General features: G+C 72.2%; 34 protein-coding genes, 1 tRNA gene and 1 rRNA gene (1 of these 36 cut by a window edge). 15 read left to right on the forward strand and 21 right to left on the reverse strand.

What is annotated here, in order from left to right; genetic code table 11:
• Positions 1-989: the 5' portion of an ATP-binding protein gene (locus ACIBAD_RS14865; RefSeq protein WP_398906850.1), read on the reverse strand. The gene continues 424 nt to the left of window position 1, outside the view; 989 of the gene's 1413 nt are visible here — the first part of the coding sequence; the start codon lies at positions 987-989; its stop codon lies beyond the left edge, outside the window.
• Between the two features lie 12 nt (positions 990-1001).
• Positions 1002-1706 (reverse strand): response regulator transcription factor, encoded by a 705-nt coding sequence (locus ACIBAD_RS14870; protein ID WP_134070655.1) that lies wholly within the window; start codon positions 1704-1706, stop codon positions 1002-1004.
• Between the two features lie 272 nt (positions 1707-1978).
• Here ACIBAD_RS14870 and ACIBAD_RS14875 point away from each other — a divergent pair, with 272 nt between their 5' ends.
• The 8 genes from ACIBAD_RS14875 (at position 1979) to ACIBAD_RS14910 (ending at position 8293) form a co-directional block, all read left to right on the forward strand.
• Positions 1979-2764, forward strand: a complete 786-nt coding sequence (locus tag ACIBAD_RS14875; RefSeq protein ID WP_134070657.1) for an amino acid ABC transporter ATP-binding protein — start codon at positions 1979-1981, stop codon at positions 2762-2764.
• Between the two features lie 87 nt (positions 2765-2851).
• Complete coding sequence (locus ACIBAD_RS14880) at positions 2852-3703, forward strand: glutamate ABC transporter substrate-binding protein (RefSeq protein ID WP_134070659.1); 852 nt, start codon at positions 2852-2854, stop codon at positions 3701-3703.
• Positions 3704-3786: 83 nt separating this feature from the next.
• Positions 3787-4461 (forward strand): amino acid ABC transporter permease, encoded by a 675-nt coding sequence (locus tag ACIBAD_RS14885; protein ID WP_134070661.1) that lies wholly within the window; start codon positions 3787-3789, stop codon positions 4459-4461.
• On the forward strand, positions 4458-5351 hold the full coding sequence (locus ACIBAD_RS14890) for an amino acid ABC transporter permease (RefSeq protein ID WP_398906854.1): 894 nt from the start codon (positions 4458-4460) through the stop codon (positions 5349-5351). Before ACIBAD_RS14885 ends, ACIBAD_RS14890 begins: the two co-directional genes overlap by 4 nt.
• 203 nt (positions 5352-5554) lie before the next feature.
• Positions 5555-7159, forward strand: coding sequence for an FAD-dependent oxidoreductase (locus tag ACIBAD_RS14895; RefSeq protein ID WP_398906856.1), 1605 nt, complete (start codon positions 5555-5557; stop codon positions 7157-7159).
• A gap of 72 nt (positions 7160-7231) precedes the next feature.
• A complete protein-coding gene (locus tag ACIBAD_RS14900) occupies positions 7232-7279 on the forward strand; it encodes a hypothetical protein (RefSeq protein WP_311314449.1) in 48 nt (15 codons plus the stop codon).
• A gap of 58 nt (positions 7280-7337) precedes the next feature.
• Positions 7338-7898: a cysteine dioxygenase gene (locus tag ACIBAD_RS14905; RefSeq protein WP_398906859.1), complete on the forward strand. Its 561-nt coding sequence runs from the start codon at positions 7338-7340 to the stop codon at positions 7896-7898.
• On the forward strand, positions 7889-8293 hold the full coding sequence (locus ACIBAD_RS14910) for a rhodanese-like domain-containing protein (protein ID WP_134070669.1): 405 nt from the start codon (positions 7889-7891) through the stop codon (positions 8291-8293). Before ACIBAD_RS14905 ends, ACIBAD_RS14910 begins: the two co-directional genes overlap by 10 nt.
• A 121-nt stretch (positions 8294-8414) precedes the next feature.
• Here the strand turns inward: ACIBAD_RS14910 and ACIBAD_RS14915 are convergent, their stop codons facing one another.
• The 3 genes from ACIBAD_RS14915 to recA all read right to left on the reverse strand — a co-directional run bounded on the left by ACIBAD_RS14915 (position 8415) and on the right by recA (position 12892).
• Positions 8415-10991 (reverse strand): FtsX-like permease family protein, encoded by a 2577-nt coding sequence (locus ACIBAD_RS14915; protein WP_398906861.1) that lies wholly within the window; start codon positions 10989-10991, stop codon positions 8415-8417.
• Positions 10992-11128: 137 nt separating this feature from the next.
• Positions 11129-11779: a recombination regulator RecX gene (gene recX, locus ACIBAD_RS14920; RefSeq protein WP_134070673.1), complete on the reverse strand. Its 651-nt coding sequence runs from the start codon at positions 11777-11779 to the stop codon at positions 11129-11131.
• A gap of 3 nt (positions 11780-11782) precedes the next feature.
• Positions 11783-12892, reverse strand: a complete 1110-nt coding sequence (recA, locus tag ACIBAD_RS14925) for a recombinase RecA (RefSeq protein WP_208328971.1) — start codon at positions 12890-12892, stop codon at positions 11783-11785.
• A gap of 203 nt (positions 12893-13095) precedes the next feature.
• Between recA and ACIBAD_RS14930 the strand changes: the two genes are divergently transcribed.
• The gene (locus ACIBAD_RS14930) at positions 13096-13869 is read left to right on the forward strand and encodes a Clp protease N-terminal domain-containing protein (protein ID WP_398906864.1); all 774 of its coding nucleotides are present in this window, start codon (positions 13096-13098) and stop codon (positions 13867-13869) included.
• On the opposite strand, the gene ACIBAD_RS14935 is transcribed toward ACIBAD_RS14930, so the two are convergent.
• Both ACIBAD_RS14935 and ACIBAD_RS14940 read right to left on the reverse strand, forming a co-directional pair.
• Positions 13805-14917: an AI-2E family transporter gene (locus tag ACIBAD_RS14935; RefSeq protein WP_134074358.1), complete on the reverse strand. Its 1113-nt coding sequence runs from the start codon at positions 14915-14917 to the stop codon at positions 13805-13807. The two genes, ACIBAD_RS14930 and ACIBAD_RS14935, sit on opposite strands and share 65 nt — an antisense overlap.
• Before the next feature lie 201 nt (positions 14918-15118).
• Positions 15119-15313: a DUF3046 domain-containing protein gene (locus tag ACIBAD_RS14940; protein ID WP_030154244.1), complete on the reverse strand. Its 195-nt coding sequence runs from the start codon at positions 15311-15313 to the stop codon at positions 15119-15121.
• A gap of 82 nt (positions 15314-15395) precedes the next feature.
• Here ACIBAD_RS14940 and ACIBAD_RS14945 point away from each other — a divergent pair, with 82 nt between their 5' ends.
• Positions 15396-16349 (forward strand): hypothetical protein, encoded by a 954-nt coding sequence (locus ACIBAD_RS14945; protein ID WP_398906866.1) that lies wholly within the window; start codon positions 15396-15398, stop codon positions 16347-16349.
• Here ACIBAD_RS14945 and ACIBAD_RS14950 read toward each other — a convergent pair.
• The 3 genes from ACIBAD_RS14950 to ACIBAD_RS14960 all read right to left on the reverse strand — a co-directional run bounded on the left by ACIBAD_RS14950 (position 16346) and on the right by ACIBAD_RS14960 (position 18277).
• Entirely contained in the window at positions 16346-16654 is a 309-nt protein-coding gene (locus ACIBAD_RS14950) for an AzlD domain-containing protein (protein ID WP_134070679.1), read from the reverse strand. The genes ACIBAD_RS14945 and ACIBAD_RS14950 overlap by 4 nt on opposite strands.
• Entirely contained in the window at positions 16651-17349 is a 699-nt protein-coding gene (locus tag ACIBAD_RS14955; protein WP_398906908.1) for an AzlC family ABC transporter permease, read from the reverse strand. Before ACIBAD_RS14955 ends, ACIBAD_RS14950 begins: the two co-directional genes overlap by 4 nt.
• A gap of 73 nt (positions 17350-17422) precedes the next feature.
• On the reverse strand, positions 17423-18277 hold the full coding sequence (locus tag ACIBAD_RS14960; protein WP_398906869.1) for an AraC family transcriptional regulator: 855 nt from the start codon (positions 18275-18277) through the stop codon (positions 17423-17425).
• 115 nt (positions 18278-18392) lie between these two features.
• Here ACIBAD_RS14960 and ACIBAD_RS14965 point away from each other — a divergent pair, with 115 nt between their 5' ends.
• The 4 genes from ACIBAD_RS14965 to ACIBAD_RS14980 all read left to right on the forward strand — a co-directional run bounded on the left by ACIBAD_RS14965 (position 18393) and on the right by ACIBAD_RS14980 (position 25616).
• Positions 18393-22982 carry an ATP-dependent helicase gene (locus ACIBAD_RS14965; RefSeq protein ID WP_398906871.1) on the forward strand — a complete coding sequence of 1530 codons (4590 nt, stop codon included), beginning with the start codon at positions 18393-18395 and terminating at the stop codon, positions 22980-22982.
• 248 nt (positions 22983-23230) lie between these two features.
• The gene (locus ACIBAD_RS14970) at positions 23231-23914 is read left to right on the forward strand and encodes a hypothetical protein (protein WP_134070683.1); all 684 of its coding nucleotides are present in this window, start codon (positions 23231-23233) and stop codon (positions 23912-23914) included.
• A 91-nt stretch (positions 23915-24005) separates the two neighbouring features.
• On the forward strand, positions 24006-24809 hold the full coding sequence (locus tag ACIBAD_RS14975; RefSeq protein WP_398906873.1) for an Fpg/Nei family DNA glycosylase: 804 nt from the start codon (positions 24006-24008) through the stop codon (positions 24807-24809).
• 36 nt (positions 24810-24845) lie between these two features.
• Positions 24846-25616 (forward strand): SDR family NAD(P)-dependent oxidoreductase, encoded by a 771-nt coding sequence (locus ACIBAD_RS14980; RefSeq protein WP_398906875.1) that lies wholly within the window; start codon positions 24846-24848, stop codon positions 25614-25616.
• A 492-nt stretch (positions 25617-26108) separates the two neighbouring features.
• Here ACIBAD_RS14980 and ACIBAD_RS14985 read toward each other — a convergent pair whose 3' ends face one another.
• From ACIBAD_RS14985 to ACIBAD_RS15020, 8 genes are all read right to left on the reverse strand, one after another.
• The gene (locus ACIBAD_RS14985) at positions 26109-26483 is read right to left on the reverse strand and encodes a helix-turn-helix transcriptional regulator (protein ID WP_134070687.1); all 375 of its coding nucleotides are present in this window, start codon (positions 26481-26483) and stop codon (positions 26109-26111) included.
• A 109-nt stretch (positions 26484-26592) separates the two neighbouring features.
• Positions 26593-27081: a CinA family protein gene (locus tag ACIBAD_RS14990; RefSeq protein WP_398906878.1), complete on the reverse strand. Its 489-nt coding sequence runs from the start codon at positions 27079-27081 to the stop codon at positions 26593-26595.
• A 98-nt stretch (positions 27082-27179) separates the two neighbouring features.
• Positions 27180-27836: a CDP-diacylglycerol--glycerol-3-phosphate 3-phosphatidyltransferase gene (gene pgsA, locus ACIBAD_RS14995; protein ID WP_053692401.1), complete on the reverse strand. Its 657-nt coding sequence runs from the start codon at positions 27834-27836 to the stop codon at positions 27180-27182.
• Positions 27833-29320, reverse strand: coding sequence for a 30S ribosomal protein S12 methylthiotransferase RimO (rimO, locus tag ACIBAD_RS15000; protein WP_398906885.1), 1488 nt, complete (start codon positions 29318-29320; stop codon positions 27833-27835). Before rimO ends, pgsA begins: the two co-directional genes overlap by 4 nt.
• 115 nt (positions 29321-29435) lie before the next feature.
• On the reverse strand, positions 29436-30332 hold the full coding sequence (locus tag ACIBAD_RS15005) for a helix-turn-helix domain-containing protein (protein ID WP_134074361.1): 897 nt from the start codon (positions 30330-30332) through the stop codon (positions 29436-29438).
• A gap of 218 nt (positions 30333-30550) precedes the next feature.
• On the reverse strand, positions 30551-33337 hold the full coding sequence (locus ACIBAD_RS15010; protein ID WP_398906888.1) for a DNA translocase FtsK: 2787 nt from the start codon (positions 33335-33337) through the stop codon (positions 30551-30553).
• A 141-nt stretch (positions 33338-33478) separates the two neighbouring features.
• Positions 33479-34159, reverse strand: a complete 681-nt coding sequence (locus ACIBAD_RS15015; protein WP_134070695.1) for a response regulator — start codon at positions 34157-34159, stop codon at positions 33479-33481.
• 277 nt (positions 34160-34436) lie between these two features.
• Positions 34437-39962 carry a HAMP domain-containing protein gene (locus ACIBAD_RS15020; RefSeq protein ID WP_208328973.1) on the reverse strand — a complete coding sequence of 1842 codons (5526 nt, stop codon included), beginning with the start codon at positions 39960-39962 and terminating at the stop codon, positions 34437-34439.
• 168 nt (positions 39963-40130) lie between these two features.
• On the opposite strand from ACIBAD_RS15020, the gene ACIBAD_RS15025 reads away from it, so the two are divergent.
• Entirely contained in the window at positions 40131-42716 is a 2586-nt protein-coding gene (locus ACIBAD_RS15025) for a SpoIIE family protein phosphatase (protein WP_398906891.1), read from the forward strand.
• Between the two features lie 72 nt (positions 42717-42788).
• On the opposite strand, the gene ACIBAD_RS15030 is transcribed toward ACIBAD_RS15025, so the two are convergent.
• The 3 genes from ACIBAD_RS15030 to rrf all read right to left on the reverse strand — a co-directional run.
• Positions 42789-43403 (reverse strand): DUF308 domain-containing protein, encoded by a 615-nt coding sequence (locus ACIBAD_RS15030; RefSeq protein WP_134070699.1) that lies wholly within the window; start codon positions 43401-43403, stop codon positions 42789-42791.
• 193 nt (positions 43404-43596) lie between these two features.
• Positions 43597-43672, reverse strand: a tRNA-Thr gene (locus ACIBAD_RS15035).
• Positions 43673-43677: 5 nt separating this feature from the next.
• Positions 43678-43770 (reverse strand): 5S ribosomal RNA (gene rrf / locus ACIBAD_RS15040); the annotation flags it as partial.

The raw sequence follows: 43770 nt of genomic DNA on the forward strand, positions 1-43770 counted from the left end.
ACCCGCTCCGCGGTCAGCCCGGCGATGTCGGTGAGGGTGAGCTCGGCGGAGGTGTGCTCGGCCAGCGCCAGGTCCAGCAGGTCGTCCAGGACCTGGGTCAGGCGCTTGCCCTCGGTCCGCACGGAGGCGATCTCCTCGTTTCCCTCGGGCAGTTCGAGGGCGAGCAGCTCGATCCGCAGGAGCAGCGCCGCGAGCGGGTTGCGCAGTTGGTGGGAGGCGTCGGCGACGAACGCCCGCTGCTGCTCCAGGACCTCTTCCACGTTGTCGGCCATCTCGTTGAACGAACGTGCCAGGCGTTGGAGTTCCGGGGGCCCGCCGGCCGCCGCGACCCGGGAGTTCATCCGTCCGGTGGCGATGCCGTGGGCGGCCGCGTCGAGGGTCCGGACGGGCTTGAGCACCCAGCGGGTGAGCACGAGGGCGGCGCCGAAGGCCACGAGCATCGCGGCGGCCAGCCCGGCGACGATGATCAGCCAGCCGTCCAGGATGCGGGCCCGCATCTGGTCGGTCGGCGACTCGGTGACGACGACCGCGACGACGTCGCCGTCGAGGACGACCGGGGAGGCGACGAGCAGCTTGCCGTGGGACTGCCAGGGCCACACCTGGGCCGGGTCGTGGCTGCGGCGCCCGGCGAGGGCCTCCTGGAAGGCGAGGCGGCCCTCGCCCTTCTCGGGGAGCTCCCACCAGCCGGGCGCACGGGCCATGGCGTTGTCGTCGCGCAGGAAGATGCCGACGCGGATGCCGTACAGCTGCTGGTAGCGGGCCAGTTCCAGCTGGAGGGTCTCCAGGCGTTCGGTGGCGCCGGTGGACCCGGAGCCCTCGGCGTCGATGACGAACTGGGCGAGGGCGGCGAAGCGGGCGCTGTCGTCGATCCGGTCGACGACCACGCGCTGCTGTTGCCCTGCGGCCAGGCTCACGGCGAGCGGGAGGCCGAGCGCGAGCAGCACGCCCGCCATCAGGATGACGAGCAGGGGGAGCAGGCGGGCGCGCACGGCGGGGCCCCGCTAGGGCGCGGGCGGGGTGACGAGCCGGTAGCCCACCCCGCGGACGGTCTCGATGAGCGCGGGCATGCGCAGCTTGGAGCGCAGCGAGGCGACGTGGACCTCCAGGGTCCGCCCGGTCCCCTCCCAGCTGGTGCGCCACACCTCGCTGATGATCTGCTCGCGCCGGAACACCACGCCGGGGCGCTGTGCGAGCAGGGCCAGCAGGTCGAACTCCTTGCGGGTGAGGGGTACGTCGGTGCCGTCCACGCTGACCCGGCGGGTGGGCAGTTCGATGCTGACCGGGCCGAGCCGGACCACGTCGGGGGCGCCCGTCCCGGTGGCGGCGGCCTCCTCGGAGGCTCCGGTGCGCCGGGCGACGGCGTGGATGCGTGCGAGGAGTTCACCCGTGTCGTACGGCTTGACGACGTAGTCGTCGGCGCCCATGTTGAGGCCGTGGATGCGGGAGCGTACGTCGCCCCGCGCGGTCACCATGATGACGGGCGTCGAGGTGCGCTTGCGGATCTTGCCGCACACCTCGTACCCGTCCTGATCCGGCAGGCCGAGATCCAGGAGGACGACGCCGAAGGGGGGAGCTCCGGCCGGCAGCAGGGCCTGGAGGGCCTCCTCGCCGCTGCGGGCGTGGATCACCTGGAACCCGTGCCGGGCGAGGATCGCGGACAGGGCGGCGGCGACGTGGTCGTCGTCCTCGACGAGCAGCAGTCTCATGCGTCCCCCTTTCCTGTTTTCCTGATCAGGGCCCGCGGTCAGGGCCACCCTGCATCCACGCCGATGAAGAGGCCCACGTCAAGGGGGTTCCGCTCCGGCGCGTCTTCCGTTATGCACCCGGTACGGGCGATCGGGCCCGTGAGCCGCGGTGCGCACGGAGCGTATCGGAGCGAGGCCGTTTCGTTATGCTCAATTCTCCCTCAGATGTGATGACGGTGTGCGCGCCACGTCACTACTGTCCTCCCAACCGAGGAGGACGGAGCAAGAAGCCGATGAGCGGAGTATCAGTGACCAAGGACGTGCAGGATGCGGCCCCGGCCGCGGACGACCTGGTCGTACTGAGCAACGTCAACAAGCACTTCGGCGCGCTGCACGTGCTTCAGGACATCGATCTGAGCATTGCCCGCGGTGAGGTCGTCGTCGTGATCGGTCCCTCGGGATCGGGCAAGTCCACGCTGTGCCGGACCATCAACCGCCTGGAGACGATCGACTCGGGCACCATCACGGTCGACGGCAGGGAACTGCCGTCGGAGGGACGGGAACTGGCCCGGCTGCGCGCCGACGTGGGCATGGTGTTCCAGTCCTTCAACCTGTTCGCGCACAAGACGGTGCTGCAGAACGTGATGCTGGGTCAGCTCAAGGTCCGCAAGACGGACTCGGCGGCCGCGCTTGAGAAGGCCAAGTCCCTGCTCGACCGGGTGGGCGTCGGCTCGCAGGCCGACAAGTACCCGGCGCAGCTGTCCGGCGGCCAGCAGCAGCGCGTGGCGATCGCCCGCGCGCTGGCGATGGACCCGAAGGTGATGCTGTTCGACGAGCCGACCTCGGCGCTCGACCCGGAGATGATCAACGAGGTGCTGGAGGTCATGCAGCAGCTCGCCCGGGAGGGCATGACGATGGTGGTCGTCACGCACGAGATGGGCTTCGCCCGGTCTGCGGCCAATCGGGTCGTTTTCATGGCCGACGGGAAGATCGTCGAAGAGGCCGCGCCCGAGCAGTTCTTCAGCAACCCGCGCAGTGACCGCGCGAAGGACTTCCTTTCGAAGATCCTGCACCACTGACGGTCTTGTCTGGTAGTGATCCCCTGGCGGCCCAGAGCACGCGTGTCGCTCGTCGTCCAACAACGTCTCATCCGAGGGAAGTTCACCATGAAGGTTTTCAAGGCCGGTGCGGCCGCAGCCGTTGCCGCAGTGCTCGCCCTGACGGCGACCGCCTGTGGCGGCAGCAGCGACAAGGCGAGCGGTGACGGCGGCGCGTCCGGTGGCGCCAAGGACAAGATCGTCATCGGCATCAAGTTCGACCAGCCCGGTCTGGGCCTCAAGACCCCGGACGGCAAGTTCACGGGCTTCGACGTGGACGTGGCGACCTACGTCGCCAAGGAGCTCGGCTACCAGCCCGACCAGATCGAGTTCAAGCAGGCCGTCAGCGCCGAGCGCGAGAACCTGATCGCCAACGGTGACGTGAAGCTCGTCGTCGCGACCTACACGATCAACGACAAGCGCAAGGCGAAGGTCGACTTCGCCGGCCCGTACTTCCTGGCCCACCAGGACCTGCTGGTCCGCGCCGACGAGACCTCGATCACCAAGGCCGAGGACCTCAACAAGAAGAAGCTCTGCTCGGTCACCGGCTCCACCTCGGCGCAGAACGTCAAGACCAAGCTGGCCCCCGAGGCCGACCTGCTGGAGCAGGGCGGCTACTCCGAGTGCCTCACCGGCCTGGAGAACAAGTCCGTCGACGCCCTGACCACGGACGACTCGATCCTGGCCGGTTACGCCGCGCAGGACAAGAACAAGGGCAAGTTCAAGCTCACCGGCCTGAAGCTGAGCAACGAGCCCTACGGCATCGGCCTGAAGAAGGGCGACAAGGACCTGCAGACCAAGGTCAACGCCGCGCTCAAGAAGATGGTCGCGGACGGCGCCTGGGAGGCGGCCGTGAAGAAGAACCTCGGCCCGGCCGACTACAAGAACGAGCCGGCCCCGCAGATCACCGAAGGCAGCTGATTCCCCGGTGAGGGGTGTCGCCGCCCGCCTGCTACGGGCGGCGGCCCCCCTCACCGGCCATCCTGGGGAGAGCGCAGGGCAACGTGTTCGACTTTCTTGATTCCGGGCAGTACGACGTGCTCGGAGCCTTCTGGGTGACGGTTCAGCTCACCCTCTATTCGGCGGCCGGATCGCTGGTCTGGGGCACCGTCCTGGCCGGGATGCGGGTCAGCCCGGTTCCACTGATGCGGGCCTTCGGAACCGCGTACGTCGACATCGTGCGCAACACTCCGCTGACCGTCCTGATCATCGGCTGCTCGCTGGGTCTGAACCAGACCCTCGGCGTCACGCTCGGCGGCGGCACGTTCAAGGAGGTCGGGTTCCGGCTCGCCGTCCTCGGTTTCGTGGCGTACACCGGCACCTTCGTCTGCGAGGCGATCCGCTCCGGCATCAACACGGTGCCCGTGGGCCAGGCCGAAGCCGCCCGTGCGCTGGGCCTGAGCTTCTTCCAGGTGCTCACCCTGATCGTGCTCCCCCAGGCCTTCCGGGCGGTCATCGCACCGCTCACGAACGTACTGATCGCCCTCACCAAGAACACCACGGTGGCGGCGGCCATCGGCGTGGCCGAAGCGGCCCTGCTGATGAAGGAAATGATCGAGAACGAGGCGGACGCGCTCTTCGCGGTCTTCGGGGTCTTCGCCCTCGGCTTCGTCCTGCTGACCCTGCCCACCGGCCTGCTGCTGGGCTGGGTGGCCAAGCGAGTGGCGGTGAAGCGATGAGCTCCGTGCTGTACGACACCCCCGGCCCCAAGGCCAGGGCGCGCAACTGGATCTACACGGCGATATTCCTGGTGCTGTTCGCGCTGGTCCTGTGGTGGGTGCTCGGCACCATGGCCGACAAGGGCCAGCTCGACGCCGACAAGTGGAGCCCGTTCGTCACCGACGGCCAGATCTGGACGACGTACCTGCTGCCGGGACTCGGCGAGACGTTGAAGGCCGGGCTCATCGCCATGGTCATCGCGCTGCCGCTGGGCGCGCTCCTCGGCATCGGACGGCTCTCGGACCACCGGTGGGTCCGGATCCCCGTGGGTGCCTGGGTCGAGTTCTTCCGTGCCATCCCGGTCCTGATGCTCATGCTGTTCGGCTCGGCGCTGTACGTGCGCTACAGCGCCGTCAGCTCCGAACTGCGGCCGCTGTACGCGGTGGTCACCGGACTGGTCCTGTACAACTCGGCGGTCATCGCCGAGATCGTCGTGGCCGGCATCAAGTCGCTGCCCCGGGGCCAGACCGACGCGGCCAAGGCGATCGGCATGCGCAAGGGCCAGATCATGACGTACGTCCTGGTCCCGCAGGCCGTCACCGCCATGCTGCCCGCGCTGGTCAGCCAGCTCGTGGTGATCCTCAAGGACACCGCGATCGGCGGTGCCGTGCTGGGCCTCGCCGAGCTCCTGTCGATGAACCGGCAGATCTCGGCGAACTACAGCAACACCATCGCGACCCTCGTCGTGATCGCACTGATCTACATCGTCGTGAACTTCGGGCTCACCAACTTCGCCGCCTGGATCGAGGGGCGGCTGCGGAAGTCGAAGAAGGGCTCCGGCGCGGTCGTCGCCGGGGACGTGGCCGAGGTCGACGCGGGCGGCGCGGCCGGCGTGGGCGAGGCCCCCTGACGGCCGGCCGATGACCGGAAGACACGTCTCCCCCGCGACAGGGGGCTGACGCCCGGTCAGTACACTGGCGTGACACCTGTGGTGCGGCGGAACTCATCCGCCGCACCACACGGCGTTGGCGGAGCCGGGTGTCACTTGACGCAGGCACCTCCAGTGGGTTGCATACGTTCTGTGATCACATACCGGACATCGGGAGCCGCATCATGGACCCGGTGATCGTCGTCGGCGCGGGGCCCGTCGGACTGTCCCTGGCGCTGGCCCTGGCCGGCTCGGGCGTTCCCAGCGTCGTGCTCGACGAGGGACCCGGCAAGGACCTGCCCCGACCTGCCAGAACGGTCGTCCTGCACGCCGACACCGCCGCCATGGCGCAGCGGTTGGGCTGTACGACGCTGCGCGACGAGGGCGCGTACTACGCCGCCTGGCGCACGGTGCGGCGCGGCCGCGACACCCGGCGGACCGCCTTCGGGGACGGGCCGGCACCGGCCCCCCTGCACGTTCCGCAGCACGCCCTCGCGCGCGGGCTGCGCGACGCCGCGGGCACGCATCCGCTGGTCCAGCTGGTCACCGACAGCAAACTGGACTCCCTGGAACAGGACGACCGCGGGGTCACCGCGCACACGCGGGGCGCCGAGACCACGTGGTGGCGCGGGAGTTACCTGGTCGGCTGCGACGGGGCCCGCTCCACCGTGCGCAAGCTGCTCGGCATCCGCTTCCCGGGCCGCACCGCCGTCGAACGGCACGCCGTGGCCGCGCTGCGCACCGAACTCCCCTGGCCCGGCGAGGCCCTGCTGCACCGCGACCCGCCGCGGGAGACCACCGCCCGGCCGCTGGCCGACGGGGTGTGGCGGCTGGACTGGCTGCTCCCGGGCCGCGGGGAGCTGGTCACCCCCGATGCGCTGGTGACCCTCGTACGCGACAGCCTCGCGGGCTGGTGCGGGGGCAGCACTCCCCCGTACGACCTCCTCGACACCGGGGTCCACACGCTGCACCACCGGCTGGCCCGGCGCTGGCGCGACGGCCGGGCCTTCCTCGCCGGGGACGCCGCCCACCTGCTGGGCGCGCTCGGCACGCAGGGGGTCGAGGAGGGGCTGCGCGACGCCGAGAACCTGGCGTGGAAGCTCGCCCTCGCCTGGCACCAGGGCGCCTCCGAGGCCCTGCTCGACAGCTACGAGGAGGAACGGCGCACGGCGGTCGCGGCCCGGCTGCGCGCCGCCGACCAGTCGATGCCGGTGCTCCGCGGCGGGGGCGGGCTGCGGACCCTGCTGCCGGGCTCCGCCCGCGCCGGCGAACTCCTGCTCACCGACGGCCACCTGGGGCGGGGCCCGCTCGGGGCGGAGCCCTCGTACGCCCCTCCCGTGGCCGTACGCGAGGTGCCGACCGACACCGATCCGGGCGGGCCCGTGGCGAACGTCCCGGTGACCGCGCCCGACGGATCGACGGTGCCGCTGCGCGACCTGCTGGGGCGGGGCCGGCTGCTCGTGGTCCTGGTCGCCCCGGGCACCGGGGTCTGGGACCGGCGGCACTGGCTGGGCGCCGGGCTGATGCCGCGGCTCGCCGCGGCGGTGAGCGCCCTGCCGGTCCGTACCGAACTGCTGGTCGCGGACGGCTACCCGGGGGCGCCGGCCCACACCGTCCTGCTGGTCAGGCCGGACGGGCACCTGGCGGCGACCTTCGCGGGCGTGCGGCCCGCGGAGCTGTACGAGGCGGCGGACAGCGTCCGGTGGGGGGCGCCCGAAGGTACTCGCGCTCCGCTCGACCCGTCGTCGAAGACGCCTGCGACCCCGACACATCCAGCCGTGATCGATTGACCGGTCTCCGGTCCGCGTGCTTCACTCCCGAACATGACCGGCAACGACGTACGCCTGTGGCGGAGGGTCCACATGGACCTGCTCCGCTACGCGGGCTGCGTGTGTCGCCCTTCCTGCTGATTCGCCTTCCCCGCGCTCCGCGCGCACTTTCGCGAACCCCCAGGACGGTCACGCCCCCATGTCTGCGCCCCTTGCCCCCAGTGCATCCACTGCGCCCCTCGCACCTCCGCACGCCCCCGTACGCGCCTGCGCCCGTACGGTGACGGCGGCGGAACTCCTCGACTTCGCCCTGCGCACCGCCGCCGACCCGGCGGTCATCGAATCCCTCCCCGAGGGCCGGACCTGGATCCGCCTCGACGGGCCGGGCGGCAGCGAGGCCTGGGTGATCGGCTGGCCGCCGGGCACCGGCACCGGCTGGCACGACCACGCCGAGTCGCAGGGGGCGTTCGCCACCGCCCGGGGCCGCCTGCGCGAGCACTCCCTGGCGGTCCGGCTCCCCTCGGAGGGCTGGCGGAGCCTGGAACTCGCCCCGGACCTGGACCGCAGCCGCAGCCTGGGCCCGGGGACGGGCCGGGCCTTCGGCGAACACCACGTCCACGAGGTGCTCAACGAGTCGGAGGCGGAGCACGCGGTATCGGTGCACGCGTACTACCCGCCGCTGCCCCTGATCCGCCGCTTCAGCCGCAGCGGGCGGGTGCTCACGCTGGAGCAGGTCGAGCGCCCGGCGGACTGGCAGTGAGCGCCCCGATCGGCATCGACGACCTCCTGGAACGGGTCCGGTCGACGTACACGCGGATCGACCCGGCGCAGGCGTACGCGGCGTTCCGCGCGGGCGACGCGCTGCTGGTGGACATCCGCTACCAGGCCCTGCGCGAGCGGGACGGCCTGATCCCGGGTGCGCTGGTGGTCGAGCGCAACGAACTGGAGTGGCGCCTGGACCCCCGGGGCTCCCACCGCGCCCCCGAAGCCACCTCGCACGGCCTGCGGGTGGTGGTGATCTGCAACGAGGGCTACGCCTCCACCCTGGCGGCAGCCTCCCTCCACACCCTGGGCCTGCACAGGGCCACCGACCTGACCGGCGGCTTCCAGGCCTGGAAGTCCGCCGGCCTCCCCGTGAGCCCGACCGGCGCGTGAGGACCGCCCGGTCGGCCCGGGGCCCCGCCGCTTCGGCGGCGAGGCCCCGGGCCACGGACGGCGAACGGCGGACGGCGAACGGCGAACGCGAGATGGCGGGGCAGCGGCGGGCCCGCCCTGCCTACCGCGACGTGGCCACCTCAACCGGCGGCACCCGCAGCGCAACCCGCCCCGGCAGGGCCGTCGCGCCGAGCGCCAGCAGCCCCGCCACACCCACCACCCCCACGTACACCACGGGCAGCACCGCCGGCGCCGCGGCTCCCGTCATCCCCACGCTGAAAGCGGTCAGCACGGCCAGCGCGATCCCCGACCCCAGCACCGCTCCGATCAGCACCACGGCCAGCGCCTCCGCCCGCAGCATCCGCAGCACCTGCCGCCGCTTCGCCCCCGCCAGCCTCAGCATCGCGAACTCCCGCAGCCGCTCCGAGGTGGACATCGCCAGCGTGTTGACCACCGCGATCGCGGTGAAGGCCAGCACCAGCCCCATCGCCAGCAGGTTGATCTCGGCACCCGCCTGCTGCCGCTCCGCCAGCGCCGCGTCCGCCTCCCGCGCCGACAGCACCCCGACCCCCGGGAACCCGCCGACCGCCGCGGCCAGCTGCTCCCGCCCGGTCCCCGGCTCGGCCGCCACCAGCACGCTGCTCGCCAGCGGGTTGTCCACGTGCGCCGCGACGAGGTCGTGCGGCAGCGTCAGGTCGCCGAATCCCAGCCCCCGCGCGTACACGGCCGAGACGGTCAGGGTGACCGGGGTCCCGTCGCCCAGCGCAAGCTTCAGCGGGCTTCCCGGCTTCAGCCCCAGCTGATCGGCGGCCAGTTCGCTCACCGCCACGCTCTTCTCGCCGAAGCCGTCCAGGCTCCCGCTCGTCACACCCGGGTCCCAGGTCCGGGCCAGCCCGGCCGGGGTGACCCCCTGCGCGCCGTACTTCGTCAGCCCCACCCGTACGGACGTGTGCACGATCTCGGTGGCCGCCGTGACCCCGGGGGTCCGGCGGATCCGCTCCGCGGCCGCGCCGGTGACACCCGGACCCTGGGCGGCCAGCACCCAGCCGGCCCGGACCCCGTCCCGGGCCTGCGCCCGGGCGGCGTTGCCCAGCGTCGGCGTGATGAACAGGACGGTGCAGGTCATGCCGATCAGCAGGGCGAGCGGGGTGACGGCGGAGGCCATCCGGGTGGCGTTGCCGCGCAGGTTCGCGGTGGCCAGGTGACCGCCCGGGCCGGCCAGCCGCAGCGGCCCGGCGAGCAGCGCGGTCGCGCCCCGGACCAGCAGCGGGCCGAGCAGCGAGACCGCCCCGGCGAACACGACGACCGCGAGGAAGGTCACCGGGGTCGACGCCGGCTCGGTACGCAGTGCGCTGAGTACGGCGACCAGCACCACGCCTCCGGCCAGCAGGAGCACGCCGATCGCGATCCGGATCCACGCGGGCCGCGCCCGCTCGACGGCGGCTTCGGCGAGCGCCTCGGCCGGGCGGATCCGGGCGATCCGCCGCCCGGTGATCCGGGCAGCTGCCCAGGCTCCGAGCAGGCTCGCGCCGACGGCGGCGAACATCGGGACGATCCCGGCGGTGCGCTCCAGGTTGGCGGGGACGACGCCGCTCTCGACGAACCGGCCGTGCAGCCAGGCGGCGAGCGGGAGCCCGGCCAGCGCCCCCGCGACACCGGCGGCCAGGCCGACGACCAGGGCCTCGCGGCCGATCATGCGACGCAGCTGCTTGGGCGTGGCGGCGATGGCCCGCAGCAGGGCGAGCTCGCGGTAGCGCTGCTGGACGGAGAGGGCGAAGGTGCCGACGACCACGAGGATCGCGACGAGCAGTGAGGTGCCGCCCATGGCCCCGCCCATGGAGACGAGCTTGATGCGTGCGCCGGCCGCGTCGAGGAACTCCACGGGCCCGCGAGCGTCGCCCACGGCGATCACCGCGCCGCCGCCCTGGCCCTCGCCCTGGTTCTGGCCCTGGTTCTGACCCCGGAGCGCCTGCCCGATCCGTCCGGCCAGCTCGCCCGGGTCGGTCCCGGGCGCCGGGAGTACCCCGACGGCGGTGACCTGTCCGTCGCGGGCGGCCAGCCGCTGTGCCTCGGCGTCGCCGAAGAACAGCGCGTTCTGCCGGGCGAGGTCGCCGCGGGCGGTCTGCGCGATGCCGCTCACGGTGTACGTCTTCGGCTCGCCGGTGGCCTGCACGGTGAGCGGGGCCCCGGGCTTCAGCCCTGCGCGGGCGGCCAGTTCGCGGTCGACGACGACCTCGGCGCCGCCCTGGGGGGCGCGGCCCTCGGTGAGCGTGAAGGGGGTGAGCACGGCGGAGGTCCAGGCGTGCCCGTACGAGGGCTTCGCGGTGCCGGGGGCCTTGACCAGCGGGACGGCCTGGAAGCTGAGCTCCGGTACGGCCCGCTCGACGCCCGGCACGGACCGGACCGTGTCCGCGGTGGCGGCGGGGAGCCAGGCCCGTTCGGCGACGGGCTTGGCCTTGTGCTTCGTCTTGGCCTTGCCCTTCTTCTCCTTGACCGTGGTCTCGTGCACGTTCTGGTCGGCGGAGACGACGACCGGCGTGGCCGCGTACCGCTCGGTGGCGATCTTTCCGCGGAGTCCGGTGTCCAGGAGCGTGCCGCAGGCGGTGATGAGGGCGGCCGCACACAGCAGTGCGACGAAGGCGCCGAGGAAGCCGGCCTTGCGGTCCCTGACGGTCTGGAGGGCGTAACGCAGCATCATGCGGCCAACTCTGCCGCCGGGCACGGCGGTTGACAGTGAAGCACCCTGGCGTCTCGGCCCGGGGGCTATCCCTACCCCCCGGGCCGAGACGCCAGGGCCCTGCCCCGGTCCGGCCCTGCGGCGCGGTGGCCACAACCTCAGAACCCGGGATACCCCAGGCCGTCGTCGTCCGTGTCCGCGCCCTCGGCGCCCTCTTGTTCCAGTGCGCGCCGGACCACCCGCAGGGCCATGCCCTCCGGGTACCCCTTGCGGGCGAGCATCCCTGCGAGGCGCCGGATCCGCTTGTCCCGCTCCAGGCCCCGGGTGGCGCGGAGCTTGCGCTCCACGAGCTCCCGGGCGGTCTGCTCCTCCTGGTCGGAGTCCAGCTGTTCCAGGGCCTCCTGGACGAGGGTGGCGTGCACCCCCTTGGTCCGCAGCTCCTGCGCGAGCGCACGGCGGGCGAGGCCCCGGCCTCGGTGCCGGGACTCGACCCAGGCCCCGGCGAACGCGGCATCGTCGATCAGGCCGACCTCCTCGAACCGGGAGAGGACCTCCTGCGACACCTCCTCGGGGATGCCCCGCTTGTCCAGGGCGTCCGCGAGCTGCCGCCGGGTGCGCGGCATCCCGGTGAGCAGGCGCAGGCAGATCGCCCGCGCCTGCTCCTCGGGACTCTGGGGCGGCAGTTCCTGACGGCCTTCCCGGCCGCCTTCGCGACGGCCGTCACGGCCACCGTCACGACGGTCTTCCCGGCCGTCCTCGCGACGTGCCTCCCGGCTGCCGCTCCCGCCGCCCCTTTCCTGCTCCCGCACGGGTCAGCTCTTGGCGACGGCGGCCTTGGCCGTCGTCTTGGCCTTCGACGCGGGGGCGGGCACGGCCGCTGCCTCGGCGGCAGGCGCACCGGCTGCCGCGTCGGCGGCGGCGTCCTTGCGCACGCCCACGCCCAGCTTCTCCTTGATCTTCCGCTCGATCTCGTTGGCGAGGTCGGGGTTGTCCTTCAGGAAGTTGCGGGCGTTCTCCTTGCCCTGGCCGAGCTGGTCGCCCTCGTACGTGTACCAGGCGCCGGCCTTGCGCACGAAGCCGTGCTCCACGCCCATGTCGATCAGGCCGCCCTCGCGGCTGATGCCCTGGCCGTAGAGGATGTCGAACTCGGCCTGCTTGAACGGCGGCGCGACCTTGTTCTTGACGACCTTGACGCGCGTACGGTTGCCGACCGCGTCGGTGCCGTCCTTGAGGGTCTCGATGCGGCGGATGTCGAGGCGCACGGAGGCGTAGAACTTCAGCGCACGGCCACCGGTGGTGGTCTCCGGCGAGCCGAACATCACACCGATCTTCTCGCGGAGCTGGTTGATGAAGATCGCGGTGGTCTTGGACTGGTTGAGCGCACCGGTGATCTTCCGGAGCGCCTGGCTCATCAGTCGGGCCTGGAGACCCACGTGGGAGTCGCCCATCTCGCCCTCGATCTCCGCACGCGGCACGAGCGCGGCGACGGAGTCGATGACGATCAGGTCGAGGGCACCGGAGCGGACCAGCATGTCCACGATCTCCAGCGCCTGCTCGCCGGTGTCCGGCTGCGACAGGATGAGGTTGTCGGTGTCGACGCCGAGGGCCTTCGCGTACTCGGGGTCGAGCGCGTGCTCGGCGTCCACGAAGGCGACGGTGCCGCCGGCCTTCTGTGCGTTGGCCACGGCGTGCAGGGTCAGGGTCGTCTTACCGGAGGACTCGGGGCCGTACACCTCGATCACACGGCCGCGGGGCAGCCCGCCCACGCCGAGGGCGATGTCCAGCGCGGTCGACCCGGTGGGGATGACCTCGATGGGGTCGTTCGGCTTGTCGCCGAGGCGCATGACCGCACCCTTGCCGAATTGCCGTTCAATCTGTGCGAGCGCGGCGTCGAGAGCCTTCTCGCGGTCGGTGCCTGCCATGGGTTCCACCCGGTTTGCTTGAGTCGATCGCTTCACGCCATTGACGCTAACGCCTGCCACTGACAATGCGCTTCCACGCCCGTTTCGGCTGTGGATAACTCATCAGAATGGATGTTCGATTTCCGTGTCAAGCGGGCTCGCCGGGCACTCGACTGACAACCCAGGGTTGACACTCTTTCGACTGTCAACCTAGGGTTGCACCTATGACGAACCCTTCCGTGGAACCCGTTCGCATGACCAATCCGGTGCGCCTCGACGACCTGATCGAGGCCATCAAGAAGGTCCACACCGACTCCCTGGAGCAGCTCAGCGGCGCCGTCGTCGCCGCCGAGCACCTGGGTGACGTCGCCGACCACCTCATCGGCCACTTCGTCGACCAGGCCCGCCGCTCCGGCGCCTCCTGGACCGACATCGGCCGCAGCATGGGCGTCACCCGCCAGGCCGCCCAGAAGCGCTTCGTCCCCAAGACCGACAAGGGCGACGCCAACGACCTCGACCCGAACCAGGGCTTCGCCCGGTTCACCCCCCGGGCCCGCAACGTCGTGGTGACCTCCCAGAGCGCGGCGCGCGCGGCCGGCGGCGCCGAGATCCGCACCGAGCACCTCGTCCTCGGCCTGCTGGCCGAGCCGGAGGGCCTCGCCGCGCTCGCCCTGCGCCAGCAGGACGTCTCCGCCGAGGCCGTACGCGGCGCCGCGACCGCCGCCCTGCCCGAGCCCGCGGCCGCGGTCCCGGACCTCATCCCCTTCGACGCCGGCGCCAAGAAGGCCCTGGAGCTCACCTTCCGCGAGGCGCTGCGCCTGGGCCACAACTACGTCGGCACCGAGCACATCCTGCTCGCCCTCCTCGAACTCGAAAACGGCGAGGGCGTGCTCAGCGGCCTCGGCGTCGACAAGGCCGCCGTCGAGGCGACCGTCACCGAGACCCTGGCGGCCTTCGTCGCCGCGGCCGGGGAACAGGCCGGGGAGACGACGAGGTAGCCGAGCCCCCGGCCGCCCGCTCGGTCAGCTCGTACCGCTTCACGTACGCGCCGAGGAACGCCTGCAGCGTGGCAACGGCCGGAATCGCGATGAGGGCCCCGACCGCGCCCAGCAGGGCCGTGCCCGCGATGACGGACCCGAAGGCCACCGCCGGGTGGATGTCGACCGTCTTCGACGTCAGCTTCGGCTGCAGCACGTAGTTCTCGAACTGCTGGTAGACCACCACGAACCCGAGCACGTACAGCGCGTACCAGGGCGAGTCGGGGAAGGCGATCAGCATCGGCAGCGCGCCCGCCAGGTAGGTGCCGATGGTGGGGATGAACTGGGAGACCAGCCCCACCCACACCGCGAGCGCGGGCGCGTACGGCACGTCGAGCACCGCGAAGACGACGTAGTGCGCGATGCCGGAGACCAGGGCCATCAGCCCGCGCGAGTAGAGGTAGCCGCCCGTCTTGGCCACGGCGATCTCCCAGGCGCGCAGCACCTCCGACTGCTTCGCAGGGGGCAGTACGGAGCACAGCGCGCGCCGCAGCCGCGGTCCGTCGGCGGCGAAGTAGAAGGAGAAGAGTCCGACCGTCAGCAGCCGGAAGAGGCCGCCGAGCACGGTGGCGGACACGTCGAGCACGCCGGTCGCGCTGTTCTGGACGTACTTCTGGAGCCAGTCGGAGTGCAGCAGGCTGTCCTGGATCGCGAGCCGGGACAGCTTGGTGTGGAAGGTGGTGTTGATCGTGCCGATCACCGAGTCGAGGTAGCCCGGGAAGCCCCCCACCATGTCGACGATCTGCTCGGCGAGCATCGATCCGAGCAGCACGACGAACCCGGCGCCGGCGACGAACACGCTCAGGAACACCAGGAAGGTGGCGAGCCCGCGGCGCATGCCGCGGGCCGCCATCCGGGACACGGCGGGCTCGACCGCGAGCGCGAGGAAGAAGGCGATCAGGATGTTGACGAGCAGCCCGGTCAGCTGGTGGAAGGCCCAGCTGCCGAGCTGGAAACAGGCGATGAGGGCGAGTACGAGGACGACGGCGCGCGGCAGCCAGCGCGGCATCCGCGCCCCGGGCCCCGCCGCCGGTGCGGCGGCGCCGCCGGGGGGCGCCGCGGACCCTGCGGGCTCGGCCGCATCAGCTGGATCGGCCGCCTCGGCGGCGTCGTCGGTCGTCTCGGTCGTCGTCACGGTCGTCTCATCGGTGGCTGCCACGCCGACCAGTCTGTCCCAACCGTCCCGCGTACGGGGAAACGGCCGCGGCCGTCAGCGCAGCGAGGCGGGCACGTCCATCGCCGAACACACCGCGCGCCACACGTCCTTGGCCTCCCAGCCCGCGTCCAGCGCCTGGTGGACGGTGCGTCCGCCGAGCTCGGTCATGACGTGGTCCCGCGCGAAGGAGTCCGCGTAGCCCGCGCCGAAGTGCTCGGCCATCCGCTCCCAGAAAATCGTCAACCGCATGCCACCAGTATCCCACCCCGGGAGAGTGCACCGGCGTCGTTCGCCTCCCGCCCGCGCGGCAGCGCGCCCTACGGTGTCACGCATGCCTGGAGACGACTCTTCCTCGCTGACCCCACCGACCCCGCTGGCCCGCGCCGAGCAGTTCTTCTGGCTCACGGCCCGGGTCCTGGAGCAGCGGCGGTTCGCCTTCCACTTCCTCGGCGGGGACGCCGACGCGGTGGACACCGCTCTCGGCTCGTACCTCAACGCCGACGGCGGCTACGGCCACGCCCTCGATCCGGACCTGCGCGGTCCGCTCAGCCATCCGCTGCACACCGCGCACGCGCTGCGGGTCCTGGACGGACTGGGCCGCTGCGCCGGGCAACGGATCGAGCGGCTCTGCCGCCACCTGACCCGGGTCTCCACCGCGGACGGCGCGCTTCCGGTGGTCCTCCCGGCGCCGCGCGGCTATCCCGGGGCCCCCTACCACCCCGTGTACGACGACCCGCCGGGCGCGCTGCTGACCACGGGCCCGGTGGTGGGCGTGCTGCACCGCAACCGGATCTGGCACGCGTGGCTGTTCCGGGCCACGGACTTCTGCTGGGAGCGGGTCGAGAACCTGCGCCGTACGGACCCGTACGAGGTCCAGAGCGCGGTGGCCTTCCTCAACGGCGCCCCCGACCGGGCGCGGGCGGTGGCGGCCGCGGACCGGCTGGGGCGGCTCGTGCGCGAGCAGCGGCTGGTCGTGCTCGACCCGCGCCGGCGCCGGGAGTACCCGCCCTCCCCCGGCTGCGCGCCGGGCGAGCAGCTGTTCCCCCACGACGTCGCCCGGCGGCCGGAGTCGCTGGCGCGCGGCTGGTTCACCGACGAGGAGCTCCGGCGCTCGCTGGACTTCCTGGCCGCGGGACAGCAGCAGGACGGGGGCTGGCCGGTGCGGCGCCTCGCGTGGGCGCCGGGCAGCTCGCTGGAGCGACGCCCGATCGCCACCCTGGAGGCCCTGCTGACCCTGCGCGCGTACGGCCGCCCCCTGACCGGCGACCCGGCGCGCCCCGTCTAGCCGCCCAGGGCCCGCACTCCTGCGGTGACGACCACCGCGGCGGCGACCACGAGCAGGAACGGCGCCCGCAGCAGCAGTGCGAGTCCGGCGGCGGCCAGCCCGGCGGCGCGGGCGTCGAGCACGAGCTCGTGCCCGGTGCTGAAGGTCTGCTGGGCGGTGAGCGCCGCGAGCAGCGCGACCGGCAGCAGGGCGGCGAGCCGGCGCACGCTCGGCCGCTCCAGTACCCCGGCGGGCACGAGCAGCCCGGCGAGCTTGACGGCGTAGCAGCCGACGACGGTGAGCGCGATGGCGATCCAGACGTTCACGAGCGGCGTCCCTTCAGCCAGAGGATCGCGGGGGCGGCGAGGGCGGCGACGAGCACCGGCAGCCCGGCGGGCAGTACCGGCAGCAGGCCCAGCCCGAGGACGAGGGCGAGCGCGGCGACGGCCCGCTCGGTGGCGGTCTTCAGCATCGGCGCGAGCAGGGCCAGGAAGACGGCCGGCCCGGCGGCGTCCAGCCCCCATGCGGCGGTGTCCCCGAGGGCCTCGGCGCCGAGGGCGCCGAGCAGGGTGGTGAGGTTCCACAGGAGGTACAGGCTCAGCCCGGTCACCGTGAAGCCGAGCCTCGCCGACCTGCGGTCGCGCTGGGCCAGCGCCACGGCGGTGGTCTCGTCGATCACCCAGTGGGCGGCGAGCGGCCGCACGGCGCCCGGCAGGGCGAGCAGCTGCGACAGCCGCAGCCCGTAGAAGGCGTTCCGCGTGCCGAGGAAGAAGGCCCCGGCGGCCGCTGTGAACGGGTTCCCGCCCGCGGCCAGCGCTCCGACCAGCGCGAACTGCGAGGCCCCGGTGAACACCAGCAGGCTCAGCACGCAGGCCTGGAGCACGCTGATCCCGGCCCCGGCGGCGGTCACCCCGAACGCGAACCCGGACAGCCCGACGGCCACCCCGACCCCGAGCGCGTCCCGTACGACGGCCCCGCGCGGCCGCTGGACGACCGCGCCGGGGGTCTCGTTCCTCACCATCTGTCGTTCTCCCACGCCCCGACCGTACGCAGCCCGGCCCGACCGGGTCTTGTACGTTCTTGCACGCGGGGGCTCAGCCTCCGGCCGGGTGCTGACCGCCCGACCGCCCGCGGCGGTACGCGCCCGGCGGGACCCCCACGATGCGGGTGAAGTGGCGGTTCAGGTGGGGCTGGTCGGTGAAGCCGACGGCGACGGCCGCCTCCGCGGGCGGGGTGCCCGCCTCCAGCAGCTCCCGGGCCCGCCGGACCCGGGCGTCCGTCAGCCAGGTGTGCGGCGGCATCCCGTACCGCTCCCGGAAGGCCCGCAGCAGGGCGAACGGGCCGGTCCCCAGTTCCGCGGCGAGCTGTTCCAGCGACGGCGGCTCCGCCATCCGCTCCTGGAGCACCGCCCGGGCCGCCGCGGCGCCCGCGGCGCCGGCGCTGCGGACCGTACGGGCGGGCAGCGGCCCGGCGTGCCGGGTCAGCATCCGCGCGACCGCACCGCGCAGCAGCGTGTCGGCGGCCAGCGCGTTCCCTTCCTCGGCGGCCCGGTGCACCTCGGTGATCACGTGCGAGGTCTGCGGATCGGCGACCGAGTCGGCGGTGAAGCCGGGGGTCCCGCGCAGGCCGGCGATCTCCGCGGCGACCTCGGCGATCAGCTTCCGGGAGGGGTAGAGCGTGGCGTACGCCCAGCCCTCCGGGACCCCGGCGCGCGCGGTGTGCGGCACCTCGGGGTTGATCAGGACCACGCTGCCCGGCCCGGCCCGCACGGTGCCGCCGGGCAGGCCGACCTCCTCGATGCCGCCGGTGACGGCCGCGATGACGTACCCGTCGTGGGCGTGGCGCGGGAAGGTGTGGCGTACGTAGTGGGCGCGCAGCAGGTCCAGGCCGGGCAGTTCCGCGTACTGCCAGTGCCGGGCCCACTCCCGCTCGACCGCGCCGTCCGCCATCCCCCCATTCTGCGCCCCGCCCGACCCTGCGGCCCCGCCCGCTCCCACGAGCCGCCCGGCCCGGGTGTTTCCCCAGGTCCGGGCCGTTGTCAGTACCCGGGTGCAGGATGGGGGCATGGCCGGCTCCGCGCTCGATGCGTTCTCCCCCGCGACCCGCTCCTGGTTCACGGGGGCCTTCGCCTCGCCCACCTCCGCGCAGGAGGGCGCCTGGCGGGCCATCCGGGAGGGCTCCGACGTGCTCGTCGTGGCGCCGACCGGCTCCGGCAAGACCCTGGCCGCCTTCCTCGCCGCCCTCGACCAGCTGGCCTCCACCCCGCCGCCGGCCGAGCCGAAGAAGCGCTGCCGGGTGCTGTACGTGTCGCCGCTGAAGGCCCTCGCCGTCGACGTGGAGCGGAATCTGCGCAGCCCGCTGACCGGGATCCGCCAGGAGTCGGTCCGCCTGGGCCTGCCCGAGCCGGACATCCGGGTCGGGATCCGCTCCGGGGACACCCCGCCGGCGGAGCGGCGGGCGCTGGCCACCCGGCCGCCGGACATCCTGATCACCACGCCCGAGTCACTGTTCCTGATGCTGACTTCTGCGACGCGCGACGCACTGGCCGGGATCGAGACGGTGATCCTGGACGAGGTGCACGCGGTCGCGGGGACCAAGCGCGGGGCGCACCTGGCCCTGTCCCTGGAGCGGTTGGACGAGCTGCTGCCCCGCCCGGCCCGCCGGGTCGGGCTGTCGGCGACGGTCCGGCCGGTGGACGAGGTGGCCCGGTACCTCGCGCCGCGCGGCAAGGCCGAGATCGTCCAGCCGCCCTCGGCGAAGGAGTTCGACCTGTCGGTGGTCGTCCCGGTGCAGGACATGGGCGAGTTGGGCGGCTCGCCGGCCACCGAGGGGAAGGAAGGCGGGGACAAGCCCTCGATCTGGCCGCATGTGGAGGAGCGCATCGCGGATCTGGTCCAGGCCCACCGCTCCACGATCGTGTTCGCCAACTCCCGCCGCCTCGCCGAGCGCCTGTGCAACCGGCTGAACGAGATCGCCTACGAGCGCGCCATGGGCGAGAAGCTGCCCGACGGCTCGCCCCCGGCGCAGATCATGGCCCAGTCGGGGGCCGCCCAGGGCGCCCCGCCGCTGCTGGCGCGGGCGCACCACGGCTCGGTCTCCAAGGAGCAGCGGGCGCTGGTGGAGGAGGACCTGAAGGCGGGCCGGCTGCCCGCGGTGGTCGCCACCTCCAGTCTGGAACTGGGCATCGACATGGGCGCGGTGGACCTGGTGGTGCAGGTGGAGTCCCCGCCCTCGGTGGCCTCCGGGCTCCAGCGCGTGGGCCGGGCCGGACACCAGGTGGGCGCGGTCTCCACGGGGGTGGTGTTCCCGAAGTACCGCGGGGACCTGGTCCAGGCGGCGGTGGTCACCGAGCGGATGCGCACCGGTTCGATCGAGTCGCTGCGCATCCCGTCGAACCCGCTGGACGTGCTCGCGCAGCAGCTGGTCGCGATGACCGCGATGGACACCTGGCAGCTGGACGAGCTGCTGGCGCTGGTGCGGCGGGCGGCGCCGTTCGCGGCGCTGCCGGAGTCGGCGTTCACGGCGGTGCTGGACATGCTGGCGGGCCGGTATCCGTCCGACGCGTTCGCGGAGCTCAGACCGCGGGTCGTCTGGGACCGGGTGGCGGGGACGATCACGGGTCGGCCCGGCGCGCAGCGCCTCGCGGTCACCTCCGGCGGCACCATCCCCGACCGGGGCCTCTTCGGGGTGTTCCTCGTGGGCGCCGACCCCAAGAAGGGCGGCGGGCGGGTCGGCGAGCTCGACGAGGAGATGGTCTACGAGTCCCGCGTGGGGGACGTGTTCACGCTGGGCACCACGTCGTGGCGGATCGAGGACATCACCCGCGACCGGGTCCTGGTCTCCCCCGCCCCCGGGGTCCCGGGCCGGCTGCCGTTCTGGAAGGGCGACCAGCTGGGCCGCCCCCTCGAACTGGGCCGCGCGGTCGGCGCGTTCCTGCGCGAGCTGGGCGGCCTGGCCGAGGAGGACGCGCGGCTGCGCCTGGTGGCGGCCGGCCTCGACGCCTGGGCCGCGGAGAACGTCCTCGCGTACCTCGCGGAGCAGCGCGAGGCGTGCGGGCACGTCCCCGACGACCGGACCATCGTGGTGGAGCGGTTCCGTGACGAGCTCGGCGACTGGCGGGTCGTGGTCCACTCCCCCTTCGGCGCCCAGGTGCACGCCCCCTGGGCGCTGGCCCTCGGCGCCCGCCTCGCCGAGAAGTACGGTATGGACGCGCAGGTCATGCACGCCGACGACGGGATCGTGCTCCGGCTGCCCGATGCGGACCTGCTCTCCATGGACCTCCTCGACCACGATCCCTCGGCCACCCAGGCCTTCGAGTTCGACGACGAACAGGCCCCCCTGGGCGCGGCGGACGTCGCCTTCGACCACGGGGAGATCAACCAGATCGTCACCGACCAGGTCGGCGGCTCCGCCTTGTTCGCCTCCCGGTTCCGCGAGTGCGCGGCGCGCGCCCTGCTGCTGCCGCGCCGCAGTCCGGGCAAGCGGACCCCGCTGTGGCAGCAGCGCCAGCGGGCCTCCCAGCTGCTCCAGGTGGCCTCGGAGTTCGGTTCGTTCCCGATCGTGCTGGAGGCCGTACGGGAATGCCTCCAGGACGTGTTCGACGTGCCGGGCCTGACGGAGCTGATGGGGGACATCGAGGCTCGCCGGGTCCGGCTCGTCGAGGTCACCACCCCCGAGCCGTCCCCCTTCGCCCGGTCGCTGCTCTTCGGGTACGTCGCCCAGTTCCTGTACGAGGGGGACTCGCCGCTCGCCGAGCGGAGGGCGGCCGCCCTCTCCTTGGACTCGCGCCTGCTGGCGGAGCTGCTGGGCCAGGCGGAGCTGCGCGAACTGCTCGACGCGGAGGTTCTGGAGGAGCTGGAGCGGGAGCTCCAGTGGCTGACGGAGGACCGGCGGGCCAAGGACGCCGAGTCCGTCGCCGACCTGCTGCGCCTGCTGGGCCCGCTGACCACGGCCGAACTGGCCGAGCGCGGAGCCGACCCGGCCTGGCCGCAGGCCCTGGCCCGGACGCGCCGGGCGATCGCGGTCCGGATCGGCGGCGCGGACCACTGGGCGGCGATCGAGGACGCGGGCCGGCTGCGCGACGCGCTGGGCACGGCGCTCCCGGTCGGGGTCCCGGAGGCGTTCACCGAGCCGGTCAAGGACCCGCTCGGCGACCTCCTGGCCCGGTACGCCCGCACCCACGGACCGTTCACCACGGCCGCCGTGGCCGCCCGCTTCGGCCTGGGCGCGGCCGTGACCGAGGGCGCCCTGCACCGGCTCGCGGCGGCGGGCCGGGTGGTGCAGGGCGAGTTCCACCCGGCCGGCATCGGCCAGGAGTGGTGCGACGCTACCGTGCTGCGCAGGCTGCGCCGCCGCTCGCTGGCGGCGCTGCGCCAGGAGCTGGAGCCGGTCCCGCCGGCTTCTTTGGCGACCTTCCTGCCGCAATGGCAGCACCTGGGCGGGGCCCTGCGCGGCGTCGACGGCCTGGCCCGGGCGATCGAGCAGCTGCAGGGCGCCCCCGTGCCCGCCTCTGCGCTGGAGCGGCTGATCCTCCCCTCCCGGGTCTCGGGGTACTCCCCGACCCTGCTGGACGAGCTCACCACCGCCGGGGAGGTGGTCTGGGCGGGTGCCGGGGCCCTGCCGGGCAAGGACGGCTGGGTCTCGCTCTACCTGGCGGACGCGGCCCCGCTGCTGCTGCCCCCGCCGCATCCGCTGGAGCTGACGCCCCTTCACCAGTCGATCCTCGACACCCTGTCCGGCGGGTACGGGCTGTTCTTCCGCCAGCTCGCGGAATCCGTGCGCGTCAAGTGGTCCGAGGCCACCGACCTCGAACTGTCCGAGGCCGTCTGGGACCTGGCCTGGTCGGGCCGGCTCACCAACGACACGCTCTCCCCGCTGCGCTCCCTGCTCGGCTCGGGCCGTACGGCGGGCGCCACCGCCCACCGGGCCCGGCGCACCGTCCCGCGCGGCCGGTACGGGACGCTCAGCGCGCAGGTGTCCCGCCCGGGGCCGCCCACGGTCTCCGGCCGCTGGTCGCTGCTGCCCACCCGGGCCCCCGACCCCACCCACCGGGCGCACGCGCTGGCCCGGACCCTGCTGGACCGGCACGGGGTGGTCACGCGGGGCGCGGTGGCCGCCGAGGGCGTGGAGGGCGGCTTCAGTGCGGTGTACCGGGTCCTGTCGGCCTTCGAGGACAGCGGGCAGGCCCGCCGGGGCTACGTGGTGGAGGGCCTGGGTGCGGCCCAGTTCGCGATGGACGGGGCGGTGGACCGGCTGCGCTCGGCCGAGCGGAACCCGCCCCCGCTGGCGGCGGTGGTCCTGGCGGCCGCCGACCCGGCGAACGCGTACGGGGCGGCCCTGTCCTGGCCGGAGCCCCCGGCCGGGGCCACGCACAAGCCGGGCCGCAAGGCGGGCTCGCTGGTGGTCCTGGTCGACGGCGAGCTCGTCCTGTACCTCGAGCGGGGCGGCAAGACGCTGCTGGCCTGGCCGCCTGCGGAGGACCCGCGGCTCGCGGCGGCGACCGCGGCCCTGGCGGCTGCCTCCCGGATCGGCACGCTGCCCGCGCTCACGGTGGAACGCATCAACGCCGCCGCGGCGTTGACCTCCCCGCTGGGCCCGGCCCTGGAGGCCGCGGGCTTCCATGCCACCCCGCGGGGCCTGCGCCTGCGCTCGTGAATCCGGCGGCCGGAACGGGCGGCCGGAACGGGCGATCGGAGCAGGAGACCGGAGCAGGAGACCGGATCGGGCAGCCGAATCCGGCATTCCGGTCTCGACCATCGCGCTTATGTTCCACTTATGTCTTGAGCACGTCACGAAGCCCCTCCCCGCTGGCACCCCCGGCCACTTCTCGACTATCAAGATCACCGCAGGCGTCCAAGCGTGACGATGCCACGTCAAAGAACACACTCATGGGGGACCAGAAAATGAGCACCAACACCATGCGGCGAGCGGCAACGGGCGTCATCGGTCTGGCGGTTGCCGGAACCCTGACCCTCACCGGCTGCAAGAACGGCAACGAAGAGGTCGCACCCGCGCAGTCGAGCGCGCCGGCCGCCCAGCCCAGCCAGGGCGGACAGGAGTCCGCGCAGCCCGGCACCCCGGCCAGCCCCTCCACCGGCGGCGGCCAGGCTCCCGCGGCGGGCCAGGCGAAGCCCGGCCAGACCTTCAAGATCGGCGAGACGGCGCAGGTGCCGTTCAGCTACGGCAACACCAAGGGCGGCACCATCGCCCTCACCGTCACCGCCGTCGAGCAGGGCCAGCCGGCCGACCTGGACGCCCTCAAGCTGGGCGACAAGGTCAAGGGGATGATCCCCTACTACATCCGCTACTCGGTGAAGAACATCGGCACCGTGGACCTCTCGTACGCCTCCGTGGGCCACATGAAGGGCCTGCTCCCGGACGGCTCCGAGGCCCAGGGCGTCTCCGTCATCGGCAAGTTCGAGAAGTGCAAGGACGAGACGCTCCCGAAGGGCTTCACCAACGGCCAGACGCAGACCAGCTGCGCCATCGCCCTGGCCCCGTCCGCCCAGACGAAGGTGGTCGGCGCCGAGTACTGGGGCGACCCGTACAACAACCTGAACGACGGCAAGGGCCTCTTCTGGAAGTAGCCCTCCCCCTTCCCGACGACCGGGCCCCCGCCCGCGCCACGGCGCGGCGGGGGCTTCGGCCGTCCCGGCCCGGCGGGGCGACAATGGCGCCATGCCCGAAGGAGACAGCGTCTGGCGCGCCGCGGCCCGGCTGCACGCCGCCCTGGCCGGCCACGAGCTGACCCGCAGCGACCTGCGCGTCCCCCGCTTCGCCACCGCCGACCTCACCGGCCGCACCACCCTGGACGTCACCCCGCGCGGCAAACACCTCCTCGCCCGCTTCGAGGGCGGCCTCACCCTCCACACCCACCTGGGCATGGACGGCTCCTGGCGGGTCTTCGCCGCGCAGCAGAAGTGGCACGGCGGCCCCGCGTACGAGATCCGCGCCGTCCTCGGCACCGCCGCACACACGGCCGTCGGCTACCGCCTCCCGGTCGTCGAGCTGCTCCGCACCTCCGAGGAGGAACGGGCCGTCGGCCACCTGGGCCCCGACCTCCTCGGCCCCGACTGGGACGCGGAGAAGGCCGCCGCCAACCTCCTCGCCACCCCCGGGCGCCCGCTCGGCGAGGCCCTGCTCGACCAGCGCAACCTGGCCGGCATCGGCAACATCTACAAGTCCGAGCTCTGCTTCCTCGCCCAGGTCACCCCCTGGACCCCGGTCGGCGGCCTCCCCGATCCCGCGACCACCGCCGTCCGCCTGGCCGGCGCCGCCCACCGCCTGCTGCGGGCCAACACCGGCGACAGCGCGATCCGCAACACCACCGGCAGCCGCCGCCGCGGCCAGGAGCTCTTCGTGTACGGCCGCGCCCGCCGCCCCTGCCTGCGCTGCGGCACCCCCGTCCGCGAGGCCCCGCAGGACGACCGCCCGACGTACTGGTGCCCCCGCTGCCAATCCGGCCCCTCCCCGTCCGCCTAGTTGACGCTCCGTCAGATCCGGTCGTACCGTCCCGGCATGCCCACACCCAGAGCCTCCTACGACCTCACCGGCCGGACCGCCCTGATCACCGGCGCCGCGAGCGGCATAGGCCGCGCCACCGCCGTCCTCCTCGCCGGGGCGGGCGCCGCCGTGCACTGCGCGGACCGCGACGGGCAGGGCCTCGCCGAGACGGCCGGCCTCGTCGCCGAGGCCGGCGGGTCCGCCACCGTCCACCCCCTCGACGTCACCGACCGGGCCGCCCTGCGCGCCGCCGTCGCCGCCGCCGGACCGCTCGACATCACCGCCGCCGTCGCCGGGGTCATGCACACCAGCAGCGTCCTGGAGACCTCCGACGAGGACCTCGACCGGGTCCTGGACGTCAACTTCAAGGGGGTGCTGCGCACCTGCCAGGAGGCCGCCCGCGCCATGATCGCGGCCGGCCGTCCCGGCTCGATCATCACGATGGCCTCCGGCGCCGTGGACGCCGCCCAGCCCGGCCTGCTCTGCTACAGCGCCGCGAAGGCCGCCGTCGTCCAGCTCACCAAGACCCTCGCCACCGAGGCCGGCCCCCACGGCATCCGCGTCAACGCCGTCGCCCCGGGCTGGATCCGCACCCCGATGACCGGCCGCCACAGCCCCGAGGCCCAGGAGCAGACCGAGGCCGCGATGGTACGGATGTCCCCCCTGCGCCGCGTCGGCGAGCCCGAGGACATCGCCCAGGCCGTGCTCTACCTCGCCTCGGACGCCTCGTCCTTCATGACGGGCCAGATCCTCCGCCCGAACGGCGGAGTGTCGATGCCCTGGTAGCCGCCCGGTCGGCCCTGGTAGCCGCCCGGTCGGCCGGGATCCCGTCCACCGGCTGGGCCTCCGGCCCGTCGGCTCCCGCCTCCTCCGCCGCCGCCCGCCGGGCCCTGCGTACGGGCCCCGGCGTGCAGTGCACCGGCAGCAGCCCCAGTCCCCAGCCGCCCACGGCGACCGCGCCCTCCACCGGACCCGCCTCGCCCGGCGCCAGCGCCAGCCGCAGCACCGCCCACCACCACAGCGCGCCCATCGCCACCGCGAGGGCCAACGCCGGGGATATGCCCAGTGCCGGGGGTATGCCCAGTACCGGAAGTGTCCGTAGTAACCGCCGCACGGCTTCCTCCCGGGATCAGGGCCGCGATCCGGACTCGTCCGGACTCCCCATCCTCCCGTACACCGCCCTGGCGCGCACCCAGAACGGCCCGGAGCCCCGGCCGGTGCACAGGCACCGGCCGGGGCTCCGGCCACGCTCTTTTCTTCACAGCTCGCGCATCGAACTCACGCGGCTACGACATTCACCGCTTCCGCAGGCGCCTTGATGGTCACCCGCTCCGGTCCGCCCGCGACCGAAGCCACGGAGACCGAATTGAGCATCGGGCGGACCGGCACCGTGACCGGTTCGCTGGCAGACTGTGCCAGCTCAGCCAGCGACAGCTCGTCGCTGACCTCGCGCATCAGCTCGGACATCCGTACGTCCAACGCGTCGCAGATCGCGGAGAGCAGCTCGGAGGATGCCTCCTTCTGCCCCCGCTCCACCTCGGAAAGATAGCCGAGAGAAACTCGGGCGGACGAGGAGACTTCGCGCAGAGTACGGCCCTGGCGCTGGCGCTGCCGACGCAGCACGTCACCCAGCAGGCGACGGAGCAGAATCATCGGTGGCTCCCTCCTCTGACCGTGTAGCCGCATCCTTCACGCCCCACCGTACCGCCTCGCGCCGCGGCCGTGCGGGGAGCTATGTCGTGTTCACTCAGGGCTGCAAACATCAAATCCCCCCGTTCTGTTCCGTATCCTGCCCCCGCGCATTCTCGCGGAGTTCGCTCAAGAACAGTTCGAGCACTGTCCGTGCACTCTCCCTACGAATTTCCTCACGGGAGCCGTTCAACCTCAGCGGGACGGTTTTCCTGCCCGCCGGACCCGCCACGGCGATGAAAACGGTGCCGACCGGCTGCCCGTCCTGCGGGTCCGGACCGGCCACTCCGGTGGTCGCGATCCCCCACGATGCACCCAGCACGCGCCGCACTCCGGCCGCCATCTCGGCCGCGACCTGCGCGTTCACCGCACCTTCCGCTGCCAGCAGCCCGGCGTCCACCCCCAGGATCCGGTGCTTCAGCTCGGTGGCGTACGCCGTGACCGAACCGCGGAACGACCGGGAGGCCCCGGCGATGCCCGTGAGCTCCGCGGCCACCATCCCGCCGGTCAGCGACTCGGCGACGGCGAGCGTCTGGTCACTCTCCGCAAGGAGGCCCAGCACCTCCGCGGCGAGCTCGGCGGTGGCCGCGCTCTCCCCCGCAGGTTCCGCGGCGCCCGAAGACGCCCCACCGGCCACCGGAGATTCGCCCACCGCGTATGTCACCTTGCGGCCCGCTCCGCTTCCAGGCCCTGGCGGCGCAGCACCACGGCCTGCCGGATGTAATCCAAACCGGTGACCACGGTCAGCACGACGGCGACCGCCATCACCCAGAAGCGCAGGCTCGCCAGCGGTCCGGTCAGCGCGAGCACGTACATGCCCACCGCCGTCCCCTGGGCGAGGGTCTTGAGCTTGCCGCCCCGGCTGGCGGGAATCACCCCGTACCGGATGACCCAGAAACGCATGAGCGTGATCCCGAGTTCCCGCCCGAGGATCACGCCGGTCACCCACCAGGGCAGGTCACCCAGCCAGGAGAGACAGATCAACGCCGACCCCATGATCGCCTTGTCGGCGATGGGGTCGGCGATCTTCCCGAAGTCCGTGACCAGGTTGTACGTCCGGGCCAGGTGCCCGTCGAAGATGTCCGTGATCATGGCGACGGCGAAGGCGGCCCAGGCCCACGCCCGCCAGACGGGGTCGTAGCCCCCGTCTGCGAGCAGCAGCAGGACGAATCCCGGCACCAGGACGAGCCGGATCATCGTCAGGATGTTCGCGATGTTCCACAGGCTGGCCTGATTGACCGCCGCGGCCCCCAGCTTCGCGCCGGGCGCGGGCCGGCGGCCGGTCCCGCCCGCCGCAGATGCCGGGACTCCGGTCATCCGGCCGCCTCCTCGTCGAGGTGCAGGGGCTCGGCCACCAGGTCCACGCCCAGCGTGCCGACCACCTTCGCCGTCACGATACGGCCGGGCACCAGGCCCGTGCTGTCCGTGAAGACGACCTGGCCGTCGGTCTCGGGCGCCTGGTGCGCGGCCCGCCCGTAGGCACCGTCACCGTCCTCGTCGACCGCTTCCACGGACTCGACGAGCACCTCCAGCGTCTCTCCGATCCGCTCCTCGGCGCGCTGCGAGGTGAGCTCCTCGGCGAGCCGCTGCATGTGCGCGAGCCGCTCGGCGATCGTCTCCTCGTCCAGCTTGTTCTCGTAGGTGACGGCCTCGGTGCCGTCCTCGTCGGAGTAGCCGAAGACGCCGATCGCGTCGAGCCGCGCGTGGGTGAGGAAGCGCTCCAGCTCCTTGAAGTCCGACTCGCTCTCGCCGGGGAAGCCGACGATGAAGTTGGACCGGACGCCGGCCTGCGGGGCCTTGGTGCGGATGGTGTCCAGCAGTTCCAGGAACCGGTCGGTGTCACCGAAGCGGCGCATGGCGCGCAGCACGTCGGGGGCCGAGTGCTGGAAGGACAGGTCGAAGTACGGCACGACCTTGGGGGTCGAGGTCAGTACGTCGATCAGGCCGGGCCGCATCTCGGCCGGCTGCAGGTAGCTGACGCGGACGCGCTCGATGCCGTCCACGGCGGCCAGCTCGGGCAGCAGGGTCTCCAGCAGGCGGATGTCGCCGAGGTCCTTGCCGTACGAGGTGTTGTTCTCGGAGACCAGCATGATCTCCTTGACGCCCTGCTCGGCGAGCCAGCGCGTCTCGCCCAGCACGTCGCTGGGGCGGCGCGAGATGAAGGAGCCGCGGAACGACGGGATGGCGCAGAAGGAGCAGCGCCGGTCGCAGCCGGAGGCGAGCTTGACCGAGGCGACCGGGCTCTTGTCCAGGCGGCGGCGCAGCGGCGCGCGCGGCCCGGAGGCGGGCGCGACCCCGTCCGGCAGGTCGGCGGGGGCCTCCGCGACGGGCTCCTGGGCGTGGCCGGGCAGTGCCACCGCGCTCTCCTGGCGGTCCGCGGGGCTGATCGGCAGCAGCTTGCGCCGGTCGCGCGGGGTGTGGGAGGCGTGGATGCCGCCGTTCAGGATGGTCTGGAGGCGGTCGGAGATGTCGGCGTAGTCGTCGAAGCCGAGCACGCCGTCGGCCTCGGGGAGCGCCTCGGCGAGCTCCTTGCCGTAGCGCTCGGCCATGCAGCCGACGGCGACGACGGCCTGGGTCTTGCCGTAATCCTTGAGATCGTTGGCTTCCAGGAGGGCGTCTACGGAGTCCTTTTTGGCGGCTTCGACGAAGCCGCAGGTGTTGACGACGGCGACGTCCGCATCGGCGGCGTCCTCGACGAGCTCCCAGCCATCCGCCGCCAAGCGGCCTGCGAGCTCCTCCGAGTCCACCTCGTTACGGGCGCAGCCAAGAGTGACAAGGGCGACGGTACGGCGTTCGGGCATGGACTCAAGACTACTTTGTCCAAACGCCGACCCCCGCCCCAAGTCCCGGTAAACCAAGATCCCCGAGGTGCGGCGCAGCACCCCGGGGACCCGGAATCACGGATTCAGCGCCATATCAGCCTGCCTGGGCCGGTCCCTGGCGGGGGTCGTCCTTGGTGTATGTGAGGCGTTCCACCTGACCCGGCTGGAAATCGTCCTTGATCTCCTTGCCGTTCACGAAGAGCTTCACGACCCCGGCGTCACCGAGGACGAGGTCGATGGACTCCTTGTCCGTGAAGGTCTTGGTCTCGCCCGGGGTCAGCGTCCCGTCGAACAGCAGCCGGCCGCTGTGGTCCTTCGCGGAGATCCAGCTCGCGCCGTCGTTGGCCGTCAGGACCACCGTGACGAGGTCCTTGGGTGCCGCGGCGATCGCGCTGTCCGAGGGCTCCGGCTTGGGGGCCTTCGGGGTCTGCTGCGGCTGGGCGGCCGGTTTCCCGGCCGACTGCTTGGGCGCTGCCTGCGGGGCGGCGGAGGCGTCCGCCACCGTCCGCTTGTCCTTCGCGTCGCCACCGCTGAAGGCGGTGAAGCCCACGAAGCCGATCACCGCGACGATGGCGGCGACCATGGCCGCGGTCCAGTTGGGCCGCTGCCGCTCGGGACGGATGCGCTCGGCCTCGAACATCGGCGCGGCGGGTGTGGGTGCCGGCCGGCCGCCGTGGGCCGCGTCGTACGCGTCGACCAGGGGTTCCGGATCGAGGTGGACGGCGCGGGCGAGCGTACGGATGTGACCGCGGGCGTAGACGTCGCCGCCGCACCGCGTGAAATCGTCAGCTTCGATCGCGTGCACGATCGGGATGCGCACGCGGGTGGTGGAACTGACCTCGTCGACAGTGAGCCCGGCGGCGATCCGGGCCTTCTTCAGGGCCGTCCCGATGGACGGTCCTTCGTCCTTGCGTTCGATGATGCGGTCCTCGGACCGGTCGTCGGTCGAAGGACGCTCGTCTTCGGGGGAGTTGGAGTTGCCGATGGACACGAGGGCGCCTTTCGAGCGTGTAGCCACCTGCTGGATGTCCAGTCTAGGGGGGTGACGAAAGGGTGGAGCAACCGGAGGGTGGACTTCCTACGCCATCCGAATGGCAATCCGAACAGAGTCTGGGAAGTCCGGGTGCTGCGACGGCCCGCACCGCGCACGGTGCCGCCACCTCCCTCAACTTGACGCGCGCCCAGGGGAAACGGTTGCCCGCCCGAGAATCACGGTTGGGTCTCTCCCCGGATGACGGCGAGGACCCCGTCCAGCTCGTCGGCCTTGACCAGCACGTCGCGCGCCTTCGAACCCTCGCTCGGGCCGACGATCCCCCGCGACTCCATCAGGTCCATGAGCCGGCCGGCCTTCGCGAAGCCCACCCGGAGCTTGCGCTGGAGCATCGAGGTCGACCCGAACTGGGTGGAGACCACCAGCTCGGCCGCCTGGCAGAGCAGGTCCAGGTCGTCGCCGATCTCCTCGTCGATCTCCTTCTTCTGCTTCTGCCCGACCGTGACGTCGTCCCGGAAGACGGGCGCCATCTGGTCCTTGCAGTGCTGCACGATCCCGGCGATCTCGTCCTCGGTGACGAAGGCGCCCTGGAGGCGCACCGGCTTGTTCGCGCCCATCGGCAGGAACAGCCCGTCGCCCTTGCCGATCAGCTTCTCGGCGCCCGGCTGGTCGAGGATGACCCGGCTGTCGGCGAGCGAGGAGGTGGCGAAGGCCAGCCGCGAGGGCACGTTCGCCTTGATCAGGCCGGTGACCACGTCCACCGAGGGGCGCTGGGTGGCGAGCACCAGGTGGATTCCGGCCGCGCGGGCCAGCTGGGTGATCCGGACGATCGAGTCCTCGACGTCGCGCGGGGCCACCATCATCAGGTCGGCGAGCTCGTCGACGATCACGAGCAGGTACGGGTACGGGCTGAGCTCCCGCTCGCTGCCCGGCGGCAGTTTGATCTTGCCGTCCCGGATGGCCTGGTTGAAGTCGTCGATGTGCCGGTAGCCGAAGGCGGCCAGGTCGTCGTAGCGCAGGTCCATCTCGCGCACGACCCACTGGAGCGCCTCGGCGGCCCGCTTGGGGTTGGTGATGATCGGCGTGATCAGGTGCGGGATGCCCTCGTACGCCGTCAGCTCGACGCGCTTGGGGTCCACGAGCACCATCCGGACGTCCTCCGGGGTGGCCCGCACCATCACCGAGGTGATGAGGCAGTTGATGCAGGAGGACTTTCCGGAGCCCGTGGCGCCGGCGACGAGCACGTGCGGCATCTTCGCGAGGTTGGCCATGACGTAGCCGCCCTCGACGTCCTTGCCGAGCGCCACCAGCATCGGGTGGTCGTCCTCGGCCGCGTCCGCCAGCCGCAGCACGTCGCCCAGGTTGACCATCTCGCGGTCGGTGTTCGGGATCTCGATGCCGACGGCCGACTTGCCCGGGATCGGGCTGATGATCCGGACGTCCGGCGAGGCCACCGCGTACGCGATGTTCTTGGTCAGCGCGGTGATCCGCTCGACCTTGACCGCGGCGCCGAGCGTGACCTCGTACCGGGTGACCGTCGGCCCCCGGGTGAAGCCGGTGACGTCCGCGTCGACCTTGAACTCGGTGAACACGTTGCGCAGCGAGGCCACGACCGCGTCGTTGGCGGCGCTGCGGGTCTTGCCCGGCCCGCCCTTCTCCAGCAGGTCGAGCGAGGGGAGTGCGTACGTGATGTCCCCGCGCAGCTGGAGCTGCTCGGCCCGCGGCGGCAGGGCCTGGGTCTGCGGCGGGGCCTTGGTCAGGTCCGGCACGGACAGGGTCCCGGAAGCCGCGGCGGTGGTGTCGTGCGGCGGCTCGGCCCGCTCCGGGTCCGGCTGCGGCTCCGCGGCCTTGGGCCGCTCCACCCGCGCGGGCGGCACCGGAGCGGTGATCTGCGCTCCCTCCCGCTCCGCCGAGATGCCGTGCGTCAGGTCGGCCACCAGCGGGGAGGGCGGCATTCCGCCGTAGACCACCCCGTCCAGCGCGGCGGCGGCCGCCGCGGCCACGTCGACGGCGTCCATCTCCCGCTCGGCGGCCGGCCGGCCCGCGGCCCGGCGCGGGCGCCGCCTCCGGGCGGGCGCCTGCTCCTCGGCTGCGTCGGCGGGACCCGCGGGACCTGCCGGAGCACCCGCGCCGGCGGCCCCCGACCGGGCCCGCCACTGCTCGGGATCGTGCCGGTCGGCGGCGCCGCCCTCCGCGTACCCCTCGTCGTACTCGTTCGGGGCGATGATCCCCAGCCGGATCCCGAGCCGCCGCAGCCGCTGCGGGATCGCGTTCACCGGGGTCGCGGTGACCACGAGCAGCCCGAAGATCGTGAGCAGCACCAGCATCGGCACGGCCAGCGGCGCGCCCATGGTGAAGATCAGCGGCTTCGAGGCGCCCCAGCCGATCAGCCCGCCCGCGTTCTGCATGGCGGTGGTGCCCTCGTCGCGGCCGGGCGCCCCGCACGCGATGTGCACGAGACCGAGGACGCCGATCGCGAGCGCGGAGAGGCCGACGCCGATCCGGCCGTTGGCGTCGGGCTGCTCAGGATGGCGGATGAAACGCACCGCCATGACGCCCAGCAGGATCGGCACGAGCAGATCCAGTCGCCCGAAGGCGCCGGTGACCAGCATGGTGACCAGATCGCCGACGGGACCGCTCAGGTTCGACCAGGTACCGGCGGCGACGATCAGCGCGAGGGCGAGCAGCAGCAGCGCGACGCCGTCCTTGCGGTGGGCGGGGTCGAGGTTCTTGGCGCCCTGGCCGACCCCGCGGAAGACCGCGCCGACGGCGTGCGCACAGCCGAGCCACAGCGCGCGCACCAACCGCAACACACCCCCGGTGGGGGACGGCGCGGGCTTGGGCGGCGCCTTCTTGGCGGGGGCGCGCCGGGGCGCCGCGGTCTTCTTCGCGGCGGAACCGCGCGCGGCGGCCGCTTTCTTCGCCGGCGCCGTCGTCCGGCCGGTGCGGCCCTTCGCGGTGCCCGCTGCGCTCTGGGAACCCTTGCCGGACGTACGTGAGGCCATGGGGCCGAGGTTACCGGTGCGCGCGCCGGTGGACACGCGTGCCCACCCCTTCACCCGTTCGTGTCGCGCCCCGTGTCAGTGCTTTGACGCACCGCCAGACGCGACAGCCGTCCGAACCGGCCGGCCGTCCCCTCGACGGGCTCAGCCCTGCGCGGGCAGCACCGGCGTTCCCCCGCCGGTCCCGGGCTCCAGCGCGTCGAGCGCCCGCCGCAGGCCGGTGAGCTTGCGCTCCAGGTGGGCCGCGGTCGCCACGACCGCGGCGTCGGCGGATTCCTCGCCGAGCTGCTTGGTCAGCGCCTCGGCCTGCTCCTCGACCGCCGCGAGCCGCGCGGAGAGCTCGGCCAGCAGGCCGGCCGTCTCCTTGCTGCCGTCGCCGTCGGAGCCGCCGCCCTCCAGCTGGAGCCGCAGCAGGGCCGCCTGCTCCCGCAGCTGGCAGTTCTTCGTGTACAGCTCCACGAACACCGAGACCTTGGCCCGCAGCACCCACGGGTCGAAGGGCTTGGAGATGTAGTCCACCGCGCCGGCGGCGTAGCCGCGGAACGTGTGGTGCGGACCGTGGTTGATCGCGGTGAGGAAGATGATCGGGATGTCCCGGGTCCGTTCACGCCGCTTGATGTGCGCGGCGGTCTCGAATCCATCCATCCCGGGCATCTGCACATCCAGCAGGATGACCGCGAAATCGTCCGTCAACAGCGCCTTGAGCGCTTCCTCCCCCGACGACGCCCGGACCAGTGTCTGATCGAGCGCGGAGAGGATGGCCTCCAGCGCCAGCAGATTCTCCGGCCGGTCATCGACCAGGAGGATCTTGGCCTTCTGCACCATGCCCTGTCCTCCTCGCCCCGGCATGGGGCCTCCCCGGCTCCTGGCACCGGCCTGTACGCCGGGCCCCGCCCCAGAAGAGGACGGCATCCTTGCGCCGTCCGTCCTTGTGCCGGTCATCGTAGCCCCAGTCCCGAGATCGCCACACCCTGTCACCAAGATGTCACTGTGCACGAAGCAGAAACGGTGTGGGGGAGCAGAAGGTTCCCCGCCTCCCGCCCTTTCACACCGTTTTCGCCACAGTCAGTCAGCAATTGGTATCAGAGTGCTCGGCCGTCGATCACTTGCCTCGCATCCACTGCTCCATCACCGACAGCAGATAGTCCGGGTCGACCGGCTTGGTGACATAGTCGGAAGCACCGGAGTCGATCGCCTTCTCCCGGTCCCCCTTCATCGCCTTCGCCGTCAGCGCGATGATCGGCAGCCCGGCGAACTGCGGCATCCGCCGGATCGCCGAGGTCGTCGCGTACCCGTCCATCTCGGGCATCATGATGTCCATCAGTACGACCGTCACATCATCGTGCTGCTCCAGGACTTCGATGCCCTCCCGGCCGTTCTCCGCGTACAGCACCGCCAGTCCGTGCTGTTCCAGCACGCTGGTCAGCGCGAACACGTTGCGGACGTCGTCGTCCACGATGAGCACCTTCTCGCCGTGGAAGTCGTACGACCGGGGCAGCACCGGGAGTTCCTCCTCCGGGTTGGCCCAAGCGTCCTCGGGCCCCTGCGCGTTCGGCTGCCCCGGCACCGCCGTACGCGGCTCCAGGTCGCTCAGCGACTTGCGCCGCCGCCGGAACAGCGCGGCGCCGCCCTGCCCCTGACCGGCCGGCTCGGCGGCCGGCAGCCCGGGCCGCACGTGCTGCGGCTGCGCCGCGGAGACCGGCGCCGCCGGGGCCGCCGGCAGCGCGGAACGCGCCCCGTCGACCTGCCTGCGGTACACCTCGCCGCGCCCGCCGCCGGGCGTGGGCGGCGCGTACCCCTGCGGGGGCAGCTCGCTCGGGTGCAGCGGCAGGTAGAGCGTGAACGTGGACCCGCGGCCGGGCTCGCTGGCCGCGTGGATCTCCCCGCCCAGCAGCCGGGCGATCTCCCGGCTGATGGACAGCCCGAGCCCCGTGCCGCCGTACTTCCTGCTGGTCGTCCCGTCCGCCTGCTTGAAGGCCTCGAAGATCACCAGCATCTTGCTCGCGGCGATCCCGATCCCGGTGTCCGTCACCGAGAAGGCGATCAGGTCCGCGTCCGCATCCAGCAGCGAACCGGCCTCCAGCAGCTGCTCGCGGATCGCCGCCGGCACGTCCGCCCCGGCGGGCCGGATCACCAGCTCCACCGCGCCGGTGTCCGTGAACTTCACCGCGTTCGACAGCAGGTTGCGCAGGACCTGGAGCAGCCGCTGCTCGTCCGTGTGCAGCGTCGCGGGCAGCTCCGGGGAGACCCGTACCGAGAAGTCCAGGCCCTTCTCCGCGGTCAGCGGCCGGAAGGTGGCCTCCACGTAGTCCACGAGCTGCACGAGCGCGATCCGGGTCGGCGAGACGTCCATCTTCCCCGCCTCGACCTTCGACAGGTCGAGGATGTCGTTGATCAGCTGGAGCAGGTCCGAACCCGCCCCGTGGATGGTCTCCGCGAACTCCACCTGCTTCGGCGACAGGTTCTCGTCCGCGTTGTCGGCGAGCAGCTTGGCCAGGATCAGCAGCGAGTTGAGCGGCGTGCGCAGCTCGTGCGACATGTTCGCCAGGAACTCGGACTTGTAGCGCATCGAGACCGCGAGCTGCTCGGCGCGCTCCTCCAGGACCTGCCGGGCCTCCTCGATCTCGGTGTTCTTCACCTCGATGTCCCGGTTCTGCTGGGCCAGCAGCTCCGCCTTCTCCTCCAGCTCGGCATTGGCGGCCTGCAGCGCCTTCTGCCGGTTCTCCAGCTCGTCGGAGCGTTCGCGCAGCTGCTCGGTCATCTCCTGCGACTGCTTGAGCAGCATCTCCGTCTTGGAGTTGACGCTGATCGTGTTGACGCTCGTACCGATCATCTCGGCGATCTGGCTCAGGAAGTCCTTCTGGATCTGCGTGAAGGGCTGGAAGGACGCCAGCTCGATGACGCCGAGCACCTTCCCCTCGAACAGCACGGGCAGCACGATCACGTGCGCCGGCGGAGCCTCCCCGAGACCGGAGGAGATCTTCAGGTAGCCGGGCGGGGTGTTCTCGACCAGGATCGTCCGCTTCTCCTCGGCGACGGTCCCGATCAGCCCCTCCCCCGGCCGGAAGGAGGTGGGCACCGCCCCGCCCGCGTACGCGTAACTCCCGCGCATGCGCAGCTCGTACGAACCGTCGGGACCGCCGTCGGTGCCGATCTCGGTGGTGCCGCCCGAGGGCAGCGCCAGGAAGAACGCCCCGTGCTGCGCGGAGACCACCGGGGTCAGCTCGCTCATGATCAGCGAGGCCACGTCGTCCAGTTCGCGGCGGCCCTGCATCAGGGCGGAGATCCGCGCGAGGTTGCCCTTCAGCCAGTCCTGCTCCTTGTTGGCCAAGGTGGTGTCGCGCAGGTTCGCGATCATCGTGTTGATGTTGTCCTGGAGGACCTGGATCTCACCCGACGCGTCCACGTCGATCTTCAGGTTGAGATCGCCGCGGGTCACGGCCGTGGCCACGGCCGCGATCGCGCGCACCTGCCGGGTCAGGTTCCCGGCCATCTCGTTCACGGACTCCGTGAGGTCGCGCCAGGTGCCGTCCACGTCCCGGACCCGTGCCTGGCCGCCCAGGATGCCCTCGGTGCCCACCTCGCGGGCCACGCGCGTGACCTGGTCGGCGAACGAGGACAGCTGGTCGACCATCGTGTTGATCGTCGTCTTCAGCTCCAGGATCTCGCCCCGGGCGTCGATGTCGATCTTCTTGGTCATGTCGCCCTTGGCGATGGCGGTCGTGACCATGGCGATCTGCCGCACCTGGCCGGTGAGGTTGGAGGCCATGAAGTTCACCGAATCGGTGAGGTCCTTCCACGTGCCCGACACACCCGGCACGTGCGCCTGGCCGCCCAGGCGGCCCTCCGTACCCACCTCGCGGGCCACGCGCGTGACCTCGTCCGCGAACGAGGACAGGGTCTTCACCATCGTGTTGACGGTGTCGGCGAGCTGCGCGACCTCGCCGCGGGCCTCGACCGTGACCGTCTTGGTCAGATCGCCGTTGGCGACCGCCGCCGAGACCTGCGAGATGTTGCGCACCTGCGAGGTCAGGTTGTTGGCCATCAGGTTGACGTTGTCGCTGAGGTCCTTCCAGATGCCCGTCACCCCGCGCACCCGGGCCTGGCCGCCGAGGATGCCCTCGGTACCCACCTCGCGGGCGACCCGCGTCACCTGCTCCGCGAACGAGGACAGCTGGTCCACCATCGTGTTCACGGTGGTGACGAGTTCGAGGATCTCGCCCTTCGCGTCGACGGTGATCTTCTTGGAGAGATCGCCCATCGCGACCGCCGTCGTCACCTCGGCGATGTTGCGGACCTGCGAGGTCAGGTTGTTCGCCATGAAGTTGACGGACTGCGTGAGGTCCTTCCAGGTGCCCGAGACCCCCTTCACCTCCGCCTGGCCGCCCAGGATGCCCTCGGTGCCCACCTCGCGGGCGACCCGGGTCACCTGCTCCGCGAAGTTCGAGAGCTGGTCCACCATCGTGTTGAGGGTGTTCTTCAGCTCCAGGATCTCGCCTCGCGCGTCCACGTCGATCTTCTGCGACAGGTCGCCGCGGGCCACCGCCGTCGCCACCTGCGCGATGTTGCGCACCTGCGAGGTCAGGTTCCCGGCCATGCCGTTCACCGAGTCCGTCAGGTCGCGCCACACGCCGGCCACCCCGGGCACCTGCGCCTGGCCGCCGAGGCGGCCCTCCGTACCCACGTCCCGGGCCACCCGGGTCACCTGCTCGGCGAAGGCCGAGAGCTGGTCGACCATCGTGTTGATGGTGTTCTTCAGCTCCAGGATCTCGCCGCGCGCGTCCACGTCGATCTTCTGGGAGAGGTCGCCGCGGGCCACCGCCGTGGTCACCTGCGCGATCTGCCGCACCTGGGAGGTCAGGTTGCCGGCCATGAAGTTGACGGAGTCGGTGAGCTCCTTCCAGGTGCCCGAGACCCCCTCGACCCGAGCCTGGCCGCCGAGCCGGCCCTCCGTGCCCACGTCCCGCGCCATGCGCGTCACCTGGTCGGCGAAGGAGGACAGCTGGTCCACCATCGTGTTCACGGTGTTCTTCAGCTGGAGCATCTCGCCCGAGACGTCCACGGTGACCTTCTGCGACAGGTCGCCGTTGGCCACCGCCGTCGTCACCTGCGCGATGTTGCGCACCTGGCCGGTGAGGTTGGCGAAGGCCGTGTTCACCGAGTCGGTGAGGTCCTTCCACGTCCCGGCCGCCCCGGGCACCTGGGCCTGACCGCCCAGCTCACCCTCGACGCCGACCTCACGGGCCACGCGTGTCACTTCCGAACCGAAGGACTGGAGCTGGTCCACCATCGTGTTGACGGTGTTCTTCAGCTCCAGCATCTCGCCGGCCACGTCGACCGTGACCTTCTGCGACAGATCGCCGTTGGCCACGGCGGTCGTCACCTGGGCGATGTCCCGCACCTGCGTGGTCAGGTTCCGGAAGACCGTGTTCACCGAATCGGTGAGGTCCTTCCACGTCCCCGCCGCCCCGGGCACCTGCGCCTGGCCGCCGAGCGTTCCCTTGGCGCCGACCTCGCTGGCCACGCGCGTGACCTCGTCCGCGAAGGTCCGTAGCGTCTCGGTCATCTGGTTGATCGTTTCGGCCAGCTGCGCCACCTCGCCGCGCGCGCTGACCCGGACCTTCTGCGACAGGTCGCCGTTGGCGACGGCCGTCGTGACCTGCGCGATCCCGCGCACCTGGGCCGTCAGGTTGCCGGCCATGGTGTTGACCGAATCGGTCAGGTCCTTCCACACGCCCGCGACCCCGGGCACCTTCGCCTGGCCGCCGAGCTCACCCTCCGTACCGACCTCGCGCGCGACCCGCGTCACCTCGGAGGAGAACGACGACAGCTGGTCCACCATCGTGTTCACGGTGTTCTTCAGCTGGAGCATCTCGCCGGCCACGTGCACCGTGACCTTGCGCGACAGGTCGCCCTTGGCCACCGCGGTCGTGACGAGAGCGATGTCACGCACCTGAGCGGTGAGCCGGTACGCCATCGTGTTGACGGAGTCGGTCAGGTCCTTCCAGGAACCCGACATCCCGCGGACCTGGGCCTGCCCGCCGAGCTTGCCCTCGGTACCCACCTCCAGCGCGACCCGCGTCACCTCGTCGGTGAACGCGGACAGCTGGTCGACCAGGTTGTTGACCGTACGCCCGACCTTCAGGAACTCACCGCGCAGCGGATGACCGGCCCCGTCCGGGCTTTGCGTCCGCAGATCCATCCGCTGGTCTAGATCGCCCTCGGCGACCGCCGACAGCACCCGGCCCACCTCGGACACCGGCCGCGCGAGATCGTCGACCAGCTGGTTCGAGGCGTCGATCGCGGCCGCCCAGGAGCCCTCACAGGCGCCTGTTTCCAGCCGTTCGCTGAGCTTGCCCTCGCGGCCCACCATCCGCCGCACCCGGGAGAGCTCTCCCGTCAGGTGGAGGTTGCGGTCGGCGACCTCGTTGTAGACGGCGGCGATCTCCGCCATCACACCGTCGCCGGACACCGTCAGCCGCTTGCGGAAGTTCCCGTCCCGCATCGACACCAGGGCCGTGAGCAGCCGGTTCAGGGCCGCGGTATCGACTTCCGTCGTGCCGCCCCGGCGGGACCTCCCGCCCTTCGGGCGCGTTCCCGTTCGCCGCACCGCTGCGCCAGACTCCACCGTGTCCCTCCCGAAAGGGTCGACCGCTGTTCCACCGACACCCGGCGAGTCGCACGCCCGGCTATCCGATCCTGCCCAGTGTTTCACCCTGGCCGAACCCGGCCATAACACTTCGGCACCATCGCACACCGGCCGCACCCTGCGGGTGGAATCCCGGACGACGGCACCATGCCGACCGCGAAGGTAAGTAACCTGGCACCCGATGTCCAACCGCGTCGAAGGAGATTCGTGATCACGGCTCGGGCGGCTGCCAGCTTCGACCCCCTCGGGCGCTCGGTCGCCGCGGCCCGGGCGTTCGTCCGCGACACCCTGCAGGGCTGGGGCTTCGCGGACATCGTCGACGACGCCGTGGTGCTCACCAGCGAGCTCGTCACCAACGCCGTGGTCCACGCCGGCACCAAGGCCGAGGTCCTGTGCCTGCGCTCCGGCGACGGGGTACGGGTCGAGATCGCCGACCGATACCCGGAACGTGAGCTTCCTCTCCAGCACCCGGGGGAGCGCCCGTACGCCGACCCCGACCGGGAGAACGGCCGCGGGCTGATGCTCTGCGCCGCCCTCGCCACCCGCTGGGGCGTCGAGTACACGGCCACGCACAAGCACGTGTGGTTCCGCCTCGACCTCCCGGACCGGCCGGTCGGTACGCGATCCGCCGGACCCGTCGTCCCGGACCGCCTCCTGCCCCTCGCCGACAGCCGGGTCCGCGTCGCCGTCCTCCAGATCGACGCCTCCGACTCGATCTCCGCGTGGAACGAGGACGCCGAGCACGTCTTCGGCTACTCCGCCGACAAGGTCCTCGGCCGCCCCCTCGCCGAGCTCGCCGCCTGGCCCCAGACCCCCGGCACCGGCACCGGCATCGCCGAGGCCCTGCGCCTGTCCCGCTGGGAGGGCAGCTACGGCATCCGCGGCGCCGACGGCCGCGTCATCCCCGTGTACGGCTCCCACCTGCGGGTCCGCGATGCCCACGGCGAGCCCTCCATCGTCTGCCTGCTGGTCCACGACGACGAGCGGGCCCTGCTCCAGACCCCCGTGCGGGTGGCCCCCGCCGACAGCCTGCAGCTCACCGAGCCCCGCCCCGCGGACCCCTTCGAGGTCTTCATCGGCTCCCCCGCCCCCGACGACCTCGACGGCCTCCTCCAGCGCACCGTCGAACGCGCCCGCGACATGCTCGACGCCGACTCCTCCTTCCTCCTGCTGGCCACCGACGACGAGACGGAGCTGGAGGTCCGGGCCACGACCGGGCTGCCCTCCACCCGCCAGCGCTTCGCCCGCGTCCCCGTCGAGGCCGGCACCAACCGGTACGGCTCCGCCCGCATGCCCGCCGTCCACGACGACCTCGCCGCCGTCCCGGGAGCCGTCCCGCTCCTGGAGGCCACCGGCATGCGCTCGGTGATCACCGTCCCGCTCAAGGTCGAGGGCCGGCTCACGGGCTCGCTCGGTGTCGCCGCCGAGAGCCCCGGCCGCTACTCCAACGCCGAGGCCCTGCGCCTCCAGTTCGCCGCCGACCGGATCGCCCTCGCCGTCGAATCCGCCCGCCTCGGCGAGCTGGAACGGCTGCGCCGCGGCTCCCTGTCCTTCCTCGTCGAGGCCTCCGACCTGCTCGCGGGCACCCTCGACCGGGACCAGACCCTGGCCCTCATGGCCCAGATGACCGTCCCGACCCTGGCCACCTGGTGCGCCGTCTACACCATCGCCGACCAGTCATCCGATCCGTACCTCTCGTACGTCCTGCACGAGGACGAGGAGCGCATCGACGGCCTCAAGGCCCTGCTCTCCCGCGTCAGCCCGCCCGAACCGGTCCGTGAGGCCGGTGCCCGGCCCTGGCCTGCGACGGCCAAGGCGGTCGGCGGGGAGACCGTCGTCCTCCCCCTCCTGGCCCGCAACCGCGTCATCGGCATGCTGACCCTCGGCAAGCCGTCAGAGGAGCACTTCCGCCAGGAGATCCTCGAACTCGCCGAGGACCTCTCCCGCCGGGCCGCCCTCGCCCTCGACAACGCCCGCCTCTACTCCGAGCGCACCGCGATCAGCCGCTCCCTGCAGCGCAGTCTGCTCCCGCCCGGCTCCCCTGCGATCCCCGGCATGGAGGTCGAGGTCATCTACCGCGCGGCCGGCGAGGGCAACGAGGTGGGCGGCGACTTCTACGACGTCTTCCCGATCCGCGACGGCGCGTACGGCTTCGCCATCGGCGACGTCTGCGGTACGGGCCCCGAGGCGGCGGCCGTCACCGGCCTCGCCCGGCACGCCCTGCGCCTGCTGGCCCGCGAAGGGCTGGGCGGCCCGGCCGTGCTGGAGCGGCTCAACGCGGCCATCCTCGACGAGGGCGCCCGCAGCCGCTTCCTGACCCTCCTGTACGGGGAACTCCACCCCCAGCCGGACGGCGGCGCCCTGATGAAGGTCGTCTGCGCCGGCCACCCGCTGCCGCTCCGCCTGCGCCCGGACGGGCAGGTCACCGCGGCCGCGGACCCGCAGCCCCTGCTCGGCGTGATCGACGACCTCGACCTGTACGAACAGACCCTCATGCTGGATCCGGGCGACGTACTGCTCTGCGTCACGGACGGGGTGACGGAACGCCGCGAGGGCACCCGCATGCTGGGGGACGACGGCCTCGCGGAGGTCCTCACCACCTGTACGGGCCTCACCGCCGGCGCCGTCGCCGCCCGCATCCTGCGCGCGGTGGAACGCTTCGCGGCCGAGCCCGCTTCGGACGACATGGCCATCCTGGCCTTCCGCGTCCCCCAGCAGCGCACGGGCGACTGAGGAGGCGGGCGGCCAGGTTTCCCCGTGGGCCACGCGCGCACTCGGTTGAGGGGCTGCGGGTCGGTCGGTGACTCAGGCCGTGGGCGTGTGCAGGAGCCGCCGGGTGGAAGAGCGCAGGGCGAAGGCCATGACCAGTTCGAACACGCCCAGCAGGACGAACCAGAGTCCCAGGAGCCGTGTCAGGGCGACGGCGGAGTCCACCGGGAAGCAGAGCACGACGACTCCGGCCACGACGCCGAGGAGGCCCAGGCCGAAGAGCAGGCCGCGGTGCACGAGCGCGCGGTCCGCGATCGCCGTGTACGCCCTGAGCACTCCGGTCAGCAGCCAGAACACTCCGACGATCAGGGACAGCACGCCGATCGTCTGCATCGGATGCCGTAGCACCAGAACGCCGGCCAGGAACGCGATCATGGCGATCAGTACGCCCGCCAGCCTGCTGCCGCCTCCGTCGCCGCCGTGTGAGAAGGCGGTGACGAAACGGAAGACGCCTGCCACCAGGAACTGCAGACCGATGATGACGGCCAGGACGTGCAGCGTCTCGTCGGGCCAGACGAGGATGAGGATGCCCGGGATCAGGGTCGCGAGGGCGAAGCCGAGGGCCCAGTGCCACGAGCTTCCGAGCTGCTTGAGGACGTCGTCGGGGTCGCTCTGTGAACGCTGCGGCGCCGCGTCGGGGGATACGGTCATCACGCCTCCCGGGCCAAAGCCGCGGCCCGGGGATCACCTCGGAGCCGCCGGAGTCACTTTATGTGCCCTTCACGACCACCCTAGACCGGTGCGGTTCAGCCCGCCCGTCCGGCTCTCGGCGGCCGGGCTGCCTGCCCGAGGTCGCGGCCCAAAACAAAAAAGGCCCCCGCCAAATGGCGGGGGCCTTCTTCGATGGAGCCCTTTAACGGAATCGAACCGTTGACCTTCTCCTTACCATGGAGACGCTCTACCGACTGAGCTAAAAGGGCGGGTTGTTCGGCGGCGTCCTACTCTCCCACAGGGTCCCCCCTGCAGTACCATCGGCGCTGAAAGGCTTAGCTTCCGGGTTCGGAATGTAACCGGGCGT

Origin of the sequence: Streptomyces sp. NPDC051109, assembly GCF_044455885.1 — a bacterium.
GTDB lineage: Bacteria > Actinomycetota > Actinomycetes > Streptomycetales > Streptomycetaceae > Streptomyces.

Excerpts from the sequence above, each read along its gene's own strand:
- ACIBAD_RS14870 (WP_134070655.1), bottom strand. The coding sequence starts at position 1,706 with ATGAGACTGCTGCTCGTCGAGGACGACGACCACGTCGCCGCCGCCCTG.
- ACIBAD_RS14875 (WP_134070657.1), top strand. The coding sequence starts at position 1,979 with ATGAGCGGAGTATCAGTGACCAAGGACGTGCAGGATGCGGCCCCGGCC.
- ACIBAD_RS14880 (WP_134070659.1), top strand. The coding sequence starts at position 2,852 with ATGAAGGTTTTCAAGGCCGGTGCGGCCGCAGCCGTTGCCGCAGTGCTC.
- ACIBAD_RS14890 (WP_398906854.1), top strand. The coding sequence starts at position 4,458 with ATGAGCTCCGTGCTGTACGACACCCCCGGCCCCAAGGCCAGGGCGCGC.
- ACIBAD_RS14895 (WP_398906856.1), top strand. The coding sequence starts at position 5,555 with ATGGACCCGGTGATCGTCGTCGGCGCGGGGCCCGTCGGACTGTCCCTG.
- ACIBAD_RS14905 (WP_398906859.1), top strand. The coding sequence starts at position 7,338 with ATGTCTGCGCCCCTTGCCCCCAGTGCATCCACTGCGCCCCTCGCACCT.
- ACIBAD_RS14915 (WP_398906861.1), bottom strand. The coding sequence starts at position 10,991 with ATGATGCTGCGTTACGCCCTCCAGACCGTCAGGGACCGCAAGGCCGGC.
- recA (WP_208328971.1), bottom strand. The coding sequence starts at position 12,892 with ATGGCAGGCACCGACCGCGAGAAGGCTCTCGACGCCGCGCTCGCACAG.
- ACIBAD_RS14930 (WP_398906864.1), top strand. The coding sequence starts at position 13,096 with ATGACGAACCCTTCCGTGGAACCCGTTCGCATGACCAATCCGGTGCGC.
- ACIBAD_RS14935 (WP_134074358.1), bottom strand. The coding sequence starts at position 14,917 with ATGCCGCGCTGGCTGCCGCGCGCCGTCGTCCTCGTACTCGCCCTCATC.
- ACIBAD_RS14940 (WP_030154244.1), bottom strand. The coding sequence starts at position 15,313 with ATGCGGTTGACGATTTTCTGGGAGCGGATGGCCGAGCACTTCGGCGCG.
- ACIBAD_RS14945 (WP_398906866.1), top strand. The coding sequence starts at position 15,396 with ATGCCTGGAGACGACTCTTCCTCGCTGACCCCACCGACCCCGCTGGCC.
- ACIBAD_RS14955 (WP_398906908.1), bottom strand. The coding sequence starts at position 17,349 with ATGGTGAGGAACGAGACCCCCGGCGCGGTCGTCCAGCGGCCGCGCGGG.
- ACIBAD_RS14960 (WP_398906869.1), bottom strand. The coding sequence starts at position 18,277 with ATGGCGGACGGCGCGGTCGAGCGGGAGTGGGCCCGGCACTGGCAGTAC.
- ACIBAD_RS14965 (WP_398906871.1), top strand. The coding sequence starts at position 18,393 with ATGGCCGGCTCCGCGCTCGATGCGTTCTCCCCCGCGACCCGCTCCTGG.
- ACIBAD_RS14970 (WP_134070683.1), top strand. The coding sequence starts at position 23,231 with ATGAGCACCAACACCATGCGGCGAGCGGCAACGGGCGTCATCGGTCTG.
- ACIBAD_RS14975 (WP_398906873.1), top strand. The coding sequence starts at position 24,006 with ATGCCCGAAGGAGACAGCGTCTGGCGCGCCGCGGCCCGGCTGCACGCC.
- ACIBAD_RS14980 (WP_398906875.1), top strand. The coding sequence starts at position 24,846 with ATGCCCACACCCAGAGCCTCCTACGACCTCACCGGCCGGACCGCCCTG.
- ACIBAD_RS14985 (WP_134070687.1), bottom strand. The coding sequence starts at position 26,483 with ATGATTCTGCTCCGTCGCCTGCTGGGTGACGTGCTGCGTCGGCAGCGC.
- pgsA (WP_053692401.1), bottom strand. The coding sequence starts at position 27,836 with ATGACCGGAGTCCCGGCATCTGCGGCGGGCGGGACCGGCCGCCGGCCC.
- rimO (WP_398906885.1), bottom strand. The coding sequence starts at position 29,320 with ATGCCCGAACGCCGTACCGTCGCCCTTGTCACTCTTGGCTGCGCCCGT.
- ACIBAD_RS15010 (WP_398906888.1), bottom strand. The coding sequence starts at position 33,337 with ATGGCCTCACGTACGTCCGGCAAGGGTTCCCAGAGCGCAGCGGGCACC.
- ACIBAD_RS15015 (WP_134070695.1), bottom strand. The coding sequence starts at position 34,159 with ATGGTGCAGAAGGCCAAGATCCTCCTGGTCGATGACCGGCCGGAGAAT.
- ACIBAD_RS15025 (WP_398906891.1), top strand. The coding sequence starts at position 40,131 with ATGCCGACCGCGAAGGTAAGTAACCTGGCACCCGATGTCCAACCGCGT.
- ACIBAD_RS15030 (WP_134070699.1), bottom strand. The coding sequence starts at position 43,403 with ATGACCGTATCCCCCGACGCGGCGCCGCAGCGTTCACAGAGCGACCCC.